This is a genomic window from Devosia sp. (genome assembly GCF_017744655.1).
Lineage (GTDB): Bacteria > Pseudomonadota > Alphaproteobacteria > Rhizobiales > Devosiaceae > Devosia.
Window position 1 is genome coordinate 281,636 of record NZ_JAGIAW010000001.1, and the last position, 54,831, is coordinate 336,466.

At 61.2% G+C, this 54,831-nt stretch carries 59 protein-coding genes (2 of these 59 only partly in view); 29 read left to right on the forward strand and 30 right to left on the reverse strand.

Features of this window, described 5'->3' with window-relative positions; translation table 11 throughout:
• Positions 1-207: the beginning of an SDR family oxidoreductase gene (locus J7557_RS01355; RefSeq protein WP_291416592.1), read on the reverse strand. Its footprint begins 579 nt before the window's first position; 207 of the gene's 786 nt are visible here — the first part of the coding sequence; the start codon lies at positions 205-207; its stop codon lies beyond the left edge, outside the window.
• A gap of 204 nt (positions 208-411) precedes the next feature.
• Between J7557_RS01355 and J7557_RS01360 the strand changes: the two genes are divergently transcribed.
• The 3 genes from J7557_RS01360 (at position 412) to J7557_RS01370 (ending at position 2,245) form a co-directional block, all read left to right on the forward strand.
• Complete coding sequence (locus J7557_RS01360) at positions 412-720, forward strand: hypothetical protein (protein ID WP_291416593.1); 309 nt, start codon at positions 412-414, stop codon at positions 718-720.
• 110 nt (positions 721-830) lie between these two features.
• Entirely contained in the window at positions 831-1,748 is a 918-nt protein-coding gene (locus J7557_RS01365; protein WP_291416595.1) for a DMT family transporter, read from the forward strand.
• A 62-nt stretch (positions 1,749-1,810) separates the two neighbouring features.
• Positions 1,811-2,245 (forward strand): hypothetical protein, encoded by a 435-nt coding sequence (locus J7557_RS01370; protein WP_291416597.1) that lies wholly within the window; start codon positions 1,811-1,813, stop codon positions 2,243-2,245.
• Between the two features lie 51 nt (positions 2,246-2,296).
• On the opposite strand, the gene J7557_RS01375 is transcribed toward J7557_RS01370, so the two are convergent.
• Positions 2,297-2,749: an SH3 domain-containing protein gene (locus tag J7557_RS01375; protein ID WP_051960406.1), complete on the reverse strand. Its 453-nt coding sequence runs from the start codon at positions 2,747-2,749 to the stop codon at positions 2,297-2,299.
• Between the two features lie 149 nt (positions 2,750-2,898).
• A complete protein-coding gene (locus J7557_RS01380) occupies positions 2,899-3,321 on the reverse strand; it encodes a hypothetical protein (RefSeq protein WP_291416601.1) in 423 nt (140 codons plus the stop codon).
• Positions 3,322-3,495: 174 nt separating this feature from the next.
• On the opposite strand from J7557_RS01380, the gene J7557_RS01385 reads away from it, so the two are divergent.
• From J7557_RS01385 to hemH, 3 genes are all read left to right on the forward strand, one after another.
• Positions 3,496-4,392, forward strand: a complete 897-nt coding sequence (locus J7557_RS01385; RefSeq protein WP_291416602.1) for a LysR family transcriptional regulator — start codon at positions 3,496-3,498, stop codon at positions 4,390-4,392.
• Positions 4,393-4,404: 12 nt separating this feature from the next.
• Positions 4,405-6,099, forward strand: coding sequence for a DUF1007 family protein (locus J7557_RS01390; RefSeq protein WP_291416604.1), 1,695 nt, complete (start codon positions 4,405-4,407; stop codon positions 6,097-6,099).
• 117 nt (positions 6,100-6,216) lie between these two features.
• Positions 6,217-7,239, forward strand: a complete 1,023-nt coding sequence (hemH, locus tag J7557_RS01395; protein ID WP_291416606.1) for a ferrochelatase — start codon at positions 6,217-6,219, stop codon at positions 7,237-7,239.
• Between the two features lies 1 nt (position 7,240).
• Here the strand turns inward: hemH and J7557_RS01400 are convergent, their stop codons facing one another.
• The 3 genes from J7557_RS01400 to J7557_RS01410 all read right to left on the reverse strand — a co-directional run bounded on the left by J7557_RS01400 (position 7,241) and on the right by J7557_RS01410 (position 8,438).
• The gene (locus J7557_RS01400; RefSeq protein ID WP_291416608.1) at positions 7,241-7,531 is read right to left on the reverse strand and encodes an SH3 domain-containing protein; all 291 of its coding nucleotides are present in this window, start codon (positions 7,529-7,531) and stop codon (positions 7,241-7,243) included.
• Between the two features lie 40 nt (positions 7,532-7,571).
• Complete coding sequence (locus tag J7557_RS01405) at positions 7,572-7,853, reverse strand: hypothetical protein (RefSeq protein WP_291416610.1); 282 nt, start codon at positions 7,851-7,853, stop codon at positions 7,572-7,574.
• 132 nt (positions 7,854-7,985) lie between these two features.
• Complete coding sequence (locus tag J7557_RS01410) at positions 7,986-8,438, reverse strand: DUF1236 domain-containing protein (protein WP_291416611.1); 453 nt, start codon at positions 8,436-8,438, stop codon at positions 7,986-7,988.
• Between the two features lie 582 nt (positions 8,439-9,020).
• Between J7557_RS01410 and J7557_RS01415 the strand changes: the two genes are divergently transcribed.
• The 3 genes from J7557_RS01415 to J7557_RS01425 all read left to right on the forward strand — a co-directional run bounded on the left by J7557_RS01415 (position 9,021) and on the right by J7557_RS01425 (position 13,202).
• Complete coding sequence (locus J7557_RS01415) at positions 9,021-9,503, forward strand: hypothetical protein (RefSeq protein WP_291416613.1); 483 nt, start codon at positions 9,021-9,023, stop codon at positions 9,501-9,503.
• Between the two features lie 2 nt (positions 9,504-9,505).
• Positions 9,506-9,982 (forward strand): hypothetical protein, encoded by a 477-nt coding sequence (locus J7557_RS01420; protein WP_291416615.1) that lies wholly within the window; start codon positions 9,506-9,508, stop codon positions 9,980-9,982.
• 85 nt (positions 9,983-10,067) lie between these two features.
• The gene (locus J7557_RS01425; RefSeq protein WP_291416616.1) at positions 10,068-13,202 is read left to right on the forward strand and encodes an SIR2 family protein; all 3,135 of its coding nucleotides are present in this window, start codon (positions 10,068-10,070) and stop codon (positions 13,200-13,202) included.
• Positions 13,203-13,214: 12 nt separating this feature from the next.
• Here J7557_RS01425 and uvrB read toward each other — a convergent pair whose 3' ends face one another.
• From uvrB to J7557_RS01450, 5 genes are all read right to left on the reverse strand, one after another.
• Positions 13,215-15,821: an excinuclease ABC subunit UvrB gene (gene uvrB / locus J7557_RS01430; RefSeq protein ID WP_291416618.1), complete on the reverse strand. Its 2,607-nt coding sequence runs from the start codon at positions 15,819-15,821 to the stop codon at positions 13,215-13,217.
• 128 nt (positions 15,822-15,949) lie between these two features.
• A complete protein-coding gene (locus J7557_RS01435; protein WP_291416620.1) occupies positions 15,950-17,347 on the reverse strand; it encodes an HD-GYP domain-containing protein in 1,398 nt (465 codons plus the stop codon).
• Between the two features lie 211 nt (positions 17,348-17,558).
• On the reverse strand, positions 17,559-18,431 hold the full coding sequence (locus J7557_RS01440; protein WP_291416622.1) for a hypothetical protein: 873 nt from the start codon (positions 18,429-18,431) through the stop codon (positions 17,559-17,561).
• Entirely contained in the window at positions 18,428-19,075 is a 648-nt protein-coding gene (locus tag J7557_RS01445; protein ID WP_291416623.1) for a hypothetical protein, read from the reverse strand. Before J7557_RS01445 ends, J7557_RS01440 begins: the two co-directional genes overlap by 4 nt.
• Positions 19,068-19,406, reverse strand: a complete 339-nt coding sequence (locus tag J7557_RS01450) for a PadR family transcriptional regulator (protein ID WP_291416625.1) — start codon at positions 19,404-19,406, stop codon at positions 19,068-19,070. Before J7557_RS01450 ends, J7557_RS01445 begins: the two co-directional genes overlap by 8 nt.
• Before the next feature lie 145 nt (positions 19,407-19,551).
• Here J7557_RS01450 and J7557_RS01455 point away from each other — a divergent pair, with 145 nt between their 5' ends.
• A complete protein-coding gene (locus J7557_RS01455) occupies positions 19,552-19,851 on the forward strand; it encodes a PRC-barrel domain-containing protein (protein ID WP_291416627.1) in 300 nt (99 codons plus the stop codon).
• A 55-nt stretch (positions 19,852-19,906) separates the two neighbouring features.
• On the opposite strand, the gene J7557_RS01460 is transcribed toward J7557_RS01455, so the two are convergent.
• Positions 19,907-20,572 (reverse strand): SH3 domain-containing protein, encoded by a 666-nt coding sequence (locus J7557_RS01460; protein ID WP_291416629.1) that lies wholly within the window; start codon positions 20,570-20,572, stop codon positions 19,907-19,909.
• A gap of 201 nt (positions 20,573-20,773) precedes the next feature.
• Between J7557_RS01460 and J7557_RS01465 the strand changes: the two genes are divergently transcribed.
• The 3 genes from J7557_RS01465 (at position 20,774) to J7557_RS01475 (ending at position 24,467) form a co-directional block, all read left to right on the forward strand.
• A complete protein-coding gene (locus tag J7557_RS01465) occupies positions 20,774-21,742 on the forward strand; it encodes an AraC family transcriptional regulator (protein ID WP_291416630.1) in 969 nt (322 codons plus the stop codon).
• Between the two features lie 122 nt (positions 21,743-21,864).
• Positions 21,865-23,988: an autotransporter domain-containing protein gene (locus tag J7557_RS01470; protein ID WP_291416632.1), complete on the forward strand. Its 2,124-nt coding sequence runs from the start codon at positions 21,865-21,867 to the stop codon at positions 23,986-23,988.
• Positions 23,988-24,467: a hypothetical protein gene (locus tag J7557_RS01475; RefSeq protein ID WP_291416634.1), complete on the forward strand. Its 480-nt coding sequence runs from the start codon at positions 23,988-23,990 to the stop codon at positions 24,465-24,467. The genes J7557_RS01470 and J7557_RS01475 overlap by 1 nt, the downstream gene beginning before the upstream one ends.
• A gap of 56 nt (positions 24,468-24,523) precedes the next feature.
• On the opposite strand, the gene J7557_RS01480 is transcribed toward J7557_RS01475, so the two are convergent.
• Both J7557_RS01480 and J7557_RS01485 read right to left on the reverse strand, forming a co-directional pair.
• Positions 24,524-24,922, reverse strand: a complete 399-nt coding sequence (locus tag J7557_RS01480; RefSeq protein WP_291416636.1) for a hypothetical protein — start codon at positions 24,920-24,922, stop codon at positions 24,524-24,526.
• 103 nt (positions 24,923-25,025) lie between these two features.
• Positions 25,026-25,205, reverse strand: a complete 180-nt coding sequence (locus tag J7557_RS01485) for a hypothetical protein (RefSeq protein WP_291416638.1) — start codon at positions 25,203-25,205, stop codon at positions 25,026-25,028.
• 168 nt (positions 25,206-25,373) lie between these two features.
• Between J7557_RS01485 and J7557_RS01490 the strand changes: the two genes are divergently transcribed.
• The 3 genes from J7557_RS01490 (at position 25,374) to J7557_RS01500 (ending at position 28,360) form a co-directional block, all read left to right on the forward strand.
• Entirely contained in the window at positions 25,374-25,976 is a 603-nt protein-coding gene (locus tag J7557_RS01490) for a Spy/CpxP family protein refolding chaperone (protein WP_291416640.1), read from the forward strand.
• Between the two features lie 147 nt (positions 25,977-26,123).
• On the forward strand, positions 26,124-27,344 hold the full coding sequence (locus tag J7557_RS01495; protein ID WP_291416641.1) for an aminotransferase class V-fold PLP-dependent enzyme: 1,221 nt from the start codon (positions 26,124-26,126) through the stop codon (positions 27,342-27,344).
• Positions 27,345-27,454: 110 nt separating this feature from the next.
• Positions 27,455-28,360 carry a DMT family transporter gene (locus J7557_RS01500; protein ID WP_291416643.1) on the forward strand — a complete coding sequence of 302 codons (906 nt, stop codon included), beginning with the start codon at positions 27,455-27,457 and terminating at the stop codon, positions 28,358-28,360.
• Between the two features lie 3 nt (positions 28,361-28,363).
• On the opposite strand, the gene J7557_RS01505 is transcribed toward J7557_RS01500, so the two are convergent.
• Positions 28,364-28,747, reverse strand: a complete 384-nt coding sequence (locus tag J7557_RS01505) for a hypothetical protein (protein WP_291416645.1) — start codon at positions 28,745-28,747, stop codon at positions 28,364-28,366.
• Positions 28,748-29,052: 305 nt separating this feature from the next.
• On the opposite strand from J7557_RS01505, the gene J7557_RS01510 reads away from it, so the two are divergent.
• The 4 genes from J7557_RS01510 (at position 29,053) to J7557_RS01525 (ending at position 31,624) form a co-directional block, all read left to right on the forward strand.
• Complete coding sequence (locus tag J7557_RS01510; RefSeq protein WP_291416647.1) at positions 29,053-29,649, forward strand: thymidine kinase; 597 nt, start codon at positions 29,053-29,055, stop codon at positions 29,647-29,649.
• Positions 29,646-30,038: an acyl-CoA thioesterase gene (locus J7557_RS01515; protein ID WP_291416650.1), complete on the forward strand. Its 393-nt coding sequence runs from the start codon at positions 29,646-29,648 to the stop codon at positions 30,036-30,038. The genes J7557_RS01510 and J7557_RS01515 overlap by 4 nt, the downstream gene beginning before the upstream one ends.
• 231 nt (positions 30,039-30,269) lie before the next feature.
• Positions 30,270-30,941 (forward strand): SH3 domain-containing protein, encoded by a 672-nt coding sequence (locus J7557_RS01520; RefSeq protein WP_291416652.1) that lies wholly within the window; start codon positions 30,270-30,272, stop codon positions 30,939-30,941.
• Between the two features lie 110 nt (positions 30,942-31,051).
• Positions 31,052-31,624, forward strand: a complete 573-nt coding sequence (locus tag J7557_RS01525; RefSeq protein ID WP_291416653.1) for an SH3 domain-containing protein — start codon at positions 31,052-31,054, stop codon at positions 31,622-31,624.
• Between the two features lie 74 nt (positions 31,625-31,698).
• On the opposite strand, the gene J7557_RS01530 is transcribed toward J7557_RS01525, so the two are convergent.
• Positions 31,699-32,127: a CBS domain-containing protein gene (locus tag J7557_RS01530; protein ID WP_291416655.1), complete on the reverse strand. Its 429-nt coding sequence runs from the start codon at positions 32,125-32,127 to the stop codon at positions 31,699-31,701.
• Positions 32,128-32,375: 248 nt separating this feature from the next.
• On the opposite strand from J7557_RS01530, the gene J7557_RS01535 reads away from it, so the two are divergent.
• The gene (locus J7557_RS01535; RefSeq protein WP_291416657.1) at positions 32,376-32,795 is read left to right on the forward strand and encodes a DUF4864 domain-containing protein; all 420 of its coding nucleotides are present in this window, start codon (positions 32,376-32,378) and stop codon (positions 32,793-32,795) included.
• A gap of 83 nt (positions 32,796-32,878) precedes the next feature.
• Here the strand turns inward: J7557_RS01535 and J7557_RS01540 are convergent, their stop codons facing one another.
• Positions 32,879-33,130, reverse strand: a complete 252-nt coding sequence (locus J7557_RS01540) for a hypothetical protein (RefSeq protein WP_291416659.1) — start codon at positions 33,128-33,130, stop codon at positions 32,879-32,881.
• A 138-nt stretch (positions 33,131-33,268) separates the two neighbouring features.
• Positions 33,269-33,472 carry a hypothetical protein gene (locus J7557_RS01545; protein ID WP_291416661.1) on the reverse strand — a complete coding sequence of 68 codons (204 nt, stop codon included), beginning with the start codon at positions 33,470-33,472 and terminating at the stop codon, positions 33,269-33,271.
• A gap of 149 nt (positions 33,473-33,621) precedes the next feature.
• Here J7557_RS01545 and J7557_RS01550 point away from each other — a divergent pair, with 149 nt between their 5' ends.
• Both J7557_RS01550 and J7557_RS01555 read left to right on the forward strand, forming a co-directional pair.
• On the forward strand, positions 33,622-34,707 hold the full coding sequence (locus tag J7557_RS01550; RefSeq protein ID WP_367272870.1) for a LacI family DNA-binding transcriptional regulator: 1,086 nt from the start codon (positions 33,622-33,624) through the stop codon (positions 34,705-34,707).
• Positions 34,708-34,751: 44 nt separating this feature from the next.
• Positions 34,752-35,954 carry a pyridoxal phosphate-dependent aminotransferase gene (locus J7557_RS01555; RefSeq protein WP_291416663.1) on the forward strand — a complete coding sequence of 401 codons (1,203 nt, stop codon included), beginning with the start codon at positions 34,752-34,754 and terminating at the stop codon, positions 35,952-35,954.
• Between the two features lie 125 nt (positions 35,955-36,079).
• On the opposite strand, the gene J7557_RS01560 is transcribed toward J7557_RS01555, so the two are convergent.
• The 6 genes from J7557_RS01560 to greA all read right to left on the reverse strand — a co-directional run bounded on the left by J7557_RS01560 (position 36,080) and on the right by greA (position 42,778).
• Positions 36,080-37,198: a hypothetical protein gene (locus tag J7557_RS01560; RefSeq protein WP_291416665.1), complete on the reverse strand. Its 1,119-nt coding sequence runs from the start codon at positions 37,196-37,198 to the stop codon at positions 36,080-36,082.
• 1,624 nt (positions 37,199-38,822) lie between these two features.
• Positions 38,823-39,305 carry a hypothetical protein gene (locus tag J7557_RS01565; protein WP_291416667.1) on the reverse strand — a complete coding sequence of 161 codons (483 nt, stop codon included), beginning with the start codon at positions 39,303-39,305 and terminating at the stop codon, positions 38,823-38,825.
• A gap of 27 nt (positions 39,306-39,332) precedes the next feature.
• Positions 39,333-40,040, reverse strand: a complete 708-nt coding sequence (locus J7557_RS01570) for an HAD family hydrolase (protein ID WP_291416669.1) — start codon at positions 40,038-40,040, stop codon at positions 39,333-39,335.
• Between the two features lie 147 nt (positions 40,041-40,187).
• A complete protein-coding gene (locus J7557_RS01575; protein ID WP_291416671.1) occupies positions 40,188-41,081 on the reverse strand; it encodes a LysR family transcriptional regulator in 894 nt (297 codons plus the stop codon).
• Positions 41,082-41,196: 115 nt separating this feature from the next.
• Positions 41,197-42,147 carry a thioredoxin-disulfide reductase gene (gene trxB, locus J7557_RS01580; protein ID WP_291416673.1) on the reverse strand — a complete coding sequence of 317 codons (951 nt, stop codon included), beginning with the start codon at positions 42,145-42,147 and terminating at the stop codon, positions 41,197-41,199.
• Positions 42,148-42,304: 157 nt separating this feature from the next.
• Positions 42,305-42,778 (reverse strand): transcription elongation factor GreA, encoded by a 474-nt coding sequence (gene greA / locus J7557_RS01585; protein ID WP_291416675.1) that lies wholly within the window; start codon positions 42,776-42,778, stop codon positions 42,305-42,307.
• Positions 42,779-43,079: 301 nt separating this feature from the next.
• On the opposite strand from greA, the gene J7557_RS01590 reads away from it, so the two are divergent.
• Positions 43,080-44,231, forward strand: a complete 1,152-nt coding sequence (locus J7557_RS01590) for a PQQ-dependent sugar dehydrogenase (protein ID WP_291416677.1) — start codon at positions 43,080-43,082, stop codon at positions 44,229-44,231.
• 1 nt (position 44,232) lies between these two features.
• Here J7557_RS01590 and J7557_RS01595 read toward each other — a convergent pair whose 3' ends face one another.
• Positions 44,233-44,802 carry a TetR/AcrR family transcriptional regulator gene (locus tag J7557_RS01595; protein WP_291416678.1) on the reverse strand — a complete coding sequence of 190 codons (570 nt, stop codon included), beginning with the start codon at positions 44,800-44,802 and terminating at the stop codon, positions 44,233-44,235.
• A 183-nt stretch (positions 44,803-44,985) separates the two neighbouring features.
• Between J7557_RS01595 and J7557_RS01600 the strand changes: the two genes are divergently transcribed.
• Positions 44,986-45,393 (forward strand): nuclear transport factor 2 family protein, encoded by a 408-nt coding sequence (locus tag J7557_RS01600; protein WP_291416680.1) that lies wholly within the window; start codon positions 44,986-44,988, stop codon positions 45,391-45,393.
• A gap of 51 nt (positions 45,394-45,444) precedes the next feature.
• On the opposite strand, the gene J7557_RS01605 is transcribed toward J7557_RS01600, so the two are convergent.
• A complete protein-coding gene (locus tag J7557_RS01605) occupies positions 45,445-45,654 on the reverse strand; it encodes a cold-shock protein (RefSeq protein WP_035080396.1) in 210 nt (69 codons plus the stop codon).
• 507 nt (positions 45,655-46,161) lie between these two features.
• Between J7557_RS01605 and J7557_RS01610 the strand changes: the two genes are divergently transcribed.
• On the forward strand, positions 46,162-47,139 hold the full coding sequence (locus tag J7557_RS01610) for a methyltransferase (protein WP_291416684.1): 978 nt from the start codon (positions 46,162-46,164) through the stop codon (positions 47,137-47,139).
• A gap of 50 nt (positions 47,140-47,189) precedes the next feature.
• Positions 47,190-48,209, forward strand: coding sequence for a low-specificity L-threonine aldolase (gene ltaE / locus J7557_RS01615; protein WP_291416686.1), 1,020 nt, complete (start codon positions 47,190-47,192; stop codon positions 48,207-48,209).
• Between the two features lie 36 nt (positions 48,210-48,245).
• Here the strand turns inward: ltaE and catB are convergent, their stop codons facing one another.
• Positions 48,246-48,869 (reverse strand): type B chloramphenicol O-acetyltransferase, encoded by a 624-nt coding sequence (gene catB, locus J7557_RS01620; protein ID WP_291416688.1) that lies wholly within the window; start codon positions 48,867-48,869, stop codon positions 48,246-48,248.
• A 343-nt stretch (positions 48,870-49,212) separates the two neighbouring features.
• On the opposite strand from catB, the gene J7557_RS01625 reads away from it, so the two are divergent.
• Positions 49,213-50,052 (forward strand): NAD(P)H-binding protein, encoded by an 840-nt coding sequence (locus tag J7557_RS01625; RefSeq protein WP_291416690.1) that lies wholly within the window; start codon positions 49,213-49,215, stop codon positions 50,050-50,052.
• A 55-nt stretch (positions 50,053-50,107) separates the two neighbouring features.
• Here the strand turns inward: J7557_RS01625 and carB are convergent, their stop codons facing one another.
• The 3 genes from carB to J7557_RS01640 form a co-directional block, all read right to left on the reverse strand.
• The gene (carB, locus tag J7557_RS01630) at positions 50,108-53,419 is read right to left on the reverse strand and encodes a carbamoyl-phosphate synthase large subunit (RefSeq protein ID WP_291416691.1); all 3,312 of its coding nucleotides are present in this window, start codon (positions 53,417-53,419) and stop codon (positions 50,108-50,110) included.
• A gap of 211 nt (positions 53,420-53,630) precedes the next feature.
• Complete coding sequence (locus J7557_RS01635; RefSeq protein WP_291416693.1) at positions 53,631-53,948, reverse strand: hypothetical protein; 318 nt, start codon at positions 53,946-53,948, stop codon at positions 53,631-53,633.
• The gene (locus tag J7557_RS01640) at positions 53,948-54,181 is read right to left on the reverse strand and encodes a hypothetical protein (RefSeq protein ID WP_291416695.1); all 234 of its coding nucleotides are present in this window, start codon (positions 54,179-54,181) and stop codon (positions 53,948-53,950) included. Before J7557_RS01640 ends, J7557_RS01635 begins: the two co-directional genes overlap by 1 nt.
• Before the next feature lie 261 nt (positions 54,182-54,442).
• Between J7557_RS01640 and J7557_RS01645 the strand changes: the two genes are divergently transcribed.
• Positions 54,443-54,831, forward strand: partial view of a magnesium transporter CorA family protein gene (locus tag J7557_RS01645; RefSeq protein ID WP_291416697.1) — the 5' portion only. Its footprint extends 589 nt past the window's final position; only the first 389 of its 978 coding nucleotides appear in the window; the start codon lies at positions 54,443-54,445; its stop codon lies off the right edge, out of view.

A 54,831-nucleotide genomic window follows, 5' to 3' on the forward strand; every position in this document is an offset into this window, starting at 1 on the left:
GGCCTGGACGGTGGCGGCGCGGTGGCCCGCGATCGTGAGCGCGTCGACGAGCGTGCGGGCGCCGTTTTCATCCGAGCGGTAGTGGATGATGACGGCGTGGCCGGCAGCGGCGAGGGCGCGTGCGATGGCAGCGCCAATGCGGGTGCTGGCGCCGGTGACGAGGGCTATGCCGGGCTGGTCGGGATAGATTCGGGGCGTTTCGGACATCGGGCGGACAATAGGCCGGATTGGCCGCTTCCTTCAATCGTGGCGTGGGCAGGCGAGCGAAGCGCAAAGGCTTCTTCGGGCTCAGTTATCTCAAATGAAATGACAGAACGCGGCAGTAGCTTTGTGCTTTCCCTGCATCGCTAGGAGAGTTAACGTTTCCAGACACGGAAGTTGGAGCTTCCGTGCAAAACGAGGGGGACTACCATGGAAGTCTTAGTGCCTTTATTGGTGCAATTGATCGCTGGCGGTGCCGGCGGCAATGTCATCGGACAATTGGCCAAGAACCTCAATCTCGGGACCACCGGCAATTCTATTGTCGGTGCAATCGGGGGCCTTGCCGGCACGTGGCTGGCCGGCATGATTCCCGGCCTCGACACGCTGGTGGGTGCAGCCGCCGGCACGGGAGGCCTGGATATCGGTGCATTGGCGGGACAGGGCGCGACCGGCCTTGTCGGCGGTGGCGTGCTGACGGCAATCGCCGGCATCATCAAGTCCGCGATGGCCAAGAGCTGAGGCCGAAGACATTTCGGCTGAAGCTCGACCTGGCTACTTTCCTGCTATAGCGTTCCGGCGCCCCGCGAGGCCCATATTTGCGAGGCGCCACACTTTTCCCTCCGGTGACCATGTTCTCCCCTCTTGAACCACGCGCGGATAATCTGGGCCGCGCGATTGCCCTTACCCTCACCACCATTGCGGTATTCGGCGTTCAGGACGCGGTCGCCAAGCTTCTGGTGCAGGCGCATTCGCCGTTCCAGATCACCATGATGCGCTATTGGGGTTTTGCGGTCTTCGCGCTCATCATCGTGATGCGGCAGGGACCGTTGCGCGAGGCACTGCGTTCGAAAATGCCGAAGCGGCAAATCCTGCGCGGCGTGTTGCTGATGGTTGATATCTGGTGCTTTGCCATAGCGTTGCAGACGGTGCCGCTGGGGGAATTGCAGGCCATCGTCATCATCTATCCGCTGCTGGTGACGGTTTTTGCCATTCCAATTCTGGGAGAGAAGGTCGGCATTTTCCGTTTTGCGGCGGTGGGCGCGGGGCTTTTGGGCGCCTTGATCATCCTGCGGCCGGGTGGCGTGCCGCTCGAATGGGGTGTGGCGTTTGCCATCGCCTCCGCGGCCTCCTATGCCCTCTATATCGTGCTTACACGCCAGGTTTCGCGCAGCGACAGCGCTGCGACGAGCCTTGCCTATGGCGCGTTGGTGGGGCTGGTGATGTCGAGCGGGGTCGGCATCTTCTTCTGGCAACCTATGCCGTGGACCGATTTTGCGCTTGTTGTCGTGACTATGCTCACCACCTGCGCCGGGCATGGGCTGATGGTCTATGCGCTGACCATGGCGCCGGCCAGCGTGTTGCAACCGTTCAATTATTTCTCGCTGCCCTGGGCCATCGTGCTCAGCATCGTGGTCTTCGGACAGTGGATCGATCCGATCTCTCTGGTGGGCGCCGCCGTTATCGTCGTGGCCGGCCTGGTGGTGATGGCGCGGGAGCGGCGGAAACGCATTCCGGCCGTAGCGGTTGCGCCCGTGGGCGAGGAATAGGCGGCCCTTGCAGGCTCGCCCTCGAATGGGCATGTGAAGCGCTGGAATAGGGAGGTCTCACCATGTGGCTGCAAATCGCCTTGGTCTTGTTGCTGATCGGTGGCGGCTGGACGCTGCTGACGCGCGGAAAAGTGACCAAGGAGCGCGAGGCGCTGACCTTGCGGCGCGTGGATGCCTATATCGAGACCATAAGGCGCGAGCCGCGCAATCCTGAGCTTGTGGCGATGAGCGACAGCGAATTGCGCGATCTGCTGCATGTCGGCGCGCGGAATTTTCGCGCGGCGAGCCAGAAGCGCGGCTGGTTTCTGCTCGGTGTGGGTGCGGTGACGCTGTTTTCGGCAATCGTGATTGCCAGCCAGGACGGGTGGCGCGGCTTCGGAATCGTCGCGGTGGTGGGCGCCATTGTCGCCTATGGGCTGAATGAATTTCTCGTGCGCAAGGCGCGGGCGCCGCTGGAGCGATATGGCGTCGATGTCGAGCGGCTGACGGTGGAATAGAAAACGCACCGGGCGGGGACCCGGTGCGTCTTGTTTGCGTGATTGCCGGAATTAGCTGCCGGCGCAGAAGTAGCCGTTGGGGCCGTTGAAGCAGAAGCTGGCGCCCGGACGGGTCGGGTAGGGCGTCGGGTAAGGACGCGGCGGCCAGGGCTGCGGGTTCCAGTGGGGCGGACGCGGGGGACGCGGATTCCAGTGCGGCGGGCGCGGCGGAGGAGCCGGCTCGTACCAGTCGTCATCCCAGCCACCACCGCTCGAGAGGTAGTTGGAAGACACCCAGCCATCGGGACCGCGCTTCTGGATGAAGCACCAGCTACCGCGGCAGTATTGGACATCGACCTGTTCGCCGCGGCGCAGCGCGTCGACCACGGCATAGCCGGTGCCCGGACCCGAGCGCACATTGACATTGCTGGTCGCTACGGCTGGCGCTGCGGAGGCCGCTGCGGTGGTTGCCAGCACTGCCAGGGTGGCAAGCGCGGAAGTGATCAGCTTGCGATTAAGAGCCATGGGAGTTCTCCTTTCCCTGTCGTTGGCTTGTTTTTGCCTGGATCCACTAAAGCGCATCGTGGATGAACCCAGACTGAACAAAGCCTTCAGACATTGAATCAGGAAATGCGCGAAGCTTCAGTGCGTTGCTTTGGCGTCGCCGACGACGTTCAAAACTGCAGGAGATCGGTGAAGCGACGTAGAATCTGGCCAAAGCGCTTGCGGTGTTTTGGCTTGAGTTCGCCGAGGAGCGCTTCTTCAAGCTGGGCCCAGTGATCGGCAAGGCTATTGCGGATGCGAATACCGCGCTCGGTGAGAGCAACGCCCGGAACAAGTTCCGGGCCGACGGCGCGGCGGTCGATGAGGTCGCGATCGATGAGTCTGATAAGGCGAGGTTCGAGCATTTCGAACGGCAGGCCAAGAGTCTCTGCCAGTTCCTGCTCGGTCGTGCCCGAACGTCCCAGTTCGAAGAGCAGGGCGTCGTCGCCCGGTTCGAGTCCGCGTTCCTTGAGCGGCACGAGCAAAGCCTTATGCGCCAATTGCCCAGCTGCGATCAGCTGATAGAGCGAGGAATTGGGTGAAGGTTTGGCCATGAGCGGGAAAATAGTCCGAACTCCGGTTGCGCGTCGATGACGCATCTATCCTATCGTTAATCACGCAACGACCAAGCCCCGTTATTGTTCACTGATTGCAGATGAGTTATGCGTCGATTGGTGGTGTTCAGCGGTGCAATACCGTTTGTATGATTCCCGCCAATGGAGGCCAATTTGCAGGATCTTGCCCGCATTCGCGCATTCGTGCAGGTCTTTGATGCCGGTGGATTTTCTTCCGCTGCTCGGTTGCATGGCCGCTCCAAGGCGCTGCTCAGCAAATATGTGACCGACCTGGAGGACTATCTCGGCGTGCGGTTGATGAATCGCACCACGCGAAAACTGAGCCTGACCGAAGCGGGGGAGGCCTACTATCGCGAGGCTTCGTCGCTGTTGCAGCAGCTTGACGATCTCGATGCGACGATTACCGACCAGACGGCCGAGCCGCGCGGCATGCTGCGGGTTTCGGCGCCGCGCAATTTTGGCGAGTCGACACTGGCGCCGGCGATCTTTGAATATCTCAAGAAGTATCCGAAGGTGACGCTCGATCTCAGGCTCGAGGATCGCTATGTCGATCTCGTCGATGAGGGGATCGACGTGGCGCTGCGGATTTCGACGCTGGCGGACTCCTCGCTGATCGCGCGAAAAATTGCCGATATGCATGTGGTGGTGGGGGCGTCGCCGGAGCTGATCAAGACGATCGGCGCGCCGCAGCATCCTGACGATCTCCGGCATTTGCCCTGCATCATCGACGTCAATCTGCAGGGCCAATCGAACTGGCGCTTCGTCGAGAACGATAAGACCATTTCCGTGCCGGTGAACGGGCCGTTGCGGGTGAATTCGCCGCTGGCGGCGCGCAAGGCGGCGGCCATGGGTCTCGGTTTTGTCGTATTGCCGTCCTATCTCGCTGACCCGCTGGTGGCGAGTGGCGAACTCGTGCCGGTGCTGCCTGGCTTTCTGCCGACGGGGCAGACGCTGCAGGCGGTCTATCCGCACCGGCGGCATCTGGCCGGCAAGGTGCGGGCACTGATCGACCATCTGGTGGACTGGTTCGCAGTGCACCCGATCAACTGACGGGTTTGGGGCGTGGGTTTTTCGCGTTTTGGGGCGTGGGCGCTGCGGCTTGCAGGGCTGGTTCTGGTGTTGTTCGGGCTGGTTCAGCCGGCGATGGCGCATCCACACATTTTCATCGATGCCAAGGTGGCTGTCGTCTTCGACGACGCCGGGCGCATCGTGACGCTGCGCAATAGCTGGACTTTCGACACGGCGTTTTCCGTTTGGATGGTGCAGGGGCTCGATACCAATGGCGATGGTGTCGTCTCACCCAAGGAAATGCAGGAACTGGCCGACGAGAACATGGTCGGGCTGGCTGACTATGGGTTCTATACCGTGGCCGGCGACGGGGTGCATTTCACGCCCGCGGGCGACCAGGGCATGCGCTACGACGACAACAAGGTAACGCTCGATTTTTCGATCAATGCCGAGGAGCCGGTTGTGCCGGGATCGCGGTTTGAACTGGGGATTTTCGACGCCGAATATTATGTGGCGATCAGCTTTGCCGATGTCGGGCATGTGACGCTGGAGAATGCGCCGGCAAGCTGTGGCACGGAACTGGTGCCGCCGCGGCCGATGGATAAGGCGACCGAAGACCGGCTCTATGCGCTGGGGCCGGAGGTGCTGGAACTGCCGCCAGATCTAGCGGCGGCAATGCGCGGGACGCAGGGAATGATCGTCATTTCATGTGGCGAAGCGCCAGCGGCGACGACGGCCTTGCAGGCGACGGAGCATGTGGCGCAGGCTCGGCCGGCCGCGCCCTTTGGCGGACCGCCGCCGGAGCGGGGTCTCAACTTGCCGCGCACGGGATTTTTTGGCTGGGTGATGGACCAGCAGAAGGCGTTCTATGCCGCAATGACCAGCGCGCTCGATCGGATGCGGACGGACTGGACGGCATTTTGGGTGCTGGGTGGGCTGAGCTTCCTCTATGGCGTTTTCCACTCTGCCGGGCCGGGACACGGCAAGGTGGTTATCTCGTCATATGTGCTCGCCAATGAGCGGCAGCTGCGCCAGGGCATTGCGCTCAGCGCGCTGTCGGCGCTGCTGCAATCGCTGGTGGCGATCGGCTTTGTGCTGGTCTTGGCCGGGGTGTTGAACCTGACCAGCACGGCCTTAGGCGATGCCGCCTATTGGGTGGAAGTCTTGAGCTATGCCATGGTGGTCGCGCTGGGGCTTTGGCTGATTGCGCGGAAGGTTTTTGGATGGGGGCATCACCACCACCATCATGAAGAGCCGGTGAAGCGCGATATCTGGCATGACCATGATGGTGATCGTGGACATGGCCACGATCACCATCATCACGACCATGGTCACGCACACCATCACGATCATGGTCATCATGGTGAGCATGACCACGCGCACGAGCATCATGCCGAGCACATGCACCACGCCGTCGGGCCGGCCGACCTCAAGGGGGGCTGGCGAGAAAAGCTGGGCGTGGTGCTTGCCGTGGGGCTGCGGCCCTGTTCGGGCGCGCTGGTTGTGATGGTCTTTGCACTATCGCAGGGTGTGCTTTTGGCGGGCGTCGTCTCGGTGCTGCTTATGGGGCTGGGGACAGCAATAACGGTGGCTGTTCTTGCCTCACTCGCAGTGGGAGCCAAGGGGCTGGTCGGCCGGCTTGCCGGAGGCGATAGCGCGCTGGCGCAGAGAATTGTGTGGTGGGCCGAACTGGCTGGGGCAGTCTTCGTGTTGCTGTTTGGCGTGTTGCTTCTTACGGCTAGCCTCTAGAGCCGCTTTCGCCTTGATCTTGCGCAAGTTCGAGCGCGACCCATCGCCGCCTTGCGGCGAAGTGAGAAAGTTCTATGTTGCCGGGAATTCTGGAAGTTTTCCAAACTGGCGCCCCCCATGTCCGATCATCTGCCCCCCAACCATCCTCCCGTTGTCGCGCAAAAAATTGGTGTTGTGCTGCTCAACCTCGGGACGCCCGATGCGACGGACTTTTGGAGCGTTCGGCGCTACCTCAAGGAATTCCTCTCCGACCCGCGCGTGATCGAGACGCCGAAGTGGCTTTGGTGGCCGATTCTCAACCTCGTCATCCTGAATTTCCGGCCACAGAAGGCCGGGCATGCCTATGACATGGTCTGGGACAAGGAGCGCAACGAGAGCCCGCTGCGGGTGATCACCCGCGGCCAGGCCGAGGCCCTAGCCGAGCGCATGAACGGCGATGGTGTGATGGTGGAATACGCCATGCGCTACGGCAATCCTTCGACCAAGAGCGTCCTTGAAAAGATGCAGAAGGCGGGCTGCCAGAAAATACTCCTCGTGCCGCTCTACCCGCAGTATTCCGCTACGACAACGGCAACTGCCAACGACAAGGCGTTCGACGCGCTCAAGGAGATGCGCTGGCAACCTGCAGTGCGCACGGCGCCGGCTTATTTCGAAGACGCCAAATATATCGAGACGCTGGCGCATTCGATCCGGGACGGCGTCGCGGCGCTCGATTTCGAGCCGGATGTGGTGATCACCAGCTATCACGGCATGCCGGTGGAATATCTGCAGAAGGGCGACCCCTACCATTGCCAGTGCCACAAGACGACGCGCCTCGTGCGCGAATATCTCGGCTGGCCGAAGGAGAAGCTGATGGTGACGTTCCAGAGCCGGTTCGGGCCGACGGAATGGCTGCAGCCTTATACCGACAAGACGCTGGAAGAACTTCCGGGCAAGGGGATCAAGAAGGTTGCGATCCTGGCGCCGGCGTTTTCGGCGGACTGTATCGAGACGCTCGAAGAGATCGCGATGGGGGGCAAAGATACCTTCCTTGAGGCGGGCGGGGATAAGTTTGCCTATATCCCCTGCCTCAATGACAGTCCGGCCGGCATGGACATGATCGAAGCCATGGTACGGCGGGAGCTGGGGGGCTGGCTCTGAGCTACCAGCCGGGGCCTAAAAAGTCGGGTGGGGTGACGCGCATTTTGGCGGACCAGCCGACGAGCCAGGAGGCGTCGACCCAGCCGGTGTCGGTGACAAAGCACCAGCGGTCGTCGCGGGTGCAATAGTCGAGGGTGACTTCCGTGCCGTCGGGGATGCGGCCGATGATGCCGTAGAACATGCCGGGGCCGGTGCGGACGGCGACATTGCCGCCGGAGACGCGGGCGGTGGGTTCGGCCAGGGCCGGGGTAATGGTCAGGGCGGCGAGGGCCGCTACGAACAGGATGCGCATGGGGCACTCTTGCGCTGGCACGATGGCGCTTGCAAGGCGCTTAGTAGCGGATCGGGCGCTTGCGCTTGATTTCGGCGATGCGGTCCACGTCGCCGGTGCCGAGATAGCGGCCGCGTTCGAGGATTTCCAGGGTGTATTCCTCATAGGTGAGGCCGATGAGGGCGGCGCGGCGGGCGCGGAGGACGGCGACGTCATAGGGGGCGTCGAAGGCTTTTTTCTTGGCCGCTGCCCATTCGAAATAGCGGCCTATGCCGTTTCGGCCCCAGGGTGGGGTGTGGTCGTCGTCGAGGGGTGGGCCGCCATTGGAGAGACGTTCGGTCATGGGGCGAGTGTGATGCCCCGGGTAAATCTCGTCCAACGAAGGTTTTTTATCGGGACGATTGGGACCGGTTATGAGAAACGGCCGCCCGGAGGCGGCCGTCGGGGAAGAACTTATTCCGCGTCGCGACAGTAATTACTGCGCTGCTACGACGATGCCGGGGGAATAGACCACGGCGCGGTTGGAGAGGTCGACGAAGTAGACGCGGTCCTGGGTGTAGAAATAGCCATAGGCCGGATCGCCCTCGATGGGGTGAATGACAATGGCTTCGGGGACCGCATAGCCGACATCGATGTCGCCTTCGAGCACGACGGGCTCGGTGGGGTTGAGGCGGACATAGTCGACCGATGAGGCTTCGATGCCAGCGCCGGCGCCGATGGTGGCCCCGGCAAAGCCGCCAATGGCAGCGCCGATGGGGCCAAAGATCAGGCCGCCGACGACGGCGCCGGTGACGCCGCCCGCCGTGCCGCCGACAACAGCGCCGCCGGCAGCTTCGGCCTGGGGTTCGCTCTTGATGATCTGGGCATGGGCGACGGTGGGAACCACCAGCGCGGCAGAGGCAATGATCGGAATCAGAAATTTCTTCATTTTTATCTCCTTCGGCTTTCGCCTTTGGCAATGGCGATGAAAACCCGGCGGAGACGGAAATGGTTCCGGTATTTTTGATTCAAGGGCGGCGCGCAAGCGCTTGATTCGGCGTGCAAATCGCTGGGAGTGTGGAATTTTTTACGCGCGTGCGAAAACGCCGCCCGGCCATTGTGGCGTCGCGGTTATACCCCGTGAGGCACGGTGAAAAGCGGCTTTCGCCCCTGAGGATGGTGAAAGAAGAGGCGAAAGCCGCTTCCCACGTTCGGGATTTTTTGCGCACGCCTCGAGCGGCCCCCTTTTGGGGTTTGCGGTCCGGATCGCCGTCGGAAGCATCCGAAGATGCAACGGGGGCTCACCGCCGTCTGGCCGGTGGTCGGCATCCACGCATTCGCCCAGGCGACCCCGAGCAAACCCGACTTCCCGCCCGGCACTTCGTCGGTGCCGCGTGTTATCGGCGGGAACGGAGGAATGATGGCACAGGTTTTCGGTGCGGGGATAAGTTGAATAAGTTTGGGTCGGCCGGCGGACTCTACTTTTGTCGCGCAGGCGCTAGAGTGGGGCAATCTTGGAGGGGAGATGCCGATGCTGGGGTTTTCACGTCTGGGTTTTCCTGCGGCACTGATGGCGGGGTTTTTGGGAACCGCGGCCATGGGGCAGGAGGTGCCGGAGGGCTGGCACCTGCAGGAAGAGGATATGAGCGGGGTCAACGACCTGTTTCTGGCCTGGTACGAGCCGGGCAGCGGCGATGTGGCGATCGCGGTGAATTGCCAGGAGGGGTATGCCGACGTGGTGCTCACCATCTATGTGGATGGGCCGGCGGCGCCGGGCGCGAAGCCGGCGACGGTCGTGCTGGAGGGAGCGGGGACACGCTTTGGCTTCGAGAGCGAGATCAGCGACTACAATGGCTATTCGGTCGGCACGATTACCAGTTTCGGGCCGGAATTGACGGCGCTGCTGCGCGGCGGGTTTGCGGTCAGCGTGGGTGGCGCGGTTTTGGGTGAATTCGGCGCCAAGAGCGGCAAGGGGGAAATCGACCGGATTCTGGAGGCCTGCCCGGCGGGTTAGGCATGGACCGGACTGTTCATATCTACACCGATCGCGGCGCGATCAGCATTCTGCTGGTGGCGATCAAGGGTGCCATGGTGGTGTTCGGGATTTTTATCCTTGCCCAGGCGTTTTTGCGCGGCGAAGTGGGGCAGGTGCTGTGGGTCGGGCTGGTGCTGGTTTTGGGCGGCGCGGTGTTTGGCGGTTATGACTTGGTCAAACTGCTCGACCGCTCGCCGCAATTGACGTTTTCGCCGGAGGGTTTTGTCGATCATCGCGTGGCCCGGCCGGCGGTCATTCCCTGGGAAAAATTCGGGTCGTTCGGCTATCGCGGCGGCGGGTCCTCGGGCTGGACACTGGAGCTTTTTCTCGCCGATGGCGGGCACGTGCTGGTGCCGGCAAGCCATCTGGCGGTGACGCCGAAGGGGTTGGCGCGGCTGGTGCAGGAATATGCGCCGCGGGCCGAGGTGGATAAGCGGTTTCGGCTTTGGTTGGGGTGAGGAGCGAAATATCCTGTTAGTATACTGAATACACGACATTACGAATTCTTACTCAACGACCTACAATGTTGAGTAGGAGGGGCGTATGACACTTGAATTTACACTTCCACCACAACTGTCTCGAGAGGTTTCCGAGGGGCGAGCAGTTTTGTTCCTAGGCGCCGGAGCATCGTTCGGCGCGCAAGATGACAGGGGCAATACAATACCTCTTGCTGGTGAGTTGGGAGAGCTCCTAGCGAGAGAGTTCCTTACATCCTATGATCCATCGGAGCCATTCTCGGTAATATACGACTATTGTTGTAGCTCTGCGGATACTCGGCGCGTTCAATCCTATTTGCGCAAAGTCCTCGAGCCGTTTCAGCCAGCCTCCTACCATAAGCTGTTACCTACACTGCCGTGGCACGGCATCGCTGGTACCAACTATGACCTGATCGTGGAACGTGCTTTTGGTGGCGTTCCTGGTGTGTTGCCGCTGGCGCCGATTAGAGATGATGCGGATTCGATTGAGGACGCCCGCACAGACGGCAAGCTTCCCTATCTGAAGTTACATGGCTGTTTGACGAAGGCAGATGTGGTCGATCCCAGTATGATCGCCAGCACCGAACAGCTCATTCGCTTTCGCGAAGGCCGCAGACTACAGCTGAGCATGTTTATGGAATGGGCTCAAACAAAAACGATAATCTTCGTTGGATATAGACTTTTAGATCCAAATATCAGAACCCTATTTCAAGAGATAATTGCGAGTGGAGATAATAGGCCGCTGCACTATATCGTACTTCCAAATCAGCGACCTGAAGCTTACAGGTATTGGTCAGATCGGAGAGTTCAGCTGATCGATGGAACATTTGAAGGATTTCTGCGCGCCTTGAGCGGCGTGATTGACAAAAATACAGCAACGCTAAGTGGCGTTTTGTCTAGAATGTCTTCTACGTCATTCTCTCGTTACATTGATCGACCGGGCGGCGAGGAGAGTGCGCCTCTAGCGGACTACTTAAACAAAAGGATACAGCACGTCAGTCCGGACAAAATTATTCCGGCTGCTGACGCGAAGAGATTTTACAGCGGTTTCAATCAGGGCTGGGCGCCAATAGCCGCCAATTTGGACATAGCGCGGCCGATAGGTAGGGATCTTCTGCTGGATCAGGTGGTCCCAAACCGATCAAAGAAACAACCAAGGTTAATCATCGTAAAGGGGCATGCTGGGTCCGGTAAAACAGTAATGCTTCGCCGTACAGCTTGGGACGCATTTCATCGGTACGAGCGAATGGTGTTCTTTGTTGCCAGAGAAAATGTCTTATCCGTTCCAGCATTCCTAGAGATGGCGAACCTGTCATCTATCGAGCCGTATATATTTATCGACAATCTAGAGGAGCATCGCCAAGATGTTGAGAAATTTATGGCAGAATTCTCTAGAGTTGGTCATTCCGCAACTATTGTTGCTGCCGTAGACACCAATCATTGGAATATGGTTTGTCTAAATCTTCACCCATTAGTGGATGATGAATATGACATGCGATATCTTTCAATGCCGGAAATTGATGAGCTATTAGAGAAACTTAAGAATCACAATTCACTTGGGTCTTTGAAGGACAAATCAATAGAAGAGCAGCGCGATGAGCTGAAAGAATTGTTCGGGCGGCAGTTGATCGTTGCTCTTTTAGAGGCCACCAATGGAGCGCCACTCTACAATATACTTGCGAACGAGTATCGCTCCATAGAGCCTGTTGAGGCTAGAAATTTGTATCTGAACATTTGTTCTCTGCATCGATTTGGCCCTCCGGTGAGGGCGGGGCTCATTTCGAGGCTCAGCGGAGTGAATTTCGATGAGTTCAAGTCGAAACTTCTACCGCCTCTGGAGCAGATCGTGCGGCTTCGTGATGACGCTCGAACGGGCGATGTCGTATATGAAGCGCGCCATACCCACATCGCGAGTGTGGTATATGAACAGGCGTTTCAAGAAGAAGATGCCAGATTTGACAATGTTATTGATATTGTAAATCAATTAAATTTGGCATTTTCCTATGACTCAGAAGTTCTTTACCAGATAATGAAGGCAGAAAATCTAAGGAAGACATTTGTTAGCAGGGCGAGAGGACGCCTGGTATATGATGCGGCCGAGGAGGTTGCGGGGCCGAACTTTGGACTGCTGCACCAGCGAGCCATTTTTGAAATGAATTCAGCGGTGACTTTCGCCGATTTGGATCTAGCTAAGGAGATGCTGGTCCGTGCAGGCAGAGTTGATGGCGGTGGAGCCCGAAGCCTCAAGCACACGGAGGCGGAAATTGAGCTGCGCAGATCTCGACTGGCGACGGATCCTCTGGAGCGAGAAAGCTACCGAAAGTACGCCATCGAATTGGCCTCTGACCTGACAACTGGTGGTGCTGGTAGTTCTTACCCTTGGCATACAATCCTCAAAGCGAAGATAGATCGCGTCAAGGACGTCATAGAGTTGTCGGGTAGTGATGACCGCGTCGCATTTGCGGAGCTAGACGACGCCATTACCGATGCGGAATCCTCCATTCGAAGAGCATTGCAGCGTTTTCCAAACGAAGCTGTACTGGTAGCTGAGGAAGGCAATCTTCAGCAAATACTCGCTCATTCCACGAGGGCGGAAGAGGCGTTTAGGCGCGCGTTTGATCTGAATCCGCGAAGTTCTCTTATTGCCAAGAAACTAGCGCTGGTCCGACGTGCCAAAGAGGACCTTCCTGGTGCGATCGACGTCCTTCGCCGCTCGTTGGAGCATAACCCTGGCGACGGCTCACTGCACTATGAACTGGCACGTACTCTAATGTCTCTTTCGCCAGACGCAGATCTGTCGAACAGCCAGGAGATATTGTACCACTTGAAGCGTGCGCATCATCAAGGCGCAAAGGACCAGCAGGTGAAATTCTGGTATGCTCGGCAATTGTCATTGTCCGGACAGTGGGAAGAGGCCCGGCCGCTGTTCACTGACATGGGGGCTCTGAGAGTTCCAATTGAAGACAAAAAGCGCGTCAGAGGCATAATTCGCGATAGTGCTAATCAGAACTTGGTGTGCACTGGGCGAGTGGTGGTCGCGAGGGAAACCTATGCGCTGGTAGAGGACGACAGGTTCTCTTTTGTGGCCATAGTTGCTGGTAAGGACATGCCCTTGACCGGAGTAAGGGAAGGGCAAGCTCTAAAATATGAAGTGGGGTTTACGCTGAAGGGCCCGCAGGCCATCAACGTAATATCCTACTAGGAGTCAGAGTGCTCAGTCCACTTCCCCCGACAACGTATCCAACTCCATCTCGCGCAGCCGCTTGACCTCGTCGCGGAGCCTTGCTGCCTTCTCGAATTCCAGGTTCGTCGCGGCTTCGCGCATTTCGCGTTCGAGGTCTTTGATGACCGTCGCGAGGTTGTCGCCGGTGACGACCTTTTCTTTGCCGTCCTTGCCTTTGCCAATTGAGATCGTGACGTGGTCTTGTTCGTAGACGCTGTCGACGATGTCGTTGATGCGGGCTTTTACGCTCTGGGGCGTGATGCCGTTGGCGGTGTTGTAGGCGATCTGCTTTTCGCGGCGCCGGGTGGTCTCGGCCAGGGCGCGTTCCATGGAGCCGGTTTCTTTGTCGGCATAAAGGATCACGCGGCCATCGACGTTGCGCGCGGCGCGGCCGATGGTCTGGATGAGACTGGTTTCGGAGCGGAGGAAGCCTTCCTTGTCGGCGTCCAGAATGGCGACGAGGCCGCATTCGGGGATGTCGAGGCCTTCGCGCAGCAGGTTGATGCCCACCAGCACGTCGAAGGCGCCGAGGCGCAGATCGCGGATGATCTCGATGCGCTCGATGGTGTCGACGTCGGAGTGCATGTAGCGCACGCGAATACCCTGCTCGTGCATGTATTCGGTGAGGTCTTCGGCCATCTTCTTGGTGAGGACCGTGCAGAGGGTGCGGTAGCCCTTGTTGATGGTCTGGCGGATCTCGTCGATGACGTCGTCCACCTGATGGGTGGCGGGGCGGATTTCGACCGGGGGATCGATGAGGCCGGTGGGGCGGATGACCTGTTCGGCAAAGACGCCGCCGGCCTGTTCCATTTCCCATGAGCCGGGCGTTGCCGAGACATAGACCGATTGCGGGCGCATGGCGTTCCACTCCTCGAAGCGGAGGGGGCGGTTGTCCATGCAGCTCGGGAGGCGGAAGCCGTATTCGGCGAGGGTCGCCTTGCGGCGAAGGTCGCCGCGATACATGGCGCCGAGCTGGCCGATGGTGACGTGGCTTTCGTCGACGAAGACCAGCGCATTGTCGGGCAGGTATTCGAAGAGCGTCGGAGGGGGCTCGCCGGGGCGGCGGCCGGAGAAGTAGCGGGAATAGTTTTCGATGCCGGCGCAGGAGCCGGTGGCTTCCATCATTTCGAGATCGAAGAGGGTGCGCTGTTCCAAGCGCTGGGCTTCGAGGAAGCGGCCAGCGCCGTTGAGTTCCTGCAGGCGGCCCGCCAGCTCCTGGCGGATCATCTTTATGGCGCCGGTGGTGGTGGCGCGGGGGGTGACGTGGTGCGAGTTCGCATAGATGCGGATGAATTTTCGTTCGCCGATGGTCTTGCCGGTCAGCGGATCGAATTCGACGATCTTTTCGATCTGGTTGCCGAAGAGCGAGACGCGCCAGGCGGCGTCTTCATAGTGGGACGGGAAGATTTCCACCGTGTCGCCGCGGACGCGGAAGGAGCCGCGGGTGAAGGCCTGCTCGTTGCGCTTGTATTGCAGGGCGACGAGCTTTTGCAGCATTTCGCGCTGGTCGATGCTCTCGCCCTGGTGCACGTCGATGATCATGGCGGAATAGCCTTCCACCGAGCCGATGCCGTAAATGCACGACACCGAGGCGACGATGATGACGTCGTCGCGCTCCATCAGCGCCCGCGTCGCCGAGTGGCGCATGCGGTCGATCTGCTCGTTGATGGTGGATTCCTTCTCGATATAGGTGTCCGTGCGCGGAACGTAGGCCTCCGGCTGGTAGTAGTCGTAGTAGGACACGAAATATTCGACGGCGTTTTCCGGGAAGAAGTGCTTGAACTCGCCATAGAGCTGGGCGGCGAGGGTTTTGTTGGGCGCGAGGATCAGGGCCGGGCGCTGGGTGCGCATGATGGTCTGGGCGACGGTGAAGGTTTTGCCTGAGCCGGTGACGCCGAGGAGGACCTGGTCGGTTTCGCCGTTGGAAATGCCTTCCACCAGTTCGCCGATGGCGGTGGGCTGGTCGCCGCGGGGCTCGTAGTCGGTCACGAGCTTGAAGGGTTTTCCTCCCTCAAGTTTCTCTGGGCGTTCCGGGCGGTGGGGGACCCATGGCGAAGAACCTTCCACTTCCTTGCGGCCGTGGAGAATGATCTGTTCGAGCGCCTTCACCGTGGCGGTGACGCCGACGGTGGTCGCGTTTTCGAGGGACTCGCCCTTGCGGGCTTTGTTCTTTTTGACCGAGGCGTCGAGAGCTTCGCGCAGCTTGGCCTGGGCTTCTGGGTCGGCAGCGGCGGCGCGGGAGATGTCGCGGGCGGTTACTGCCTTAGAGGGCATGTGGCCGAAGCCGGCTTGCGGGGCTTCGCCAAAGCCGTCGAAGTCGACGCGGTCGACGGAATTGATCTTGGTCTTGCCGGCCTTGGCGGCCATGCCGGTGGCGGTGTCGTAGTTCGACTTGGTGGTGCGGCGCTTTTCGAGCGGGGTTTTGGGAGCAGCCGCTTCCTTCTCGGCCGCGTCGGCGCGATCAAGGGCGCGCTTGTTCTTCATGCGCTCGGCATAGAGCGGCTTATTGGCCAGAAGGTCCTCGGCCTTTTCGATCTCGGCGAAGAACTCGTCGATGGAAAATTCGGCTTTGCCGGGGCGAGTCGTCTTGGGGGCCATGGCGCGGGCTCTTCTTCAGCAGAACGGATGGTGCAGGGTGACCCTAAGATGGGTGTCCTGTCACGCAATGTCAGCAGGGAAACGGAGCGCGGCTCTTAACATATTGTGAACGGAGAGGGAACGGGGCCTCAGGCTGCGTCGGCCTTGGCCTCAGCGTCGGCAGTGTCTGCGGGGGCCGGGGCTTCGACGATGCCGTTGATGCGGGCGAAGCCGCGTTTCAGGGCAGCGAAGACGTCGGGGTCGATGGCTGTGCCGACGCCACGCTCCATGGTTTCGAAGGCGGTGTGGACCGGCATGGCCTTGCGATAGGGGCGGTCGGCGGTGAGGGCGTCGAAAATATCGGCGGCCGTGACGATGCGGGTGTCGCGGTCGATCTCGGCGGCGCCGATGCCGAAGGGGTAACCCTTGCGGTCGAGCCGTTCGTGGTGGTCGCCGGCGATGCGGGCCATGGAGCGGAAGGCGCTGATCTTGGAGAGAATGATGCGGCCGAGTTGCGAGTGGCTGCGGACCTGCTCCCATTCGTCCTCGTCGAGCGGGCCGTTCTTGTCGAGCACGGTATTGGAAACGCCGAGCTTGCCGATATCGTGGAGAAGAGCGGCGCGCTTGAGCCAGCGGCGGTGTTCGGCATCGTAGCCGAGCTCTTCGGCGATGAGATCGGCGAAGAGGGAAACGCGGTCGCTGTGGCCGGCAGTGAAGGGGCTCTTGGCGTCGACCACCTGCGCAAAGCCGGCGGCAATGTCGTCGAGATAGTCTTCGTCGACCGAGCGCACGAGGGTTTGCGGTTCGAGATCGGCGACGCGATCCGGCAGGTCATTGGCAAGGAGCGGAAGCCAGAAGAAGGCGTCGCTTTCCAAGGTCGCGACGATCGAGACCAGTTCCGGGTCGAACCAGCGGCCGGACCTGCTTTTCACTTCCGCGACGGCGGCGGGCGCGCCGCCGCGCATGAAGAAGACGTCGACCACCTGCGAGATCAGGGCAATGCGGGCAAAGAGGGAGATATCGCGGCCGCGACGCTGTAGCGGCTGGCCGGAGCCGTCCCAGTGTTCGTCGAGGTCGAGAATGCCGTGCGCAACGGCTTCCGAGAAATGCATGTTGCGGACGATGTCGGCGCCGCGCTGGCAGCGCGTTTCGATCAGTTCGCGAGCGATTTCGCCGCTGCTGCGCGCAACACTGATCATGGTCTGCAGGCGTTCGACGAAGCCGGATTTTCGCGCCGTGTTGGCGAGCAAAAACCGCAAAACCTCAGGAAGCTTGTTGTCGATCAGCTTGTAGGAGCCTTTGAAGCTCAGGTCGTCGGTTAGATAGAGCTTGCAGATACGCGCGGCATTGGAGCTGCAGCCGATGTCCTTGAGCAGGAGCGTGTAATAGAGGTCGGACAGGGATGCTTCGGAAAGTCCCAGGCGCTTGCCGATATGCATGCCGATCCAGCAGCAGCGCAGGCTATGGCCGATCGGCTGACCCTCGGTGAGGTCCAGGGCGTAGCTGAGCGCACCCACGACTTCCGAGAGATGAACGACGTCCTTCATGCCTGCACTCCCATGCTTCCATGTTCAGTTCTAAGGGAAAACTCTTAATGGGAAGCATCGGGCGTCCATCGCATTGGATGGGCCGCGTGTGGTTGGGGTCGTTTCACCCTTTCTTTGGAGCGACGAAATGGCCTCGTATTGTCGCGTTTTCGGTCCTCGGGTGAGGGCCGAGAAGGGAAGTGGGGGGCCACTTTTCCTGCTTAGAGCTGGGTCAGCAGGCGGGGATGGGGTTTTCCGCCCATACGGCTGACATCTTGGCGATGCTGGAGAGATGTGACCCACCCATGGGGTCGAACATGCCGTGGTCGAGACCGGGGAATTCCCAATAGGTCAGGTTGCATCTGATGTCGGTGGTGAAGGCATCGGCTGTGGCGCGGGCGGCGGCGAGGGGCGAGGAGGTGTCTAGGCCGCCCTGGATGAGGAGAAAGGGCGTATCGGTCTCGCGCATATAGTCGATGGAGCGGTGATCGAGAATGTCGGCCCAGAAGCGATAGGCGTGGCCGGCAAAGAGCTCGCTGCTGTCGGGATTGGCACGGGCGGCGGCGAAGCCGGCCTCGATAAATGCATGGCCTTCAGGCGGAACGGTGCTTTTCACCATGTCGCCAAAACTGGTGCCGGTGGCGGAGGAGAAGATGATGGCGGCATCGGGATCGAGCCTGCTGGCGAGGATAGCCATGGCCAGGCCACCTTCGGAGCCGCCGAAAAGGACGAGGTGGCCGGGCTGCGGGCCGAGCGCGGAAAGGACGGCTTCGTAGTCGTCGATGCGTTGCGAGACGGTATAGCGATCATAGAACTCGGTGGGGCAATTGCCTTCGTCGATGTCCATCTCCGGCGCGATGCCGGCTTTTTCGACGATCAGGGTGTGATAGGCGGAGAAGGCGGCGCGGACGGTGGCGAGCGCGGCATTTTGGGCGCCGGGGCGGCAGCCGGAACCCTGGCTGAGGACGAGGAGGCCGGCGACGGGTTCGGCGGCGCGGTCGATTGTGTAATGGATTAGACTGCCGTCCGGGCGGGCGAGGTCATGGGCTTCCGGGGCCGCGCTGGCCGCGCCGGTGAGCATGACAAGGGCGACGAGGCTTTTCATGTCGTGGACCGGGCGCCGAAATGGAGAAGGAGAGGCAGCAGCGAGAGGGCCGCGAGGGTGACGAGGGGCAGGGGCGCGGGGTGGATGAGGGCGAGGGTGATTTCGCCGTGAATCTCGGCCATGGGCATGGTGACACCGATATTCGTGGCGGCGGCGAGGGTGGAAACGGCGAGCGCTGCGATAACCGGCCAGCGCATGGAGGCGCGGCGGCGATGGGCGGCAAGAATGGCGGCCCAACTCAGGATGACGGATGCCGTGAGCCAGAGGACTGCGACGCCAGAGCCAAGATCGATCAGGGCGGGGCGGAGAGGCGTCGAGGCTGCGGCGATGAGGGCCAAGGCCCCGAGGATTGCCAGGACGATCTGTGAGACGAGAGGCAGGCCGAGATAGACGAGGGCCGGCCAGCGCGATGCCATGCTGCGAAAACGGTTGTCGGCGAGCATGGGTAACAGCAGGGTGTCGTGGGAACCGAGGCGCTGCAGGGCATCTCGTTCGGCCTCGTGGCGGGACTGGCCGTGGGTTTGGAGGTGCTCGGTGAGATCAGCGTGATGATCCGAGAGCTCCCTGACATAGCGGTTCACGCGGCGCGGCGAGAGGCCGGCGCGGAGCAGTTCTTCGCGGAGGTCAACGAAATGGTCAGGCATGACGGGGCGCCTCCAGAACATTGGCGATGGCGCCGGTGAGCGTGCGCCAATGGGCCGAGAGTGCGTCGAAGCGTTCGCGGCCAGTAGGAGTGACGGAATAATAGACGCGGCTGCGGCCATTGATGGTCTGGCGGCGGGTGGAGAGGGCGCCGTCGCGCTCGAGCGTATGGAGCAGCGGATAGATGACGCCTTCGGCGAAGGTGAGTTGATCGGCGCTGGTCTCGCGGATGGCTTGCACCAATTCGTAACCATACATTTCCCGATCGCGCAGCAGGCGCAGGACCAGGAGTTCAGGGACGCCGTTGAGGAAGACGGATGGAGTGGGGGGCATTGCTTATACCTATTGTTGCTATGTATATGCCTTGCGGCGATAGGTATGTCAATCCATGCGCGAAGCGCGCGGTATTGTGATGGGCCTTTGGCGGAACGGAGCGGGGTTGGTGGCGGTTTCTTCGGGAGATGAAAGGAGATTGACCATGGACCACAGCCATCACGTACGCCTTTCCAGCACCGAGCTTGTCCCGGCAATGCTCGAAGGGGCGATCATTTATGATGTCGATGACGAAAAGGTCGGCACTGTCGATCATATCGACGGGGTTGGGATGGACAGTACGGCCGTTGTCGATGTTGGGGGATTTCTCGGCATTGGCGCGAAACCGGTTGCGCTGCCGTTACATGAACTGGACTTCATGCGCGACGAGGGCGGCGAAATTCATGCCATGACGTCGTGGACGAAGGAGGAGCTCAAGCAATTGCCCGAGCATCCGCGGCACTGAAGCCCGATCGACGAAACGAAAGAAGGCCCGGCATGACCGGGCCTTTTCGTTTTCGTCAGTAGTAGGTCTGATAGCTCGAGACGTTGTTGGCGTAGGACGGGTGGAGGCTCGACTGGCTGCTGACATAGACTGCGCAGCCGCCGCCGAAATTGGGGTCGCGGCAGATTTCCACCTTGCCGGTGCCGATGATCTTGAAGCTTTCCACTTCATTGTCCCAGCCGGGGACGAGGAAGGTGGAATTGGCGCCGATGGCGACGCAGGCACTCTGGCCGGTGAACTGGATGCCGGTATAGAAGCAGGCCTTGTCGCCATTCTGCGGCGGCTGGGGCTGGGGCGGCTGCGGCGGGGGAGCGGGCTGGTTGCCGACGCCGAAGGAAATGGACGGGCCATTGGGGCCGACGGTGACGCCGAAATTGAACGGGATGTCGTCCTCTTCTTCCTCGTCGGCATCGTCCTGGATGGCGGCGGGCTTCAGGTAATTGGCCGCGACCCAGCCGTCCTTGCCGGCCTGGCGGTCGACGAAGCACCAGGAGCCCTGGCATTCCTGGACATCGACGAGTTCGCCGGCTTTGAGCGCGCCGAGCTTGGCGAAATTGGTGCCCGGGCCGGAGCGGACATTGACGCCGCTGGTGGCGACGCCTGGCTGGGCCAGGGCGGCGCTGGTGCCGACGATCAGGGTGAGCGTGGAAAAGAGTGCGGTGATTGCGATGGTCTTGGTCATTGGGTTCAGTCCCTCAACTGCGGGTACGGCCCTCCGCCCCTCCCGCTTTGTTGAGGCCAGTAAAGTTCACCGGCGCTGAACTGGTACTGAATGGGCCATTTACTGTTCCGGCATGTATTGTTGTCCGGCGTTCATAATTTCCGTGATTTGACAGAAGGCGATTTTCTTTTAGCGTGCCGGGCTTGCTTCCGAGGGACACGGATGACGGATTGGTTGTTTTCGAGTGGGCGGCACACGCATGTCGCTGATTTCGCAGAGCGCGAACGGCTGAGCTTTCGATATGGGGCCGCCAAGGCCTATCTCGAAGAGACGCTGGTGCTGCCGGGTCTGTGGCTCTATCGCAGCGAGGCGACGCCCGATTGCCGTTTCAGTATCGAGGTGGAGGCCGGGGAGCCGAGCCGGGGACGGCTCATTCTCGGGGCCATCCTGGCGAGCCGGGGCGTTGTGAGCCTTGAGGGTTGCGGGAATGAAGCGTGGCGCGAAGACGGGCGGGCCTATGTAATGACGCCGGTGGAGCGGCGAGCGCGCTACGAGATCGATGCGCATCGAGGATGGCGGGCGGTGTCGCTGCGGCTTGAGCCGGAGGCACTGGAGCTGGTGGGCGGCGACTCCAATCTGCCCGAGCTGTTCAAGGATACGCTCGACCGAGGCAAGGAAGACGTCCTGGGCATGGCGACCTTACCGGCAAAACTGCGCCTGGTGGCGCAGGAACTGCTGCGGCCGGCCTTTCGCGGGCCGATGAACCGGATTTTCCGGCAGGCCAAGGCGCTGGAATTCCTGGCCTATCAGTTCAGCGTGCTCGACCGGTCGCATGAGGCGGACGATACATTGCCCGCCCGCGACCTGGCGAAGGTGCGGATGGCGCGTGACCGGCTGCTGTTCGACCTGCGCGAGCCGCCCGATCTCGAGGCGCTATCGAAGGATGTCGGGCTTTCGCCCAAGCGGCTCAATCGTGGTTTTCGCCAGCTCTATGGCACGACGGTGTTCGCCTTTCTGCGCGATGCCCGGCTCGATGCGGCGCGGCAGGCGCTGGAGGAGGGCACGCCTTTGCCGCTCAAACAGCTCGCCTGGGAACTGGGCTATGCGCAGGTGAGCAATTTTGTCACCGCGTTTCGACGGCGCTTTGGCGTGACGCCGGGGGCGTGGAAGCGGGGCGAGGAGGAGGTCTAGGCCGTTATGGCGAAGCGCAAATGGTTTTGACTGACAGGCGCTTCCGTTGAGCGCGCCAGACGAGTCCCCTAATTGGCAAAGCCGGTCCGCAAGGGCCGGTTTTTTTCTTTTGGGAGATATTCATGGCTGGTCGTGCTTTTGGGACACGGAAACGGCAGGTCAGGGGCCGGTGGTTGCTGGCAGGGGCGCTGATGGCAACCACGGCGCTGGTCATGGCTCCGAAGGCAGAGGCACAGAACAGGATTGACTATTTTCCGCACACGCCGGGACTTGTGGACGGGTATCGCATCTGGGCCATGAGCGGCAATGGTGCCTATCTGGCGGGTGCGGCGCTGAATACAGGCCCGAACATTTTTCGGGCTGCGCGATGGGATACGAGCGGCAATGTCCTCGATCTTGGCAGTGATATTGGTGCAAGCTCCTATGTTACGGGGCTTTCGTTCAATGGCAGCGTGGCTGTCGGACACTCCGAATTCAACCTTATGCCGGGAGCGTTCCGGTGGACTGAAGACGGCGGGCTCGAATATATCGGCTCGCTCGGCGGCACCCGCAGTTGGGCCTATGACGTATCGAGCGATGGCAATGTGGTCGCAGGGCTCGCGCGGCGCAGCGACTTCCGGGACCGCGGTTATGTCTGGATAAAGGACGCGACGACCGGCGTTGCGTCCAATCCGCAAATGCATGAGTTGCCGACGGTCAATGGCGCGATCAGTTCCATTGGCATAGGTGGTATTTCCGGAAACGCCCGCTACGTCACGGCATACGAGGTGGATGGCCTCGGGTTCTGGCATGCTTATCGCTATGATGTCAGCGACATCGAGAGCGGTGTCGTCACGCACATTGACATTGGCTCACTGGGTGGCGGCACGATAAATCCGGAAGATATTTCCGAAGATGGCAAGGTGATAGTCGGTTATGCCGCCCAATCGCCGGCAGATGGAGGTAATTCGCGGGCTTTTCGTTGGGTCGAGGGGAGCACCAGCGGCTATAGCGGCGGGGCCATGCACGACCTTGGAACGCTTGGTGGCGACAGCAGCTGGGCTTATGCCGTCTCCGGCGATGGTGCCGTTGTGGTCGGCACGGCGGAGACGGCCGGGGCCGAATATGTCGCTTACCGCTGGGCCGAAGATACGGAAATGATTTCGGTGGCCGATTGGTTGCGAGCCGCAGGGGTGACCGTCGATGTGACGCTAGCGGAAGCCACTGCCACGAACCAGGATGGCAGCATCGTGGCGGGGACGATGTGGAACGCTGATGGGGAGCGCGTCCCCTACATCGCACGAGCAGTTGCTGGTCCCAAGCCGAGCAATGGCTTGATGGATGTGGCGGAATACAATGCCACGCTCTATGGCGCGGCGGGCATTGCCAATGTGGGTGAGTTTCTGACCTGGCTGCCGATGAATGGGGCGCATCATCGGCCATTGATGCTGACGTCAAATCTTTCGGGTGACATGTGCGCCTGGGCGACGGGGGATTTTGCCCATTATGGCCAGAGTGGCGCGAACCTGGCGCTGGCGGAGGCCGGGGGTTGTGTCGACCTAGCGGGTGGCTCGGTGCGGTTGGGCGGTGCGGTCGGCACGACGGCTTCGTGGCAGGCACTATCGCTCGGTGGAGCGGCCAATATGGTGGGGCAATATGTGCTGGGCGAGGTGGACTGGCAGCCGGATGGGACGCCACTGCTGCTGTCGGTGACCGGCATGCTGGGCGGATGGAACGCCAAGGTGGACCGGGCCTATTCCAATGGCGCGGCGACGGCGATGTCGAGTGGACAGACCAATGCCATGGGTGGCGTGGTGCGGGTGCGGGCGGATTGGCTGGAAGCGGCTAAGATCGGCAATACCAGCTTCAACCCCTGGGCCTCGGTGGCATTCGGGGCGCTGCATGTGGACGGGTATAGCGAGAGCGGCGGGCCGTTTCCGGCACGGTTTGCAGCTCAGAATCTGGGCCATACGGACATTCGCGTCGGTGTGACGGCGATCACGGAATTTTCGAAGCAGACCAAGCTCAGCACGACGCTGGAACTGGCGCATCGCACCGGTACGGCCGCGTCGGCCGTGGGGCAGGTGGATGGGTTGTTCAGCTTCTCGCTTGGCGGCGGAACCTATGGACAGACCTGGGGCAGGCTAGGGCTGGAGCTCGACCACAAAGTTAATGATGCGGTGTCGCTGTCGACATCGGTGCATCTGGCGACCAATGGGCGCGATCCAACCGTGGCTATTTCGGCCGGCATCAAGGGAGCTTTCTGATGAAATTTGGGATTTTTCTGGTGGCGGCAGGCCTGATGATGGCGACGCCCGCCGTGGCGCTGACGACCGTGGAGGCGGAGGCCGTGGTCGGGATCGTCGAGCAATTGGCGGCCGAGACCGGCGAGGGCATGGTTGCCGATGCTGCGGATATCTTCTTCGACTATGACGCACTTGGCGCCAATCTGATCCCGGCGGCGGGGTTCGATCGGGCGAGTTGGGTGGTTGCCTATGACGCGGTGGCGAGCGGCTATATGGCGACGATTCCGCTCGATGACTTCAACGCGGTTTTTGAGGAACCGCTGGCCTTGCTGGAAGGCTCGGCGCTGCCGGACGACCAGAAGACGATGATGCGCGAGCATATGGAAGGCCTGATCGCGGAAGCGCAGGCCGTGCGTGAACAGGGCGTGGTGCATGTCGAGGCGGTGCGGCCGCTGGAAAGTCGGCTCCACGCATTGTTCTTTGGAGAGTTCGGAGAGTAGCGGCTCGCTCCGGATAATGGGCCGCCACGCAGAATACTGCGGGCGGCTCATTTTGTTTATTCTGCAGCCTGCATGCGGGCCGGGACGCCGGCAGGCATGAAGAAGATATAGGCGGCGATGAGCACGCCGGCGGCGGTCAGCAGCGAGCCGATGGCGACCAATGGCTCCATGCCGGTATTGCCCTTGAGCAGCAGATAGAGCGAGACGCTCATGAGCGCGACGCCTGACGTGTAGATCCAGAAATGAACGCGGGGCAGCAGACCCTGGGACTTGGCGGGATTGAGCGCGTAATAGCCGCCGAAGATCGCGGACGTCACCCAGCCGAGCAGGTTGATATGGGCGTGGGCGCCGATAACGTCGTGGTTCTGGCTGATCGACATGGCAAGGCCCAGACCGATGCCGACGACCAGAAAGAGAATTCCGGCACGAAAGAAGAGATGCGAAATTGCAGGCATGATGATTTCCCCCGAAAAGCCGGCGGAACAAGGCTCCTCAACCTCCGCCAGCGACAGGGAATTGTAGCGTTTTTGTTATGTTTTTTCCAGCGGTACGCGTCTGTCAGTCGGGGTTGCCAACCACGGTGACCGGGGCGCGGCGCGGGGTGTCGTCGTCAGCCTTTTGGGCCTCGGTCGCGCGTTGTTCCATTTCCTCGGTTTCATGGGCGCGGCCATCCGGGCCGCGTCGGGTCATGGGGCGTGTGGCAGAACTGATTTCCGGGCGGGTGACGGGTTTGTTCATGGGCTCCTCCTTTGCCTCTGTGGCAAAACGCTGACGGCGCTGTCACAGTTCACGACCAACCTTACCGACCTTGCCAAGAGTTCATGCCCTCGCAATCTCGTGAAGAGTTTTCGATCGATAGGGTCGTGTTGTTCCGGTTCTGCCGGTTTCCCATGCAAGGAAAACACTATGACCTCCACCTCGATCAAAACTCTCATGGCAGTCGTTGCGACTGCAATCGGATTGAGCGCCGTGGCTCCCGCCATGGCCCAGCCGGCTCCCCCGGCGCCCGACGCTGCCACGACCCAGGAAGATGTCGGGCCGGGCAATCAGGCTTTCCGTCCGCAGGGCGGTGGGCCGCGCCAGCACGGCGGCGCCGGCGGCTTCTTCGATTTCTCGCGTGGTGGCGAGGGCATCGAGATTGCACTGGTGCGTCTAAGCCATCGTCTGGACCTGACCACGGACCAGCAGGCGTTGTTCGATACGCTGAAAACTTCGGCTCTGGCCGCAGCGGAAGATTTTGCGACCGCGACCGAGGGCCTCCGCCCGACGCGGCCGGCGGAAGGCGAACAGCCGGCAATGCCCGATGTGGCGCAGCGGCTCGAAACACGGATTGCCTTCGAGAGGGCGCATGTTGCAGCGCTTGAGGCGGTGCAGCCGTCCGTTGCGGCATTTTTCGACAGCCTGACAGATGAACAGAAGGCCGAGCTGATGCCGGCGCAGGGCGAACATGGTCCGCGTGGCCAACATGGCGGTCAGGGGCCGCGCGGCTTTGGTGGCGGTAACCGCTAACCTATAAATCCGGCTCCCGTGTCTCCTTCGGATATGGGAGCCGGCCAGCGGCGCGGACCTGCGTCGCGACAAGCCCGGCTCTCAACGGCCGGGCTTGCTTTAATTTTCAGCTTCTCTACCAATCGATCACTCTTTGACGGATCGATGATGACCAATCTGCCTCTGGACCCGGCGCGTATTCGCGCACTCTTCCCCGCTTTTGCCGAGCCGAGCCTGCAGGGCCAGGCGTTTTTCGAGAATGCCGGCGGTTCCTATACCGCCAAGGCAGTGCTCGATCGGCTGGAGCACTATTACCGTGCGACCAAGGTGCAGCCCTATGGGGTCTATCCGGCTTCGATAGAAGCGGGGGAGGCGATGAACCTTGCCTATGAGCGGATTGCGGCGGCGCTTGGTGTTTCGGCGGACTGGATCCACTTCGGGCCGTCGTCCTCGGCCAACAGCTATGTGCTGGGCAATGCCTTTGGTGGCTGGTTGAAGCCGGGCGATGCCATTGTCGTTACCAATCAGGACCATGAGGCCAATTCGGGCTCGTGGCGGCGGTTGGCACAGAAGGGCATCGAGGTGCGCGAATGGGGCGTCGACGGACAGACCGGACGGCTGGCGTTGTCGGCGCTCGATGCGGTGCTCGACGAGAAGGTGAAGCTGGTTGCGGCGCCGCATTGCTCCAATGTGGTGGGTGAGATCAATCCGGTTGCCGAGATTGCCAAGCGGGCGCATGCCGTTGGTGCGGTGCTGGCGGTGGATGGGGTGAGCTATGCGCCGCATGGGCTGCCGGACTTGGCTGAGTTGGGCGCGGATATTTATCTGTTCTCGGCCTACAAAACCTATGGGCCGCATCAGGGGGTGATGGCCGTTCGGCCGGAACTGGCGATGCAGTTGCCGAACCAGGGTCACTTCTTCAACGACGCCAAGCCGCGCTATCGGTTGACGCCGGCTGGTCCGGATCATGCGCAGATCGCGGCGTCGGCGGGGATTGCGGACTATCTGGAGCAGGTGGCCGAGATTGCCGGGGGCGAGGGCAATCCGTTTCGGCGGGCGCACAAGGCGATGCGGGCGCAGGAAATCGCGTTTGCGCGGCCGCTGCTCGACTATCTCAATGGGCGCAATGATGTGAACCTGGTGGGTCCGGGCGATGCGGAATTGCGGGCGCCGACGATTGCGCTGCGGCATCGCGAGCCGGGTGTGGAGGTCGCGAAGCGGCTGGCCAAGCACGGGATCATGGCTTCGGGCGGGAATTTTTACGCCTGGCGATTGATGGAGGCGCTGGGGATCGATCCGCAGCATGGCGTGCTGCGCCTGTCGTTCGTGCACTACACGAGCCCGGAGGAAATCCAGAGTCTCATCAAGGCTTTGGATGCAGAACTTTAGAGGGTGATTCATCTCTCTCCGCGCCGCCAAACAGAGGTCCCCGCTTTCGCGGGGATGACATCGGGGGTGGGGGAGCAGCCTGCCCGAAACCGTCAACGAGAAACAAAAGAATGTCACGTCCACTCGCAGCCTTGCTTTTGCTGCTTTGCACAATGTTTTGGGGTTTTGCCTTTGTGGCGCAGAAGTCGGCCATGGGGTCGATTGGGCCGCTGAGTTTTGCCGGGGTGCGGTATATTATTGGCGGGCTGCTGGTTTTGCCGCTGGCGATCAATGAATGGCGGCGGCGCAAGGTGGAATTGTCGCGCGCGCAATGGCTGCTGGTGGGCGTGTTGTGCTTTGCCTTTTTCATGGGATCGTGGCTGCAGCAGGCGGGGCTCGCGACGACGACGGCGACCAATGGCGGGTTTCTGACCGGGCTCTATGTCTTCTTCGTGCCGCTGATCGGCTATTTTGCGTTTCGCGTGCGGCCGCATCCGATTGTCTATGTCGGCGTGCCGCTGGCGTTGGTGGGGATCTATTTCCTCAATGGCGGCGGGCTATCGAGCTTCAATAGTGGCGACTGGCTGATCGTGGGCAGCGCGGTGTTCTGGGCTATGCATGTGCTGACGCTGGGGCATCTGGCCAAGGAGACGGGGCTGCCGATCTTCGTTTCGGCGGTCAGTTTCCTCGTGGCGGGGGCTGTGGCGCTGGCCATTGCCCTGCCGGTCGAGGCGCCGACGGTTGCGCAGATTTCGGATGTCTGGGTGCAACTGGCTTATGCGGCCGTGCTTTCGACGGCCGTCGGCTTCACGCTGCAGGCCGTGGGGCAGCAATATGTGCCGCCGGCCAATGCGGCGATTATCTTGTCGGCCGAGAGCCTCTTTGCGGCGCTGGGCGGAGCGGTGGTGCTGGGGGATCGATTGCCAGTGGTGGGCTATGCCGGGGCGGCGCTGCTGTTCGTGGCCATCGTCATGGTGGAAGCGGTGCCGGCGCTTTTGGAGCGCCGGAGGCTGCCTGAAGTGCGGGCGACCAATTAGCCCTTACTCGGCATAGCGATACATCTGGTAGGTCTTGCAGACGACGAGCAGGGCGCAGCCGTGCAGCGTCATGTGGTTTTCGCTGTTCTGGGTCAGCGTGCCGGACAGGTTGTAGCCAAAGAGCTTTATGTCGCCCTTCCAGCGGTTGGGGCCCGACTGGTTCATGTGATCGGCCATGGGGCGGTTGAGATAGGGCTTGTACTGCTCGTTATAGTCCACATCGCTGAGCCAGGTGAGGAGGCCGCAAAGCTGGGTGCCGTCTCCGCACATTTCGAGCTGGAAGCGGGTGTCCTTACCCTCTAGTTCCCAGGTGCCGACTGGAGAGGCGAGGGCGGGGGTGGCGATCAGGGCGGTGAGGGCAAAGGCGAGGCTGCGGGCGAAGCGCATGGGCTGAAACTCTCTACTCGGTCGACCAAGCATGGCTCTGCGAGCCTGAATGCTGGCTGAACGGCTTTCATGTGCACGTCATGTAAGGTGCCTAGGGTGCTGATGCTCCGGGGCAGCCCATGCATGCCGGATGCGCCGTTCGCACCAGCCCCCCAGGCCAGCGGACGCATTTCCCGAGGCCGTTCTGCCTCAACGCGTAGGCCTTGGCCGCCCCTCGGGCGGCCCTTTTTTGTGGACCGTCCAGATTAGGTCTCGCTCCGATCGCCGCACTGCGCGAGAAAGGGCCGAAGCTTTCGGGGCGGACTATGGCCAAACTCTATTTTTCCTATGCCGCTATGAATGCCGGCAAGTCCACCTTGCTGCTGCAGGCTGCCTATAACTATCGCGAGCGTGGCATGCGGCCGCTGCTCTATACCTCGGCGCTCTATGTCGAGGATGGAATCGGTCTGATTTCGTCGCGGATTGGGATCAGCGAACCGGCGGAGCTCTATTCGGCGGGCGACGATCTTTATCAGTCGATCCGCGACCAGCACGAAGAGTCCAAGGTCGATTGCGTCTTCGTCGACGAGGCCCAGTTTCTGGAGCGCGAGCAGGTGTGGCAACTGGCGCGCGTATCCGACCGGTTGCGCATTCCGGTGATGTGCTTCGGGCTGCGCACCGATTTTCAGGGCAAGCTCTTTCCCGGTTCGATGGAACTGCTGGCCATTGCCGATGTGATGCGCGAAATTCGCACGATCTGTACCTGCGGCGCCAAGGCGACCATGGTGGTGCGGCAGAGCGTGGATGGGCGCGTGCTGACCGATGGCGATCAGGTGTCGATCGAAAAATCCGTCTATCTCTCGCTGTGCCGCAAGCATTGGGAAGAGGCGGTCGGCCGCTGGCCGGTGAAAGGACCAGAATGATGCAAACTGTCGTGAGCGAACCGCAGGGTCAACTGACCATCCGCACTCTGGCCATGCCGGCCGATACCAATGCGGCGGGCGATATTTTTGGCGGCTGGGTGATGAGCCAGATGGACATTGCCGGTGCCATCGCTGCTGTCGAGCGGGTCAAGGGCAGGGTGGTGACGGTGGCTGTGGAAGCCATGACGTTCATCGCGCCGGTAAAAGTGGGCGATGTGCTCTGCGTCTATACAACCATCGAGCGGATCGGGCGGACCTCGATCACCGTGGGTCTCGAGGCCTGGGTACGGCGGCATGAACTGGACGACCGCAAGAAGGTTACCGAGGGGCGCTTCGTTTATGTTTCTCTTGACGATAACGGCCAAAAGCGGGTGATCCCGCAGGGCTGAGCCAATACATTCAGACTGCGTTCAGGCTGGACGAGCGAAAAGGCGTGTGAAGCGCTTTGGTGCTGGGGCAGGGCTATGAAGTTTCACGTCATTACCGGTCGCCGTCTCCTAAGCTTTTGAATCCGTTCGGGGCCGGAACTCTTTGAAGGCCGGACCCGTTTCTGCATCGCAATGAAATTCCGCGCCGGGTTTTAAGCGTCACCCCCGGACGTGGTGGAAGAGGGAATAGTCATGAACCGCCATACCCGCAAAACCCTGCTCAATGTCGCGACCGCAGTTGCCGTTGCCACAACCGCAGTCGTCGTGTTCCTGCCGGCAGCGCAGGCCGCACCGGGGACCGTCACGAGCAACGTCAATGTGCGCTCGGGTCCGGGGACCAATTATGCCGTGGTCGACACCGTGCGCCGTGGGCAGCAGGTGGACGTGCAGCAGTGCCAGGGTTCCTGGTGCTATATCGCCAAGCCCGGTCCGGATGGCTGGGTCTCGGCTACCTATCTTGCCGCGAGCGGTGGCCGGCCGGTCAATCCGACCCAGCCAGGACTGTCCTTCGGCTTCAATCTCGGTCCGAATGGTCCGAACGTGAATATCGGTATCGGTAACCCGCAGCAGCCGCCGCGTCCGCCGCGCCCCCCGGTTATCCAGCCTGTGCCGGAGCCGGTTTATGACGAAGTCTGTTTCTACGACCGCAGCAATTTCCGTGGCCAGAGCTTCTGTCTTGCCGCCGGCGACAGCGTGCGCGACCTGCGCGACTGGACCGACCGGATTTCCTCGATCGACAATCAGGGCGGTTATTCAGTGCAGGTCTGCTCCGAGCCGAATTATCGCAGCTGCCGCACCTACACGACCAGCGCCAGCTCGCTCAATGATTTTGACGACTATATCGCTTCGGTTCGCATTCGCTAATTAGTCAAGGCGGCGCTGTACAAAAGTACGGCGCCGCTTTTTCTTGCCCTTGGCCGTGACAAGGGGGCGAGATAAAGTCCCGCTGATTTTCATCTGGGGATTCTCTTTCCATGAAGCGCTTGAAGAGCTTGGCTCTCGCCATCGGTATCGGGCTTTCCCTGTTTTCTCCGGTTGTCGCTCATTCCGACGTCGGCTCACATGGCTGGGCGCAGGTTGACCTGACGCTGCGCAAGGGGCCGGGGGCCGCGCATGATGTGGTCGGTACCATTGCTGAAGATAGCGCCATCCGTATTCTCCGCTGCCAGGTGACCTGGTGCCTCGTCGATGGCGATGGCGGGCGTGGTTGGACGAGTCTTGAAGCGTTGAGCTTTGGGGCAGGGCCAGAGGGGCCGCTGTTCCTCGTGCGGCCGGATTATCCGCAAGGCGGACCGGGGCAGGTGTGCTTCTATGAGGGGCGCAATTTTACAGGTGCTTCGCTCTGTGCGGGCCCGGGGCAGGTCTTCAACGACCTCAAGCTCTATGGGCACGACAACCGGTTTTCGTCGGTCCAGATCACCGGGAACGTGTCGGCTGCGGCGTGTCGCGATCGCGGCTTCCAGTCCTATTGCGAGCGCATCATCGAAAGCCAGCCGGTGTTGAACCGGTATCTGTCGCGCAACCTGTCCTCGATCCGCGTCTACTGATCGGGCGTAAAACCCTGATTGCATGATCCCCGCGAAAGCGGGGATCTTTGTTTGCGAAGGCAGGGGCGCAGGGACTAGCTGGCGATATATTCGCGCAGCACTTCGGCTTCGTGCTCGACTTCCTCGATCTTGAGTTTGACCACGTCGCCGATGGAAATGATGCCGGTGAGGCGGTCGCCGTCGACCACAGGCATGTGGCGGATGCGGCGGTGGGTCATGCGCTCCATGACGTCGGAAATGGCGGTTGTGCGGTCGCAGGTGACGACGGTCCGCGTCATGACGGAGCCGATGGATTTGGCCAGGGCCGCGGACGGGTTGTTGCCCAATTGCCGGACGATGTCGCGCTCGGACAGGATGCCGATGACGCTTTCGCCCATGCCGACAATGACGATGGCGCCGATATTGTGGCTGTTGAGCATGGCAACGGCATCGCTCAGCGTGTCGCTGTCGCGCAGGGTGTAAACGGCCGTGCCCTTGAGTTGCAGGATGGTGTCGACAATCATGGTCAGGTCCTCCTTGCGTTGGACCAATCGACGGTCAGCCGAACGAGCTGAGAGTCGATCGGTAAAAGGAGTGTGGACCCGAAGCGGTTCAGCGGCAAGGCTGAAAAAGACCAGCTCAAGGCCTTGCCGGACGTGCCATCGCGCCTTTGAAACTTTTTCGCGCAAAAGACGTAGATATTTGCATGGGATCGGCGTCTCCTGGCGTTCAGCGATGACATTGGTGGCAGGTGCGAACCCGGGCGGAGGCCATGATCATGGTTCGATTTTTTGTAACGCTGGCGTTGTTGCTGGGTAGTGGCGGCATAGCGGTGTCGCAGGAGGCGACGCCCTGGCAGGCGACGGTCACCGGGCAAATCGAGGCGCTGCATAGTGGCGACGCCGAAGCGGCGCTCGGTCTCGCCAGTGGGACATTTCGGGAGGCTTATACCGATCCCGAGCGGTTCCTTGCCGATGTGAAGCGGTCCGGTTACGGGCCTATCGTTGAAGCGCGCTCGCATAGTTTTGGCACTTACGAAAAGACCGAGAGTGGCGTGGTACTGCAGGTGGTCAAGCTGGTAGGGCCGGACCTGGATCTTTATGAGGCCGTGTATCAGTTGATGGACGAGCCGGGCCAAGGGTGGCGGGTGCTCGGCGTCGTGCTGCGCAAAGTGCCTGGACGCGGGGCATAGATAGAAAAAGGGCCGGCGCTAGGCCGGCCAAAGGACTTTGGAGAAGAGTAGACGGCATGGAGGGCTTCATGCCGCGGTATTGATCAGCGCGTTTTTGTCACTGACCAATCGGTGCGACGCTGGCGGGCCGGCGTCGAAGCAGGAATGCGGTTGCGCCAGACGAAGCGTCCGACTTCAAACAGCATGGTCGTGATCAGAATTGTGAGCGGGACCATGAAGATGGCCACCTGGGCATCTGGCTGCGTAGCCAGATCGGCGGCGAGGGAAGGCGTAACACCCGCGAGGAATGCTCCGGCAAGGGCCAGTGCAGAGGCGAAGCCAGCGGCCACGGCCATCTTTACTTTCAGGCCTTTCCGCCCGCGAGACAAGAATAGAGGCATGGGATAGGCGTCTCATCGTTATGGATGAGGGAGAGAACCATGCAAATGGGGTCTGACTGTGACGCGATACAGAAATGTGACGGATTATCTGCCTCAGCAATGATCCGAAGCGAGCGCGGTTGGGGCAAGGGCAGGGCGGCGCAGCCGGGCCGGAACATGGGCGAAAAGCGTCGCAAATAGGTTGCGGATGGGGTGGCCGCCGCCGTGCGTCGACCGGCGGTCCCTGGCGTTTTCGATGTCTGGATCGAGCCAGGTCTGGCGATAGAGGTCCTTATAGAGATAGCTGGCGGGAATCATGGCTTAGTCCCTTTCGTGCCAAATTGTTGAATCGGTTCAATTTTCGGATAGACTGCTTCTTGAACCGGTTCAAATGTGCGCCTTTCGCGTGTCGTGGTCAAGCGAAAATTGAACCGATACAAAAACTGTGATAGCGAGGAGGGCGGAGAATGTTCATGACTCAAGACAATCCGGTTCGCCTTCGGGACGTGGCGCGCGCGGCGGGCGTGTCGCAGGGCACGGCGTCGAACGTATTCAACCGGCCCGACATCGTGCGGCCGGAAGTGCGTGAGCGCGTGGAAGCGGCGGCCAGGGAACTGGGCTATGCCGGGCCGAGCCTGACGGGGCGGCTGTTGCGGGCGGGGAAGGTCAACGCCATTGGCGTCGCGACGGCGGAACCGCTGACGTATTTTTTCGAAGATCAATGGGCGCGGGCGATGATGGCCGCGATCTCGGCTGAGTGCGACAAGCATGGGGCGGGGCTGTCGATCGTGTCGACGGTGAACCGCGAGCGGCCGGCCTGGAATATCCAGAGTGCATTGGTCGACGGGTTGATCCTGCTCTGCGCGGAGGAGGGGCCGGCGCTGATCGGGCAGACCGAGAAGCGTGAGCTGCCGTTTGTGGCGCTGGGGCTGGAGGAGGGGGTAGCGGATACGCCGGGCGTCGGGATCGACAATCGTGGCGGCGCCAAAGCGGCGGCGCTGCATCTGGTCGGGCTTGGTCATAAAAAGATTGCCATTTTGGGGATTGGCGAAATCTGGAACGGCAGGTTTGCGACGCCCGATGAAGTGATGGCGACACCCTATCTGACTGTGCGGGACCGCGCCGAGGGGTATTGGGCGGGCCTGGCCAGCGCGGGCATTGGGCCCGAGGATGTGCCCTATGCCGATACGGATGGTGAGCGGCAAACCGTTTGGGCGGCCATGGAGCGGCTCTATGCAGCGGCAGAGACACCCACGGCGATCCTGGCCATGTCGGACCGCGTGGCGCTCTTTGCCATAGACTGGCTACAGTCCAATGGACGGCGCGTGCCGGAAGATGTGTCTGTGATCGGTTTTGATGGCGTGCCCGAGGGCGGTGAGACCACGCCTGGGCTGACGACTGTGCAGCAGCCCTATCAGGAAATTGCGGCGCGGGCAGTGACATCCATTCTCTCCGGCGAGGAGATCAAGGGTTGGCCCGTGTTGCCATTGCCGCTGGTGGTGCGGGGGAGCACGGGACCGGCGCCCCAAGAGCGAGTTATGACTTTTCGATAACGGCGGATTCGACTACACCAGCCTCGGTTTAAATGGAGGCGGGCATGGCTTTTCTTTCCGATGCGCTCGGACGCGTAGCACCATCTGCGACGGTGGCGATCAGCCAGAAAGCGCGGGTGATGGCGCAGGAGGGCAAGGACATCATCGCCCTTTCCGCCGGCGAGCCGGATTTCGATACCCCGCTCCATGTTCGTGATGCCGCCAAGAAGGCGATGGACGAAGGCAAGACGCGCTATACCAATGTCGATGGCATTCCCGAGCTGAAGGAAGCGGTGGCGCGGAAGTTCAAGCGCGATAATGGGCTCGATGTGACGGCGGCGGACTGCTTTGTGTCGTCTGGCGGCAAGCAGATCATTTTCAACGCATTGATGGCGACGCTCAATCCGGGCGACGAGGTTGTCATTCCGGTACCCTATTGGGTGAGCTATCCGGAAATCGTGCGGCTCTGTGGCGCTGATCCGGTTTTTGCCGTGGCCGATGCCTCGACGGCGTTCAAGCTGTCGCCGGAAGCATTGGAGGCGGCGATCACGCCCAAGACCAAGTGGCTGCTGCTCAATACGCCGTCCAATCCGACCGGTGCGGCCTATACGGCTGAGGAATTGCGCGGGTTGGCCGATGTGCTGCTGCGCCATGAGCATGTGCACATTCTCACCGACGATATCTATGAAGTGCTGGTCTATGACGGCGGCACATTTGCGACGATTGCGCAGGTGGAACCGAAGCTGCAGCCGCGGACGCTGACGATGAATGGCGTTTCGAAGTCGCATGCCATGACCGGTTGGCGCATTGGCTATTGCACGGGGCCACGGCCGCTGCTGGCGGCGATGACCAAGCTGCAGGGGCAATCGACCTCCAACCCGACCTCGATCTCCCAGTGGGCCGCTGTGGCGGCGCTCGATGGGCCGCAGGAATTTTTGGGCGAGTGGCGCAAGGTGTTTCAGGAGCGCCGTGATCTGGTTGTGAAGGGGCTCAATGCCAATACCGGGCTCGATTGCCTGACGCCGGAGGGGGCGTTTTATGTGTTCCCCTCGTGCAAGCGGCTGCTGGGCAAGACCAGCGCTGGCGGCAAGGTGCTGAATACGGACGAGGATTTCGTCATGGCGCTGCTGGAGGAGACCGGTGTGGCGCTGGTGCATGGCACGGCGTTTGGCCTGCCGGGGCATTTCAGGCTGAGCTATGCAGCGAGCAATGCGGAACTGGAAGAAGCGGTGAAGCGGATCCAGCAGTTTTGTGCGGGGATCAGCTGAGGGATTCTTTCAGCCTCTAAGTGCGTCGTCACCACCGGGCTTGTCCCGGTGGTCCATGCGGAGGCGAGATGGATTGCCGGGACAAGCCCGGCAATGACGACCATGGAGAGACTGGTTCTTCGCTGCTATCCCAAGAGGCTCGCAAAACTGAAGCTGGAGCCGGAATTGCTGGAGCTGCTGCCGGCGCTGAGCTGGTTGAACATTTCCAGGAGCTTGTTGGACGTCGAATAGTTGGCGACGGCGGCTTCGTAGAGCTGGTCGGACCAGCCGGCGGCCTGGCGTTCTTCGGCGCTGAGGGACGAGAAGGCCGAGATCACATTCTGGCTGAAGGCGGTGGGATCGCTCGACTGGGAGGCCGATTTAAGGCCGGCCATGAGCACCGAGCTCGACTTGGTGCGGAGCTGGGATTTGGCCGCGGCGACTTCCTGCGAGGTGAACTGGCCTTCCTTGTCGAGCACGATGGCTGACAGGGAGCGGCTGGAGAGGCCAGACAGGTCGACATAGCTCGGACTGGTCGGCTTGAAGCTCGGGATGCGGCCCGTGGCGTGAATTTCCTCGTAGCGCTTGTCGAGGGCGGCTCGGGCATTGGTGGCAAGGGTCGCCATGGACTGATCGAGCGTGCCGCGGGTTTCCACCAGCTTGATATAGGTGGCGACGGGATCGTCCTCGCCGGCGGAGGGCAGCTTCTTGGGATCGGTCTGCAATTGCTTGAGACCTTCGGTGACCGCGTCGCGCGAAGCCTTCCAGTCGGTGCTGGCCTTTTCCTCGGGGCCAAGGGCGTCGAGGAAGGCGGCGGCGGCATTGTAAAGGCCGGTATAGTTGCCTGTGACCTGCGCGATCGAATGCGGGCCGGCGAGGGCGGCTTCGAAGCGGCGCTGCATTTCGAGCATGGCGGCCTCGCTCTCGTCGGCCGAGAAGCTCTTGTCGCTGGCAATGGCGTAGATTTCGCGCGAGTCGAGGCTCGACAGGTCGAGCGCCAGTTCGCCGTTTTGCAAGGGCGATTTGCGGCCGGCGTCTTCGAGCAGTTTAGTCAGCTTGCTGCGGGCGTCGGCGATGACGCCTGCGAACGACTTCTCGGCCAGGGCGGCCTTGGCTGCATCCGAAAGCGTGATGGACGTTGCCGCGGTTGAGGTGCTCGTCGTCGACGTCTTTGCGGACGTGGCGGAGCTGGCTGTCGTAGCGCTAGTCTGGCTCGACGTGGTGCTTGAATAGCCAGAGTAATAGGTGGCGGTTACGGCGACCATGGCGGTTCTCCTTGCTGCAAATAGTTAAGCAAGGGTTGTGCCGAGAATTTCTATAGGTTTTTCAATGGCGTGGCGGTGGTCAAATCGGTTGATCGGCAAGATTTGCCGGGCAGATTTGGTGCTAAGCCAATTGTGTAGGGAAAGAAAAGGCCCCACCCGAGGGGATGGGTGGGGCCAGGGGCCTACGGCAGAGCCGCTGACCTTGGAGGGGCGGGTACCACGTATGCCCGCCGTCGAAGGCACTATCGCGCGGCTGCCTCTGCCGCACAAACGCGCAATTGGAAGGTCAGCCATGCAGATTTGCAGAATGGGCAAAAAAAGAGGCTCCAACCGAAGTTGGAGCCTGATTGATAGGGCCGAAGCCAAATCTAAGTATGGCCCGACGCAAGGGAGGAGGATTTGCGTCAGTCCGGGTGGGCCCTGATCGAGGGAGGAGGATACGATCAAAACCCGGTGCCGAGCGTCGCGGGTCCCAGGGAGGAGGAAAGGGAGCGGCGTCGCATCGACAGGTGTGAATATAGATTTTGACCTTTTGGTCAGCAATGCATTTCGCCACATGCCAGCTATGCATTAGGCACAGCGACAATGTGTCCAAAAATTGAGCAGCTTGTATGGAAGAGGGCGAGCGGAAGGGTAGATTGGTGGCTGGCCCGTGCGAATACGGGTTTGTGGCGAGCTGGGGCGGCGCACCCCCACCCTTGATCCCTCCCCACAAGGGGGAGGAGACGCAGGAGTTGAAATGTCAGGGGGCAGGAGATCGCCATGGGGCGCCTCGTGATTACCGATGCGCTGTTTGGAACGGAGGTTCCCGCTTTCGCGGGAATGACGCCGGGGAGGGCGGTGGCGCGCGACGAGAGTCAGATACCGACCGGACTGCAAGCTGATTGCTATCTTCCGCCGTCAACCTCGGGCCTGACCCGAGGATGACGATCGGGGGAGGGGACGGCGTCGGTACGTGAAACGTGGTGCCGTCGTTCATCTTGGGAAAACTGGTGCGCGTTGAAGCGGCAGATGGCGCGCAGCCATTGGGCAAAAAAAGAGGCTCCAACCGAAGTTGGAGCCTGATGACTGGGCCGAAGCCAAATCGAAAGTGGGGCAGAGGCAAGGGAGGAGGATATGCCATCTGCCATGAGCCTTGGGTCAGGGAGGAGGAAGACCCGCAACTCGGTGTCGCGATACGGGGTCCGAGGGAGGAGGAGTTCGGAGCGCGTCTCAGCGACACGACCTATATGAACTCTACCAAGTTAGTCGGCAATCCCGGTACTGACATGTCAGCCATGCATTTTTGCAAGGGTGATGAAAAAATCACAAACGGCCGTGGCCGGGGAAGGTTCGGCGGGCAGGGTCTTCCAGAGGCTTTTGGACAAGAAAAAGGCTTCGCCCGAGGGGAGAGCGAAGCCTTAGAGGGTCGGGCCGAAGCCCGTAGGAGGGAACGCAGCGCGATGCAAGGGAGGAGGAGAAACATTCGCGCTGTGATGTGCTCGATATATGGGCGCGCTGCTTATTCGCCAACCAGGTATCTGACATGTCAGATATGCGGTTCGCGCATGTCATGTGAAAATATATAATGATTTCAATGCCAAGCGAAGAAGGTGCGGCCGGCTGACGCAGCCCATTTTATGGGCTATGGGCCGAAGGCAGATGCCAAAGAACTGCGCATGGTCATTCCGGTGGCGAAGATGACATCGTCGATTTGCCAAAGATTCTGGTCCTCGACGCTGGGCATCAGCACCAGTTGATCGGTGTAATTGGCATCCGGGGATTCGGAAAAGCTGTAGTTGATGTCCGCGAAGACCCGGTCGGCGGTCCTATAGGTCGTACCGATGGCGCAGCCATCGGCAAAATCGGGCCAACTGCGCCAGGGCAGGCCATCGCCGAGCGGTGGTTTTTCATCGGGCGCCTTGGCCTGGATCTGGGTATTCTTTGCTTCGGCCTCGGCGATGGCGAGGGTCAGGAAGGGTGTGAGGTCGTTTTCGACAAGTCCCATGTCGTCCGACAGGCTGGCCTTGCAGAAGAGTTCCCCGAGCTGTTCGGGGCTCGGCTGGCCGGCGGCGAGGGCCGGTATTGCTGCTAGGCAGAGAAAAAGGGTGAGCGGCAGTGTCCGCATGGCTGTCCTCCTGGCTATGGCAGGAAGCTACACCGTGGCTTCGAATCTCGCGATGGCCGATTCGAGCTCGCCGAGATGGGAGATTCGCGCATAGCGCGGGTGGTTTTCCGGCTCATCGGCGCGCTCATAGGACCAGGTGAGGTCGTGAGGGACGTAGACAGCATAGGCGCCGGCTTCGAGCGGCGGGAGAATGTCCGAGCGGAGGGAGTTGCCGGCCATGAGGGTGTGTTCGGCGCCTTCGGTGTGGCGGGCAAAGATGCGGCTGTAGGTTTGCGCGTTTTTGTCGCCGACGATTTCGATGGCGGCAAAGTAGTCGGCAAGGCCGGAGGCGGCGAGTTTGCGTTCCTGATCGAACATGTCGCCCTTGGTGACCAGTATCAGGCGGTAGCGATTTTGCAGGGATTCGAGGGCCTGATCGACATAGGGCAGGGTCTCGATGGGGTAGGTGAGGAGTTCGCGGCCGGCAGCGAGCAGTTCGGCGATGACGGTGCCGGGGACGCGGTGATCGGTAACTTCCAAGGCGGTTTCGACCATGGATAGGGCAAAACCCTTCATGCCGAAGCCGTAGAATTGCAGGTTTTTCGTCACCGAGGCGATCAGGCGGTCGGTGAGATCGGGCGCATCGGTGTAGTCCTTGAGGAGCTCAGTGAAGCGCTGCTCGGTCAGGCGGAAGAACTGCTCGTTTTGCCAGAGCGTGTCATCGGCATCGAGGGCGATGGTGGTGATGCGGGGCATTTGCTGACTCGCCGTTTGGGGCCAAACATCCACATGTTCGATGTCACCCCGGCGAAGGCCGGGGCCCATCTTGAGATCTCAGGCTGGGCCCCGGCCTTCGCCGGGGTGACAGCCGGTGGAGGGGGGCGACCTGGTGTGGTGCGTGGCTTAGAAGCTCCACTCGCGGGCCTTCGAAACCAAGAAATCGCGGAAGACGCCGACGCGCTTGGAGTTCTTGAGGGCCGGCGGATAGACGAAATAGGCTTCGTAGGCCGGGAGCTCGACTTCGGCGAGGACCTGGGTGAGGCCGTCTTCTTTTTCGGTCACATAAGCCGGGAGCATGGCGATGCCGATGCCGGCGCGGCAGGCCTGCATCATGCCATAGATGGCGTTGACCTTCAGGACGGCGCGGCGGGGGCTCGATTCCGAGCGGCCCATGCGTTCGAGGAAGTTGATGTCGCCGAGATAGGAGGGGACGGGTTCGCCGAAGCTGATGATGCGGTGATTGTCGAGGTCTTCCAGCGTCCTCGGCATGCCATGCTCATCGATGTAGTTGTTGCTGGCATAGAAGTGGTTGTGGACGGTGAAGAGCTTGCGCTGGATCATTTCCGACTGGTTCGGACGATGCAGGCGGATAGCCACGTCGGCTTCGCGCATGGCGAGGTCGAGTTCGGAGTCGTTGAGGCGGATTTCGAGCTGGATCAGTGGGTAGAGTTTCAGGAACTCGTCGAGCCGCGAGGATAGCCAGGTCGAGCCGATGCCGACGGTGGTTGTGACGATGAGCGGGCCAGTGGGTTCGTCCTGGCTCTCGGACATCTGCGTTTCGACCTGCTGCAACTCCCAATGCATGCGGTGCGCAGTACGGAAGAGCTGTTCGCCCACTTCGGTGAGGACCAGGCCGCGGGCGTGGCGGATGAAAAGTTTGAGGCCCAGGTCGTCTTCAAGCGCCGAAATCTGGCGGCTGACGGCGGATTGGCTCATGCCGAGCTTTTCAGCGGCATGGGTAAAACTGCCCGACTCTGCGGCGGTATGGAAAATCCGGAGCTTGTCCCAGTCGAGCATTTTTGACGCTTTCTCGTTAGTGGTCAGCCAGTCAGCCGAACGCTGCCCGACTTAGCGAAAAGTCGGGCAGGCATTATGACGATGTTCCACTTTTCACAGAACATAAAGTCGCAGCCTATTCTGCCGCTTCGGCAAGTTCGTGTTCGGCAAGATAGCGCTCGGCATCGAGCGCGGCCATGCAGCCCATGCCCGCCGCGGTGACGGCCTGGCGATAGACATCGTCGGTGACGTCGCCCGCGGCGAAGACGCCGGGAATATTGGTTTCGGTCGTGCCGGGCTTGACCTGCAAATAACCGCCGGCCTTCATGTCGAGCTTCCCCGAAAAGATCGAGGTGGCCGGCGCGTGGCCGATGGCGACAAAGACGCCGTCGATCTTCTGCTCATAGGTGCGGCCGGTCGAATTGTCTTTCAGGGTTACCGCGTTGACCGAGGGTGGCATGGCGGAGCCGCCGACTTCGACGACTTCGGTGTGCCAGCGCACTTCGACCTTGGGGTGTTTGAAGAGGCGCTGCTGCAGGATGCGTTCGGCGCGGAACTCCCCGCGGCGATGCACCACGATCACCTTCTCGGCGAAATTGGTGAGGAAGAGGGCTTCTTCGACGGCCGTGTTGCCGCCGCCGACCACCAGCACTTCCTTGCCGCGATAGAAGAAGCCATCGCAGGTGGCGCAGGCGGAAACGCCAAAGCCCTGGAACTTCTGCTCGGACGGCAGACCAAGCCATTTGGCCTGGGCGCCGGTGGCGATGATCAGCGAATCCGCCGTGTAGGTATCGCCGCTGTCGCCGGTGAGTACAAAGGGACGGCGGTCGAAATCGACATGGGTGATGATGTCGTTGACCATCTTGGTGCCGACATGTTCGGCCTGGGCCTTCATCTGGTCCATGAGCCAGGGGCCCTGGATCACATCGGCAAAGCCGGGATAGTTCTCGACATCGGTGGTGATGGTGAGCTGGCCACCGGGCTGAAGGCCTTGAATCATCACGGGTTCGAGCATGGCGCGTGCGGCATAGATGGCGGCCGTGTAGCCAGCCGGACCGGAACCAATGATGATGACTTTCGCGTGCATCGCGACGCCTCTTCGACAATAAGGAAAATTCCCTCGGACCCTAATTAAGGGCCGAAGCGGATCGGTTTCAAGGCACTCATGACAACGGGCCCCTGTCGGGGCCCGCGATTGTGCCGGAAAGACACAGGATATTGGGCCTATGCCCAAATTTTAGGCGTCAGATATACTTGATCTTGATGATCTCGTAGCTGCGCGCACCGCCGGGAGCAGCGACTTCGAACGAATCGCCCTCGGACTTGCCGATCATGGCGCGGGCAATCGGCGAGGAAATGGAGATGCGGCCAGCCGATGCGTCGGCTTCCGGATCGCCCACGACCTGATAGGTCTTCTCTTCTTCGGTGTCTTCATCGAGATAGGTCACGGTGGCGCCGAACTTGACCGAAGAGCCGGTGAGCTTGGAGACATCGATGATGTCGGCGAGCGCGAGAATGGTCTCGAGTTCCTTGATGCGGCCTTCGTTCAGGCTCTGCTGTTCCTTGGCGGCCGAATATTCAGCGTTTTCAGACAGATCACCATGGGCACGAGCTTCGGCAATGGCGTCGATGATGCGACGGCGTTCATTGGCGGTGCGGTGCTCGAATTCGGCAGTCAGGGTCTTGTGGCCCTGTACGGTCATCGGGATCTTGTCCATGTCGTCTTGCCTCCAATGGGCTTCAGGCAAATGAATCCGGCGCGCCTTGGTCTTTCCCCCGGAAAGGCCGCCGCGCGCCATGATAGGTTGTGTTTTGGGGGCATCCTTGTGGATGCCATCCAGCATGGTGTTCCCCGCCAAACGCCGTTCGGCACACGCTTCACGATAAGTTTTGGGGGAGACGGGAGCCAACTTGCCCGCCCAACGCGTTGCGGTCAAGCGGGTGTGTTGGGAATGAGATATTCGCTTCTCCTGCCTGTTCAAGGGTGTGGTCAGCAAAAGTAGGGAAAGGCAGGTTTTCGTGCGGCAATCTCTTCCAGTTCTTCCGTTTCTCGTTTCGGGTTTCGTTCTGGCGATGGTGGCGCCGGGTATTGCGCAGACTGTGGAAAGCAGCGCGGGTCCGCTGCGGGCGACGGTTTTGGCCGAAGGGCTCGATCATCCCTGGGCGTTGGCGTTTCTGCCGGATGGGCGCTTTCTGGTGACCGAGCGCAGCGGGCGGCTGGTGTTCATCGAGAGTGGCGTCGTCAGCGGAGTGGTCGAGGGCGTGCCCAATGTCGTAGCGCGTGGGCAGGGCGGTTTGCTCGACCTTGCGCTGGCGCCGGATTTCGAGACGAGCGGGCAGATTTATCTGACCTATGCCGAGCCGGCCGAAGATGCCGGGTTGCAGCGGGGTACGGGAACGGCCGTGATGGCGGCGAAACTGGTGCTGACCAATGGCGGTGGCGGGCGCCTGGAAGATCAGAAGGTGATCTTCCGCATGAACAATTTTACCAATTCTACGCGGCATTTCGGGTCGCGCATCGCCATTGCGCCGGACGGGAACCTATTCGTGACGCTGGGCGAGCGGGGGGACATGGACCGGGCGCAGAATCCGGAGGATCTGGCGGGCGGGATCGTGCGGATTGCGCCGGATGGCAGCGTGCCGGAGGACAATCCCAAGCCCGAAGGCTGGGCGCCGGAATTTTGGAGCATTGGCCATCGTAACCCGCAGGGGGCAGCCATTCGGCCGGGCGACGGCACGCTGTTTACGGTGGAGCATGGGGCGCGCGGCGGCGACGAGGTCAATATGCCGACGGCGGGCGACAATTTCGGCTGGCCCATTATTACCTATGGCGTCGATTATTCCGGTGTCACCATCGGCGAGGGGACGGAGAAGGAGGGGCTGGAGCAGCCGATCCATTATTGGGACCCGTCCATCTCGCCCTCGGGGCTCGATTTTTATGAGGGGAGCCTGATGCCGGGCTGGGAGGGAGACCTGCTGCTCGGGGGATTGAGCGGGGCGGTGCTGGTGCGGCTCGATATGGAGGGTGAATCTGTGGTCGCCGAGGAGCGGCTGTTCGAGGGGCAGTTGGGGCGCATTCGCGATGTGCGCGTCGGCGCTGACGGCGCCGTCTATTTGTTGACCGATGCAGACAATGGCCAGTTGATCCGAGTGGCACCTGAGGGCAAGTAGATCACGCTTTTACGGACTGCCAGGCGGCCTCGGCGAAGATGGCGGCGATGCGCTGGGCCGCATCCGGCGGTGCGGGCGTGGCGCGGCGCAGGTAACTGTAGGCAGGGCCGAGCATGAGCGCGTGGGCGATGGGGAAGGGCAGATTCTGCACGTCGCCGCTCGATTGCATGCCCGCATAGGCGGCCGCTGCCCCGTCTTGGCCGGACGAGAGGAAGGCGCGGAGGCCTTCGAGCTCGTCGTCGAGTGGCGCGAGATTTCGCAATTCATCGAGCAGGCGGGACTGGTCGGGATGGGCGAGACCCCAGATGACGAGGCCAGCGACGGAGGCCTTGATTTGCGCCTCGGCGGAGGCGGATGGGTCGGGGGCGAAGGCGGCCCAGCCTGCGATGGCCTGGCGGAAGAGGGCCTCGGCGATGGCGCCCTTGCCGGAAAAGAAATGATAGATGCTGCCAGTGCTGGCGCCGCTTTTCTCGCGGATCTGCGCGATGGAGGTGGCGCGATAGCCGTGCTCCAGGAAGCAGATAAGGGCGGCATCGAGAATGGCGCGGCGGCGGTCGGGAATCTCGTTCATGCAAAGAGACTAGACGAAATTAGAATGGCGTTCTAGTGTGTAACTAGAATGATGTTCTAGTTACTTTGCTATTGTCCTTTTTCGTCATTACCGGGCTTGCCCCGGCAATCCATCTCGAGTCGGCATGGACCACCGGACAAGCCCGGTGGTGACGATGGGTGGGTGGTTATTTGGAGGGGTGAGATGTCCGAAAATATCGAACTGGTGAAGCGCTATGTGGCGGCGGTGGAGCGGTTTGATCTCGACGAAGTCGAACAGCTTATCGATCCTGAAATGACGTTTCAGGAACTGCCCAATCGTATCCGGCCGGCAGGTGGTAGGGATGACCATGCTGCAATTCTGGCGGGGCTGCGTCGGGCAGGGGAGCGCAAGGTGCTGTCATCGCAGCGCTATGTGCTTGGCGACATCATCGAGGCGGGTGACCGGGTGGTGGTGGAAGGGCGCTGGGAGGGCACGATGGCTGTGCCGCTCGGGCGCTTGCAGGTAGGCGACAAGATGATTGCACATCTCTGCATGATTTTCGGCATCAGGGATGGGAAGATTGCCTGGCAGCGGAATTATGATTGCTACGAGGACTTTTCGGCAAAGTAAAAGGCGCGCCCGACTTGCGGACGCGCCCGACAAAATGTCCTGGCTTGTGGCTCAGCTAGCCGTCAGGTTGTCAGCCGCCGACTTGCCGGTCCGCTTGTCCTTGACGATCTCGTAGGAGACCTTCTGACCTTCATCCAGGCCGTTCAGGCCCGAACGCTGGACGGCAGAAATGTGGACGAAAACGTCGGCCCCACCTTCATCCGGCTGAATAAAACCATAACCTTTTTGGCCATTGAACCACTTAACGGTGCCCGTTGCCATGATGCGCGTTCCCTCGTGCAGTCGCTGCAATAAGATCCCGATCGATGCACCCGATCCAGATCTCAACTATATCGAATTGTCGGAAAGTGACGTCTGCATAGGCGAATGGCAATTCGCGTTAAATGATCAGTCTGCCGCAATATTCGATCCGATCACCGTAGCGTGAAACGCTGTCCACATCAATATGCGCTTTTTCCAACACAAAGTGCCCGGCAGAATTCCATTTCTGCCAGGTGTCGAACAAGGTCACGACCGCAACGTTTCGGTGCCCGAGTAAGGCCGAAACAAGGACGCAAGGCGGGCCGGTGATTCCACCGGGGCGACTCCTGCGCCATGGAGCATATTGCTCCTAGATTATGTCCAAGAGTGTAACGCAGCATGACAGGGAGAAAAACCCTTCATGGTGATGTGACCGGGATGTTCAGCGTTTTTTCTTGCCAATGAGCCGCTTTTCCGGCAAATCCCGCCCGCCGCGCAATGGGCCGGTTCCTCGAAAGTCATGCCGTCTTGACCAAGACGTTTTACTCATCCGGCGATGTGATCGCCGACCGGCGCGCGGATTATGCCCGCATGCTGGCCGAAGGTGGTGACCATGCCGCCGCGGCCGAACTGATGGATCAGGCACTGGAGATCGTGCCGGAATGGGTCGCCGGCTGGGATTTGCTCGGCAGTTTTCATGAAAAGGCCGGCAATGTGGCGGGGGCCATATCGGCCTGGCGGCGGCTCGAGGCGCTGGATGACGACGGCGTTTTTGGCGCGCGGCTGAAGTTGGCGGCGCACAATGCGGGCGCGGCGGGCGAGGGCACGGCGGTCAGCTATGTTGAGGCGCTGTTTGATCAATATGCCCCGCAGTTCGAGCATTCGCTGGTCGACAAGCTTGGCTATCGCGTGCCGGAAATGCTCGATGCACTGGTGGTCGAACAGATGGCTGCGATGGGCGTCGAGCGCTTTTCCAAGGCGATCGATCTTGGCTGCGGCACCGGGCTGATGGGCGAAAAACTGCGCGAGAAGGTGGATTTTCTCGAAGGCGTCGATATTTCGGCGGCGATGATTGCCGAGACGGCTCGCAAGGGGATTTACGACAATCTGCAGAAGGCCGAGCTCGTGGCGGCGCTCAATGCGCGTAGGGCCGAGGCTGACCTGATGACGGCGGCGGACGTATTTATTTATTGCGGCGACCTGCAGCCGGTGCTGGCGGCGCTGGTGCCGGCGCTGAAGCCTGGTGGGCTGGTGGCCTTTTCGCTTGAGGCGCATGATGGGGAAGAGGCCCTCTTCCTCCGGCCGAGCCTGCGCTATGCCCATGGTGTGGCGGCGACGCGGGATGCCCTGGTGGTGGCGGGGCTGGACGTTTTGCGGTTCGAGACGGCGACGCTGCGGCAGGATCGCGGGGCGCCAATTACGGGGATTCTGGTTCTGGCGCGGAAGCCTGCGGTCGAGCTGACGGCGGCCAACGATGGGGCTTCGGGCGGCAACGTCGCGGCCTAGTCAAACTCTTCCGGGCAGGGCACAAGAGGTCGCTACAGGAGACCTCTTTCATGAATACGATCCGCCACGATTTTCGTTCCGATACGGTGACGCGGCCGAGCGCTGGTATGCGCGCGGCCATGGCTGCGGCCGAGGTGGGCGACGATGTGTTTGGCGATGATCCGACGGTCAATCTGCTGGAGCAGAGGATGGCAGGGCTTCTCAAGAAAGAAGCGGCGATCTTTGTGCCGTCGGGGACGCAGTCTAATCTTCTCGCATTGATGAGCCATTGCGGGCGCGGGGATGAGTTTATCGCCGGGCAGAATGCGCATTGCTACAAGTATGAGGGTGGTGGTGCGGCAGTTTTGGGCTCGATCCAGCCGCAACCGATTGCGCATCGGGCCGATGGCACGATGGACCCCAGGGAGATCGAGGGCGCGATCAAGAAGGGCGACAGCCACTTTGCGACGACGCGGGTTATTGCGCTCGAAAACACATTTGGCGGGCGGGTGCTGCCGGTTGAGTACATGCTGGAGATGGCGGGGATTGCCCGGAAGCATGGGCTGGGGCTGCATCTCGATGGCGCGCGCGCGTTCAATGCCACGGTGCAACTGGGCATTGATATTGCCGAGTTTGTGGCGCCATTCGATAGCGTTTCGATCTGTCTTTCCAAGGGCCTAGGGGCGCCGGTTGGGTCGGTGCTGGTGGGGCGCGCGGATCTGATCGAGACGGCGCGGCGCAATCGCAAGATGCTGGGCGGCGGTATGCGGCAGGCGGGGATTCTTGCGGCGGCAGGGCTTTATGCGATCGAGAACAATGTGGCGCGGCTGGTTGAGGATCATCAGCGGGCGAAGCGCCTAGCCGAGGGGTTGGCGCAGCACAAGGCGCTGAAGGTGGTGATGCCCGATACCAATATTCTATGGATCGAGGCGGAGGCGGAGCTTGGGGATCGGCTGAACCTCTATCTCGGTGAACATGGCGTTGGGATCACCGGGCGCTATGGGCAGCAGCGGTGGGTGACACATCTCGATGTCACCGACGAGGATATCGATGGCGCGCTGGCGCTGGTCGACACGTTCTTCGCGAATTGAAGTGAAGCGCCCGGGGAGACCCGGGCGCTTCGGATTTCAGCTCTGCTTCCAGAAGGCGTGGAGGCCTTTTATGTCGGCGGAGGTGAGGAGCGGCATGGCGGCCGAGAGTTTGTCCACGGGCCAGTCCCACCAAGCCATTTCGAGCAGCAGGGCGATGTCCTCATCCGCAAAGCGCTTGCGGATGGGCTTTGCCGGGTTGCCGCCGACGATGGTGTAGGGCTCGACATCCTTGGTTACCAAGGCACGGGTGCCGAGGACGGCGCCGTGGCCGATCTTGATCCCCGGCATGATGACGACTTCCGAGCCGATCCAGACGTCGTTGCCGATGACGGTGTCGCCGGCGGGCTGGAAGGCGTTGCTGGCGTCAGCAAATTCCGGTGCTTCGGGGACGAAAGCGAAGGGGAAGGTGCTGATCCAGTCGTTCCGGTGGCCCTGATTGCCGGCCATGATGAAGGCGGCGCCGGAGCCGATGGAGCAGAAGGCGCCGATGAGCAGGCGGTCGACGCCCGGCTCGGTCATCAGGTAGCGGGCGCAGTCATCGAAGCTGTGGCCGTGATAGTAGCCGGAATAATAGCTGTAGCGGCCGACGACGATGTTGGGATTGGTGACCTGGCGATCGAGCGGGATGCCGAGGAACGGGCTTTCGAAATAGTTGGACATGATTGTTCCATGAAGGTGCGGCCCTTCTGGGGCGCAAAGTTTGCAGACTGTTTGGGGAACCGGTGGGCGCGCAGCAGCAGGCGCCGACGCGTGGGGCCGGTTGAAAGGCGTTCCCTCGACGCGTGTCAGGCGCGCAGGAACGCTATGGAGCTGCTTCGGTCTGCCAACTTCATGGTGATGTCTCTATAGGCCGACGCGGCGATGGAGACAACACGCGATTGACAATCGTGGCATGGCGGCGGAAGCTGCTGCTGTGACAAGGGTTTTTCTCTGAGCGAGCGCTGAAACGCTGACCGTCCTGTGGGCGGAGCGATGTTTTGCATCCAAATTCAGAGAAACCGAAATGACCAAAATTGCAGTTTCTGGTGCCAGCGGAAAGCTGGGCCGACTCGTTGTGGCAACGCTATTGGAGCGGGGCGCGCGGGGTGTCGTGGCGCTGAGCCGGAGTCCGGAGAGGATTGCCGGGGATGGGCGCGTGGAGCGGCGCTTCGCGGATTTTGATGATCCGCAATCGCTGGGGGTCGCACTGGCTGGGGTGTCACGGCTGGTGTTGATCAGTACAGATGCGCTTGGAGCGGATGGGCGGCGGGTGCGGCAGCATCGGACGGGTATAGCGGCGGCCGAGCGGGCTGGGGTGGAGCATGTGGTCTATACGTCGATGCTCCGTGCCGAAACGTCGCCGCTCAAGATGATGGTCGCCGATCATTGGGCGACGGAGGTGGTGCTGGCGGAGAGTGGGCTAGGCCATACCGTGTTGCGGCATGCGTTTTATGACGACCTCGCGAGGGGCATTCTCGCCCGGGCTGGCGCGTCCGGCGTATTTCCACATGCGGCAGGTGCGGGCAGGGTGGCCTATGTGACGCGACGGCAATGTGCCCTGGCGGCGGCGGTTGCCGTGTCGGATGGATTTGTCGGGCGGAGGCGCTTCGATATTACCGGGCCGGAGGCGCTAGGCATGGATGAGCTGGCCGAATTGGCTGGCCGGCAGCGGGGGAGTGCCTATCGTGCCGAGGCGGTGTCGAGAGAAGAACTCGTCGCGCGGCTGGTTTCGGGCGGCATGCCGGAGATGCAGGCGCAGGTGATGGCGATGATCGATGTGGGGATCGCCACGGGGGCCATGGAGCCGGCGTCGGGCGATTTCACTGCGTTAACCGGGATGCAGGCGCCGTCTCTGGAGCTTTGAGGCAAAGAAAAAGGCCGCGGGAAACCGCGGCCTTTTTGTGCGGGCGTAAAGGGAATTACGCTGCGAAATATTCCTGCAGGGCGCGGACCTGGAGGCCGCCCTGGCGGAGGGCGACGATGCCTTCGACGGCGGCAAGGGCGCCGTCGATGGTCGTGTAGTAGGGGATCTTTGCGAGCAGCGCGGTGCGACGGATGTCGCGGCTGTCGGAGATCGACTTGAGACCGTCCGTCGTGTTGATCACGAGCTGCACGCCGCCGTTCTTCATCGAGTCCACGATATGCGGACGGCCTTCGAGCACCTTGTTGATCTTGGTCGCAGGGACGTTGTTATCAACGAGGTAGCGCTGGGTGCCGCCGGTGGCGAGGATTTCGAAACCGGCTTCGACCAGGTGACGGGCCATGTCGACGATATACTGCTTGTCGTCGTCGCGGACCGAGATGAAGGCCTTGCCGGAAGTAGGCACCTTCTGGCCGGCGCCCATCTGGGACTTGGCGAAGGCGATGGCGAAATCGAGGTCAAGGCCGATGACTTCACCGGTCGACTTCATTTCCGGGCCGAGAACCGTGTCGACGCCGGGGAAGCGGTTGAACGGGAAGACGGCTTCCTTGACGGCGATGTGCTTGAGCTTCTTCTCGACGAGATTGAAGCTGGCAAGGCTTTCACCGGCCATGACGCGCGAGGCGATCTTGGCGATGGGTTCGCCGATGACCTTGGCGACGAAGGGCACCGTACGCGAAGCGCGGGGATTCACTTCGATGAGGTAGATCGTGTCGTCCTTATAGGCGTACTGAACGTTCATCAGGCCGCCGACCTTGAGGGCGAAGGCGAGTTCGCGGGTCTGGCGCTTGAGTTCTTCGATGACTTCGGGCGGCAGGCTGCGCGGGGGCAGGGAGCAGGCGGAGTCGCCGGAGTGAATGCCGGCTTCCTCGATGTGCTCCATGATGCCGGCAACGAACACGTCCTTGCCATCGCAGAGGGCATCGACGTCGATTTCGATGGCGCCCGAGAGGTAGGCATCAAACAGCAGCGGGTTGTCGGAGAGGACAGAATTGATCTGGCCGGTCCGGTCATTGGGGTAGCGCTGCAGGATATCGGGCGGCACGAGGCCGGTCAGGGTGTCCTGGATGTAGCGCTCGAATTCGTTGGCCGAGTGGACGATGGCCATGGCGCGGCCGCCGAGCACGTAAGACGGACGGATGACCAGCGGATAGCCCAGGCGCTCGGCAACAAGGCGAGACTGTTCAAGGCTGTAGGCGATTCCGTTCTTGGGCTGAGTCAGCTCGAGACGGTTCAGGAGCTTCATGAACAGGTCGCGATCTTCAGCGAGATCGATGGCTTCGGGCTGGGTGCCGAGGATCGGCACGCCGGCCTTGGCAACGGCTTCAGCGAGGTTGAGCGGGGTCTGGCCACCGAACTGCACGATGACGCCGTGAAGGGTGCCGTTCTGCTTTTCGCGGAGCAGGATTTCGATGACGTCTTCCTCGGTCAGCGGCTCGAAATAGAGACGATCGGAGGTGTCGTAGTCGGTCGACACGGTTTCCGGGTTGCAGTTGACCATGATGGTTTCGTAGCCGGCATCAGCCAGCGCGAAGGCTGCATGGCAGCAGCAATAGTCGAACTCTATGCCCTGGCCGATACGGTTGGGGCCGCCGCCGAGGATGACGACCTTCTTGCGGTCGGACGGACGGGATTCGTCGGCGACAGCGCCAGCGAACGGCGTTTCGTAGGTCGAGTACATGTAAGCGGTCGGTGACGCGAATTCGGCAGCGGAAGTGTCGATGCGCTTGTAGGCGGGACGCACTTCGAGGCTGTGGCGGAGCTTGCGTACGTCCGAGGTTTTTACGCCGGCGAGCTGGGCGAGACGGGCGTCGGAGAAGCCCATGCCCTTGAGCTGGCGCAGCGAGGCTGCTTCCTGGGGGAGGCCGAACTGCTTGACCTTCTGTTCCATGTCGACGATGCCGCGCATCTGCTCGAGGAACCAAGGGTCGATCTTGCAGGCTTCAAAAATGTCTTCGTTGGACAGGCCGAGGCGCATGGCTTCGGCGACGTGGAGAAGACGGTTTGGCGTCGGGGTGCCGAGGGCTGCCTTGATGGCGTTCTTGTCTTCGCCTTCGCCGAGACCCGGAATGCCGATCTCGTTGAGGCCGGTGAGGCCGGTTTCGAGCGAGCGCAGGGCCTTCTGGAGCGATTCCTGGAAGGTGCGGCCGATAGCCATGGCTTCGCCGACCGACTTCATCGAGGTGGTCAAGCGGTTGTCGGCGCCCGGGAATTTTTCGAAGGCGAAACGCGGGATCTTGGTGACGACATAGTCGATGGTCGGCTCGAACGAGGCCGGGGTGGCGCCGCCGGTGATGTCGTTTTCGAGTTCATCGAGCGTGTAGCCGACGGCGAGGCGAGCAGCGACCTTGGCGATCGGGAAGCCGGTGGCCTTGGAGGCCAGCGCCGAGGAACGCGACACGCGCGGGTTCATTTCGATGACGACCATGCGGCCGTCCTTGGGATTGATGCCGAACTGGACGTTGGAGCCGCCGGTTTCGACGCCGATCTCGCGCAGGACCGCCAGCGAGGCGTCGCGCATGATCTGATATTCCTTGTCGGTCAGGGTCAGGGCAGGGGCGACGGTGATGGAGTCGCCGGTGTGCACGCCCATGGGATCGATGTTCTCGATCGAGCAGATGATGATGCAGTTGTCCTTCTTATCGCGGACAACCTCCATCTCGTATTCCTTCCAGCCGAGAACGGATTCTTCGACGAGGACTTCGTTGGTCGGGGACGCGTCGACACCGCTCTCGACGATGGCGAGGTATTCTTCGCGGTTGTAGGCAATGCCGCCGCCGGTGCCGCCGAGGGTGAAGCTGGGGCGGATGATGCAGGGGAGGCCGATGACCTCAAGCGCCTGCAGGGCTTCGATGGTGTTGTGGGCGAGCATGGAGCGCGGGGTGTCGAGCCCGATCTTCTTCATGGCATCGCGGAAGAGTTCGCGGTCTTCGGCCTTGTCGATGGCTTCGGCGGTGGCGCCGATCATCTCGACGTTGAATTTGTCGAGCACGCCCATCTTGCGCAGGGACAGGGCGCAGTTGAGTGCGGTCTGACCGCCCATGGTGGGGAGGAGCGCGTCGGGGCGTTCCTTCTCGATGATTTTTGCGACGACTTCTGGAGTGATCGGCTCCATGTAGGTGGCGTCGGCGAGATCCGGGTCGGTCATGATCGTCGCCGGATTGGAGTTCACCAGAATGATCCGGTAGCCCTCTTCCTTCAGCGCCTTACAGGCCTGGGTGCCGGAATAGTCGAATTCGCAAGCCTGCCCGATGATGATGGGGCCCGCGCCGATGATCAGGATCGATTTGATGTCGGTACGTTTTGGCATGGCGCTCGCTCTGTCTGACTAACTGAAGACGGGCGAGGGGGAATCGCCCGGACGCACCTGTCCGCGCGAAACCCGCGCTGCAACTGAGCGCTGCGGCACGGGGGAAAAGACCGAACATGGTGGTTAGGTGGGCTGTCTAACCGAAGAGTCGCGCGAAGGGAAGGGGGGCGCGGCGCATAACAGTGCTCATCCCCTCCCTGCTCTTGGCAGCCTACTCCGACGGACAGCGAAACGGTAGGAAGGTGCTGGCCGCGCCTTCGTTCATCATCACCAGGGTAATCAGGTCAGCTATGTCTCGCTCCTGATTGGATTGCGGGCAGATAGCGATCTGTTCGGTGCAACCCGAGGCGATGAAATTCTCGTTGGTCGCGAGGAAATTGTAATTGATGTCGTCCGAGCCAATGCGGTCGAGCGCACGGGCCCAAGCATCGGTGTAGAGCGCGCATTTCTGTTGCTGCCACGCGGAGGGTTCTTCCGCATTGGCTGGAGAGATCAGAAGTACTGCGGCGGTGAGGGCGACGCCGCGCATCAGTGTTCTCCGGCGCATTCTGCGGTGGGGCTGGTCGAGCCCAGTTGCTCGAGGCAGGCGCATTGGCGTTCGAAACGCGCAGCTTCCTCGTCGGACAATTTGCCGCCCGAGACCAGAAGTTCCAGTTGGGATCGGCAGAGTTTTGCCTCGACGGAGGAGGCAGGTGCTGGCTGTGCAAAGACCGTCGTGGACGTGATCAACAAGGCGGAAAGGACGAGGAAGGCGACGCGCATGGGAATTCCGTGAAGAGGTGAATCAGCTTCTGCGCAAGGAATGCGAAATTTGAATGGCAGGCACTGGGGTGCCGATACGCCGAAGCCGTTGACAGGATGGGCCGACGGGCGCATGGAGCAAGGCGCGACGTGTGTTTTCACCGTTCAAAGAGAAAGATCATGAACCCCGACAGTCGAAGTCGAATTCGACCCTGTTTAGCGGCCTGACGATCTGACTGAGGTCAGCTCCGGTGGGCCGATAGCCTACCTATAGGAGCTGCCATGCTGCGCATTTACACGCGTACTGAAGACAAGCTTGTGCCTTTCGATGCTGAAAAGAGCACCGGACTGCCAATCTGGCTCGACCTCATCTCGCCCAATGATGAGGACGTTTCGCGGGTCGAAGGCCTGCTTGGCGTTGACGTGCCGAGCCGTGCCGAAATGGAAGAGATCGAGCTCTCTGCCCGGCTTTACACCGAGGCGGGCGCCACTTTCATGACGCTGACAGGGCTTGCCAATCTCGATACCGAAGCCCCGATCAAGACGCCAATCACCTTTATCCTCAAGGGCAATACGCTGGTTACGGTGCGTTATGCCGAGCCAAAGCCGTTCCTTGCCTATACGAACCGGGCGCAGAAGCCCAACGGCTCGCCGCATTGTTCGGGCGAGGA

Coding starts and splice junctions, on each gene's coding strand:
- J7557_RS01360 (WP_291416593.1), top strand. CDS start 412: ATGGAAGTCTTAGTGCCTTTATTGGTGCAATTGATCGCTGGCGGTGCC.
- J7557_RS01365 (WP_291416595.1), top strand. CDS start 831: ATGTTCTCCCCTCTTGAACCACGCGCGGATAATCTGGGCCGCGCGATT.
- J7557_RS01370 (WP_291416597.1), top strand. CDS start 1,811: ATGTGGCTGCAAATCGCCTTGGTCTTGTTGCTGATCGGTGGCGGCTGG.
- J7557_RS01375 (WP_051960406.1), bottom strand. CDS start 2,749: ATGGCTCTTAATCGCAAGCTGATCACTTCCGCGCTTGCCACCCTGGCA.
- J7557_RS01380 (WP_291416601.1), bottom strand. CDS start 3,321: ATGGCCAAACCTTCACCCAATTCCTCGCTCTATCAGCTGATCGCAGCT.
- hemH (WP_291416606.1), top strand. CDS start 6,217: ATGTCCGATCATCTGCCCCCCAACCATCCTCCCGTTGTCGCGCAAAAA.
- J7557_RS01400 (WP_291416608.1), bottom strand. CDS start 7,531: ATGCGCATCCTGTTCGTAGCGGCCCTCGCCGCCCTGACCATTACCCCG.
- J7557_RS01405 (WP_291416610.1), bottom strand. CDS start 7,853: ATGACCGAACGTCTCTCCAATGGCGGCCCACCCCTCGACGACGACCAC.
- J7557_RS01410 (WP_291416611.1), bottom strand. CDS start 8,438: ATGAAGAAATTTCTGATTCCGATCATTGCCTCTGCCGCGCTGGTGGTT.
- J7557_RS01415 (WP_291416613.1), top strand. CDS start 9,021: ATGCTGGGGTTTTCACGTCTGGGTTTTCCTGCGGCACTGATGGCGGGG.
- J7557_RS01420 (WP_291416615.1), top strand. CDS start 9,506: ATGGACCGGACTGTTCATATCTACACCGATCGCGGCGCGATCAGCATT.
- J7557_RS01425 (WP_291416616.1), top strand. CDS start 10,068: ATGACACTTGAATTTACACTTCCACCACAACTGTCTCGAGAGGTTTCC.
- uvrB (WP_291416618.1), bottom strand. CDS start 15,821: ATGGCCCCCAAGACGACTCGCCCCGGCAAAGCCGAATTTTCCATCGAC.
- J7557_RS01435 (WP_291416620.1), bottom strand. CDS start 17,347: ATGAAGGACGTCGTTCATCTCTCGGAAGTCGTGGGTGCGCTCAGCTAC.
- J7557_RS01440 (WP_291416622.1), bottom strand. CDS start 18,431: ATGAAAAGCCTCGTCGCCCTTGTCATGCTCACCGGCGCGGCCAGCGCG.
- J7557_RS01445 (WP_291416623.1), bottom strand. CDS start 19,075: ATGCCTGACCATTTCGTTGACCTCCGCGAAGAACTGCTCCGCGCCGGC.
- J7557_RS01450 (WP_291416625.1), bottom strand. CDS start 19,406: ATGCCCCCCACTCCATCCGTCTTCCTCAACGGCGTCCCTGAACTCCTG.
- J7557_RS01455 (WP_291416627.1), top strand. CDS start 19,552: ATGGACCACAGCCATCACGTACGCCTTTCCAGCACCGAGCTTGTCCCG.
- J7557_RS01460 (WP_291416629.1), bottom strand. CDS start 20,572: ATGACCAAGACCATCGCAATCACCGCACTCTTTTCCACGCTCACCCTG.
- J7557_RS01465 (WP_291416630.1), top strand. CDS start 20,774: ATGACGGATTGGTTGTTTTCGAGTGGGCGGCACACGCATGTCGCTGAT.
- J7557_RS01470 (WP_291416632.1), top strand. CDS start 21,865: ATGGCTGGTCGTGCTTTTGGGACACGGAAACGGCAGGTCAGGGGCCGG.
- J7557_RS01475 (WP_291416634.1), top strand. CDS start 23,988: ATGAAATTTGGGATTTTTCTGGTGGCGGCAGGCCTGATGATGGCGACG.
- J7557_RS01480 (WP_291416636.1), bottom strand. CDS start 24,922: ATGCCTGCAATTTCGCATCTCTTCTTTCGTGCCGGAATTCTCTTTCTG.
- J7557_RS01485 (WP_291416638.1), bottom strand. CDS start 25,205: ATGAACAAACCCGTCACCCGCCCGGAAATCAGTTCTGCCACACGCCCC.
- J7557_RS01490 (WP_291416640.1), top strand. CDS start 25,374: ATGACCTCCACCTCGATCAAAACTCTCATGGCAGTCGTTGCGACTGCA.
- J7557_RS01495 (WP_291416641.1), top strand. CDS start 26,124: ATGACCAATCTGCCTCTGGACCCGGCGCGTATTCGCGCACTCTTCCCC.
- J7557_RS01500 (WP_291416643.1), top strand. CDS start 27,455: ATGTCACGTCCACTCGCAGCCTTGCTTTTGCTGCTTTGCACAATGTTT.
- J7557_RS01505 (WP_291416645.1), bottom strand. CDS start 28,747: ATGCGCTTCGCCCGCAGCCTCGCCTTTGCCCTCACCGCCCTGATCGCC.
- J7557_RS01510 (WP_291416647.1), top strand. CDS start 29,053: ATGGCCAAACTCTATTTTTCCTATGCCGCTATGAATGCCGGCAAGTCC.
- J7557_RS01515 (WP_291416650.1), top strand. CDS start 29,646: ATGATGCAAACTGTCGTGAGCGAACCGCAGGGTCAACTGACCATCCGC.
- J7557_RS01520 (WP_291416652.1), top strand. CDS start 30,270: ATGAACCGCCATACCCGCAAAACCCTGCTCAATGTCGCGACCGCAGTT.
- J7557_RS01525 (WP_291416653.1), top strand. CDS start 31,052: ATGAAGCGCTTGAAGAGCTTGGCTCTCGCCATCGGTATCGGGCTTTCC.
- J7557_RS01530 (WP_291416655.1), bottom strand. CDS start 32,127: ATGATTGTCGACACCATCCTGCAACTCAAGGGCACGGCCGTTTACACC.
- J7557_RS01535 (WP_291416657.1), top strand. CDS start 32,376: ATGATCATGGTTCGATTTTTTGTAACGCTGGCGTTGTTGCTGGGTAGT.
- J7557_RS01540 (WP_291416659.1), bottom strand. CDS start 33,130: ATGGCCGTGGCCGCTGGCTTCGCCTCTGCACTGGCCCTTGCCGGAGCA.
- J7557_RS01545 (WP_291416661.1), bottom strand. CDS start 33,472: ATGATTCCCGCCAGCTATCTCTATAAGGACCTCTATCGCCAGACCTGG.
- J7557_RS01550 (WP_367272870.1), top strand. CDS start 33,622: ATGTTCATGACTCAAGACAATCCGGTTCGCCTTCGGGACGTGGCGCGC.
- J7557_RS01555 (WP_291416663.1), top strand. CDS start 34,752: ATGGCTTTTCTTTCCGATGCGCTCGGACGCGTAGCACCATCTGCGACG.
- J7557_RS01560 (WP_291416665.1), bottom strand. CDS start 37,198: ATGGTCGCCGTAACCGCCACCTATTACTCTGGCTATTCAAGCACCACG.
- J7557_RS01565 (WP_291416667.1), bottom strand. CDS start 39,305: ATGCGGACACTGCCGCTCACCCTTTTTCTCTGCCTAGCAGCAATACCG.
- J7557_RS01570 (WP_291416669.1), bottom strand. CDS start 40,040: ATGCCCCGCATCACCACCATCGCCCTCGATGCCGATGACACGCTCTGG.
- J7557_RS01575 (WP_291416671.1), bottom strand. CDS start 41,081: ATGCTCGACTGGGACAAGCTCCGGATTTTCCATACCGCCGCAGAGTCG.
- trxB (WP_291416673.1), bottom strand. CDS start 42,147: ATGCACGCGAAAGTCATCATCATTGGTTCCGGTCCGGCTGGCTACACG.
- greA (WP_291416675.1), bottom strand. CDS start 42,778: ATGGACAAGATCCCGATGACCGTACAGGGCCACAAGACCCTGACTGCC.
- J7557_RS01595 (WP_291416678.1), bottom strand. CDS start 44,802: ATGAACGAGATTCCCGACCGCCGCCGCGCCATTCTCGATGCCGCCCTT.
- J7557_RS01600 (WP_291416680.1), top strand. CDS start 44,986: ATGTCCGAAAATATCGAACTGGTGAAGCGCTATGTGGCGGCGGTGGAG.
- J7557_RS01605 (WP_035080396.1), bottom strand. CDS start 45,654: ATGGCAACGGGCACCGTTAAGTGGTTCAATGGCCAAAAAGGTTATGGT.
- ltaE (WP_291416686.1), top strand. CDS start 47,190: ATGAATACGATCCGCCACGATTTTCGTTCCGATACGGTGACGCGGCCG.
- catB (WP_291416688.1), bottom strand. CDS start 48,869: ATGTCCAACTATTTCGAAAGCCCGTTCCTCGGCATCCCGCTCGATCGC.
- J7557_RS01625 (WP_291416690.1), top strand. CDS start 49,213: ATGACCAAAATTGCAGTTTCTGGTGCCAGCGGAAAGCTGGGCCGACTC.
- carB (WP_291416691.1), bottom strand. CDS start 53,419: ATGCCAAAACGTACCGACATCAAATCGATCCTGATCATCGGCGCGGGC.
- J7557_RS01635 (WP_291416693.1), bottom strand. CDS start 53,948: ATGCGCGGCGTCGCCCTCACCGCCGCAGTACTTCTGATCTCTCCAGCC.
- J7557_RS01640 (WP_291416695.1), bottom strand. CDS start 54,181: ATGCGCGTCGCCTTCCTCGTCCTTTCCGCCTTGTTGATCACGTCCACG.